The following is a 57671-nucleotide window of genomic DNA, read 5'->3' as shown; positions in this document are numbered from 1 at the left end:
AATCACACAATCTACATCTGGACTACTCACTAACTGTTCTAACGAAGTTGCATTCACACAATTTAATTCTTGTGCAATCGTTGCTCCGTTATCAGGATCATACACCATACTAATCGTTGCAGTATCAATTTCATTCATAAAGCGAGCAAGATCTGCACCAAAATAGCCTACGCCAACAACACCATATTTAATCATATTGTTTTCCTCTTGATTATTTTACAGAACCTTCTGCCAATCCTTTTGCTATTTTATTTTGGATAAAACAGAAGAAGATAACTGATGGAATGACAACTAATACTGAGGCTGCCATCATATCGCCCCAATCTAAAATCTCAGCCCCATTCAATGAACGTAATGCAACAGCAACGGTCATCTTGCTAGTATCATTGACCAAAATAAGTGCATATAAGAATTCATTCCAAGCATTAATGAAAGTATAAATTGCGGTAGCTACAATCCCCGGAGCAACCAGTGGCAAAACAATTTTGAAGAATACGGTAAATTTATTCGCGCCATCAATTCTCGCAGCTTCTTCAATTTCAATAGGCACCGTTTGGAAAAAACCAACAAGTAACCAAACCGCATAAGGTACACTGAAGGATAAATAGACAATAATTAATCCCGTCATCGTATTCGTTAATCCTATTTTTGCCATCGCAATGGAATAAGGTATTGCCAAAAGAATAGGGGGAAAAATATAAGTAGTGACCAATAATTTAGACATTATTGAGCCAAGTTTAGGGAAAAATCTTACAATACCATAGGCTGCCATAGCCGAAATAGTGATAGCTATTACTGTTGTGATTAAAGAAATAACTAAACTATTTTTTATATTAACAATGAAATTTAAGTCATTAATGACATGTTCAAAATATTCAAAAGTTAATACCTTAGGCCAAAAACGTGTTGGATCATTGGTTAATTCTCCTTTACCTTTTATTGAGGATATAAAAATCCATACAAGGGGAAAGACCGCAATAATCGTCATTATGCTTAGGAATAAATGAGAAATAATATCGCCTAGCCAAGTTATTTTCTTTTTCATAATCTATCTCCCTTCTTTTTCCCAACGATTAATAATTTTGAAGTAAATAAAACAAACTAACAGTAGGAAAATAAACAGTAATACGGTTACTGCTGAAGAACGTCCAAGCAACTTGCTTCCCCACCCCATATCATAGGCAAAGATTGGTAAAGTCATCGTTGCATCTGCTGGACCACCACCGGTAATTAAGTAAATGATATCGAAATTATTGAAAACCCAAATGGTGCGTAATACCACTAATAATCCCACCACGACTTTAATATGTGGCAAGGTAATATAACGGAAAATCTGCCACATATTTGCACCATCAATTTTTGCTGCTTCATATTGATCTGCGGGAACAGTTTGTAAAGCAGATAGCACATTAACCATAATCAAAGGAGCGCCAAACCAAATGTTAATAAACACTAGGCAAATAAATGCCCATGTACGATCTGCAAGGAAATTGGGGGCAATATCCATAAAACCTAATTGGACAAGAATATTAGGTAAATAACCATAAACACCATTCAAAATCCATTGCCAAGAAAAGGCAATCACAATTGTTGGAAATGCCCAAGGAACAATTAAAAGTATTTTATATAACCACTGAAAATGTCTGACTCTATTTAAAGCAAGTGCAAGTAAAAAACCTACCAAAACCTGCCCAATTAAAGAAAAAATCGTCCATTTAAGTGAATTAACAAAAGACAACCAAAAAGTAGGGTCAGATAAAACAGCTTTATAATTTGCTAGCCCCACAAAACTATAATGAGGCATAATTAAATTTTTATTGGTAAAACTATAAAAAATGCTGGATAAAAAAGGATAAACAAACAGTACTGATACCACTAATAATGCAGGTAATACAAATATCCAGCGAGTATAATTATGACGTGTTTGGTAGTACATAAACTTACCCCTTGTATTATGATTTAATTAACAATAATTGCCTCAAAAAGTGTATTTAACTCTTTCTCTGCTTTTTCAGCTGCAACCATAGAATCTGTTCCATTAATCACTATATCCTGAAACATTTTTTCAATAATATGTTGATTAGTTATCATACCGGCTTGTACACTTGCCCCTCGTTCAAATCCAATAGCAGAGCCACGTTCAGCTGCCGCAGCAATCACTTTTTCAGCTTGATTGAACTGTTGAATAACAGGATTTTGTTGATATTCTTCTTGTTGTGAAATACCTTTAATCGCAGGCAACATACCAACTGGAACTGCAGTTAAAAATTGAATATAACGATCTTTTTCATATAAAGTTTTCAGAAAAGCCTTAGCAATATCTGGGTGTTTTGATTGTTTCCATACAACCAATGGTATATTTGAAGTTTCTGCCGCATAATCAGGATCATTAATATGACGTTTAGGCAGAGGATAGGCATCAATTTCACTGAGTAATTGTGGTGAATTTGCTTTTACGCCACCAATTTGAAAACCTGAATTAAAATCAAATGCTGTTTTACCTTGATAAAACAAAGTAGCTTGTTGTAAAACGTTATAATTCACAGAATCTCTAGGGGAAGTATTTTGATACATTTTTACCCAGTATTTGATACCCTCTTGTACTAAGGGGCTAGTTAAATCAACTTTAAGATCTTCAGTGAGTAAACTTCCACCACCACTTCTTACATAAAGGTTAAGCAAACGTGTTGCCATAAAATCATTACTTCCCATAGGAACTGACAAGCCATAAACATTATCTTGAGTTAAGATTTTGGCTGTATCATAAAGTTGTTGCCATGTTTGTGGAACAGGTAGATTATGTTTAGCTAGCAAATCCTTACGAACCCACATAACTTGAGCATGGGAATACAAAGGAAGAGAATAATTGTGCTGATTTAAACTGCCTTCATTAATAGCTGTTGCTGAAAATTTATCTCTGCCAATACTATCAATTAAATCATTAATGGGCTGTAATGCACCAAAATTAATCATTTCAATTACTTGATTAGGCAATGCGGTACTCATATCAGGAACATTTCCAGAAGATAAACCTGTCGTCCATTTAGTATAAAAATCGTTCCAAGAAAAGGTTTCAATTTTTATACTCACTTTAGGGTGTTTTTGCTGAAATTCATTTGCTGCTTGCTGAATAATTTCTAAACGTGGGCCTTGAGTAAAAGAATGCCAAAATATAAGATTACCTGATAATTCTTGTCCCTCTTGTGGCATTCCTATATTGACAGTTTGTGGTTCTGTTTTTTCACAAGCTGATAATAGTGTCATACTTGCTAAGACAGATAACCAAAGTGAAGAAAGTTTTTTTACTCGCATAATCATTCTCCTTATAAAGTAAACAAAGATTGCTCTGTTTCAGGATCAAAGAAATGGGCATATTTCATATCAAAAGCTAACTTAATATTTTGCCCCATTGAAATATTCTGCCGAGAAGGTACTATCGCTTTAATTTGTTGTCCTGCAATTTCGGTATGTAGAATATATTCAGCACCAAGTAACTCTGACACATGAATATCCGCATTAAGAATGGAATGTTGATAAATTCCTAATAACATAGGATCATTAGAAATATTTTCTGGTCTAATCCCTAAAATCACCGATTTATTTTGATAGCCTTTTTCTACAAGATATTGATATATTTTTTCAGGGATAAATAATGTTACATCTTTATTTACTACAAAATAATTATCCTCAATAGTTCCCCGAATAAAATTCATGGTTGGTGCACCAATAAATCCAGCAACAAATAAATTATTAGGGTGATTATAAATTTCTCTTGGTGTACCTATTTGTTGTACAATGCCTGCTTTCATCACCACAATACGATCAGCCATTGTCATCGCCTCTGTTTGATCATGAGTAACATAAATGGTTGTTGCATTGAGTTTTTTATGAATACGAATAATTTCAGCACGCATATTACTCCGTAATTTAGCGTCTAAATTAGATAAAGGTTCGTCCATTAAAAACACTTTTGGGGAACGTACAATAGTACGTCCTAAAGCGACTCGTTGACGTTGTCCACCAGATAAGGCTTTGGGTTTACGATTTAATAACTGTTCTAAACCTAAAATTTTAGCGGCTTCTTGTACTTTTTGATCAATTTGTACTTTAGGTAACTTGCGTAGTTTTAAAGCAAATGCCATATTTTCATAAACCGTCATATGGGGATATAAAGCATAAGATTGGAATACCATTGCAATATCTCGATCTTTTGCCTCAACATCATTAACTAAACGATCATCAATATAAAATTCTCCCGCAGAAATATCGTCAAGCCCTGCTATCATTCTTAATGTTGTTGATTTACCACAACCCGAAGGACCAACTAATGCAATAAATTCTTTATCTTGTACAACTAAGTTAAAATCTTGCACTGCTTCAAAGCCATTGTCATAGCGTTTATAAATATTCTTTAATACTAAGGTCGCCATCTTTATCTCCTTGATCTGAAATATAAAGATTATTGATTTAGGATTTACAACTTAAGGAAAATAGATAAAATAATAAGCAATTTTTTATTATTTTTTACAACATCTGATATATGACATATGATGTCTTATATCTATTAAGAAATAAAGAGATCTAGATCACAAAAATGAAAAAATTATGAGCAAATTAACTAAAAAAGAAGCCTCACTTGAATTACAAGAAAAAATAAAACAACTTATTCTGCAACGCCAATTAAAATCTGGCGATCTTATGCCAACCGAAAATGAGTTGATTGAACTTTTTTCTGTAAGCCGTTCTAGTTTAAGAGAAGCAATTAAATCCTTAGAAGCATTACACATACTAGACATTAGGCATGGTATAGGCACATTTGTTGGCGAATCATCGCTTGTACCTATGATTCGTGGATTAACATTCTATGCACAACTACATTTACAGGATAATTTAAAAAATATTTTAGACATTCTTGATGTTAGAGAAATCTTACAATATGGTTTTGCTCCTATGGCAGTAGCTCAAATTACTGACATTGAAGTGCAATCCCTACTAGAATTGGTCGCAATTATTGAACAAAATGCCTATAAAAATCAATTTTCACTTAACGAAGAACGACACATTCATTTGTTGATATATCAATCGATTAACAATCATTTATTAACACAATATCTAGATGCATTTTGGCAAATTTATCAACAACTTGAAAAAGATCTCCCTAAATTAACAACTACTCCGACTATGGTAGCTATGCAATATAGAGAATTAGTTGATGCCATTGAAGCAAGGGATTTAGAGCGTACACAACGTGCAATTCTCTACTATTTTCAGCAAATTAGATTAGGTTTAACAAAAGGAATTAAAGTATGACACATATTACCACTGCCTTAGTCGGTTGTGGCTTTTTTGGACAACAGCTGGCTCAAGGTTTTACTAAAGCAAATTCGCAATTAATTGGAGTAACGGATATTGATAAGCATAGGGCTCAACAATTAGCAGAAAAATTTAATACTCAGGCTTATACTGATATTCATCAACTACTAAAACACACTACGCCTGATTTACTTTTAATCGCTACACCTAACTATGCCCATCAAGATCCTGCAATGATAGCACTTAACCATAATTGCCATCTATTTATTGAAACACCTTTTGTGATTGATCCTAAACAAGGCCAACAAATTATTAACCTAGCTCAACAAAAACAAAAACAGATTTTTGTTGGGCATTTATTACGCACCTTACCGGGGCTACTAAAGGCAAAACAAATTATTACACAAAACCAACTAGGTAAAATTACCGTTGCCCGAGCAAATCGTCAACGTTGGATCGATAGCTCAACAAATAAACATTGGTGGAAAAATGATATTAAACTTACTGGTGGTAAATTATTTAATGAAATTCATGAACTCGATCTGCTCTGTTGGTTATTAGGTGATGTTCATTCTGTTTATGCACAAGCCACAAATATTGCACATTTAGATACCCCTGAAAATCACGATATTATTCAATTATTATTACGCTTTAATAATGGTATTTTTGCCTCCCTTGAAATGGGCACTGCCTATCGTTTACATGAATGGGGGATAGCTATACATGGCGAATTAGGAGCATTAGTTGTAAATTTCTTCACTTCCACAATGACCTTGACTTTATCTAATGGCCATCGTCAACAATTTAATCTATTTGATGAATTTGAAGCCGATCTCTCTTTAAGAGAAAGTAGTAAAAATATTCAGCGTTATCACGAAAAAGATACTTTAGCACCATTATGGTTAAGTCGAGCCGTAGAAATTGAAGCTGAAAATATAATTAATCATCTATTAGGAAAACAGCACTCTGTATTAACTAATAATATTATGTTTGCCGTTTCCGCCGCAAACGCTGCAAGTTTATCAATAAAACAACAAAAGTTAATCCTACTTTCTAATTAATATAGTCGTTTCAATTTAAAGTGGAACGACTATAAAAGTAAAATATCCCATTTAATAAAATAAATGGGATACACTTAATATCTTATATATCATAATTAAAACTCACAATCCTTATTTTCGTGGCTGTTAAGATACCTTAGTAATAACTTGTTTAACCAAACTCATAATATATTCTAAATTATCTGTATTTGATACTGTTAGATCATAATCACCATTGCCATTACGCCCTATTTTAGAAACATCTCTTGTTAATTTCTTAGGATCATCAAGCTGTCCTTTTTTCATATTTATCCATATTTTTAAATTCTTTTTCTGTGGCAATACATCAATAACATTTGTTTTAAGTTTAAAAGCAATATACATTTTAACAGGGACAATTTCTATATTATTATCTAATCTTAAAACTTCATTTTTAAAAATATCATAAAGTTCTTTAATTTCTTCACTTTTACCCTCTAAATGATCATTTTCAGTATAAGTTTTTAATTCTTTATTTAGTTCACTAATACTTGAATGAGGTTCAGTTTTAATTTGTTTAAAACTAACAGCAGATTTTGTTTTCTTAATTTGATTAAATACTATAATATTATTCTCAAAACTTTTTATTTCCCATAATTCTATGGGTAAGTCTTTGAAATTTACTGCTTGACGTTGATAATTATTGAAAGAGGGGGCGATAAATAACACTTTACTCTGAGAGAAATCAACACTATCTCGTTTTAGATTTTTTCCTGTTTTCTCATTATACTCAATAATAAACTCTGCTTTATTATCAAGCATAATATTTAGATAAGAAATACCTTGATCAACAACGCTATCATTTTGATTACGTTTATATTCAATAATAACAAAAGATCGGGTTTCTGGATTAAAGGCTAGCGTATCAATACGATAATTTTTAATAGAAAATTCTGAACAAACAAATTCCAATCCTCCTATGAGTAAATTTAAATTGTTCTCTACAAGATACTGTATATCTTTTTCTTTACGAAAAGTTTTTTCTTTTAGTTCTAAAATGGTTTGCTGTTTTTGGTGAAATAATAACATAAATTTACCCTATTTAAATATTATAATCCCTATCCTACCATTTATAGATAAAATGCTCAATCAAGCAAATAAGCCCCATTTGCCATAAAACAAATGGGGCTTAACTTAAAAACAGCGATAATGATTAACTAAAAGAAATGCGTTTCATATCTTTCATATAACCACGCAATTCTTGACCAATTAATTCAATTGGGTGGTTGCGAATTGCGTCATTGACATCGCGTAAAGTAATATTATCAATTTCTACCGTAGGGGTTGGTTCGCCTAAATCACCACGTTTTAAGGTTGGTAAAATTTCTTTTGCTAAAATTGGAGCGGCTACATTAGCAAATAAATAGTTACCATATTCTGCAGTATCTGAAATGACGACATTCATCTCATATAAACGTTTACGAGCGATGGTGTTAGCGATTAATGGTAATTCGTGTAATGATTCATAGTAAGCAGACTCTTCGTAAATACCACTTGCAACCATAGTATCAAAGGCTAATTCTACCCCTGCTTTTACCATTGCAATCATTAATACGCCATTATCAAAATATTCTTGCTCACTAATTTTGCCATCATATTTTGGCGCGTTTTCAAAGGCTGTTTTACCAGTTTCTTCACGCCATGTTAATAAATTAACATCGCCATTTGCCCAATCTTCCATCATCACACGCGAGAATTCGCCACTGATAATATCGTCCATATGTTTTTCAAATAAAAAGGCTAATTTCTCTTTAATTTGTTCGGATAATTCAAAGGCACGCAATTTCGCACTGTTAGAAAGGCGATCCATCATTAAGGTAATACCACCTTGTTTTAAGGCTTCAGTAATGGTTTCCCAACCATATTGGATTAATTTTGCCGCATAGGCTGGATCTTTGCCATCAGCAACCATTTGATCATAACAAACGATTGAGCCAGCTTGTAACATACCACAAAGAATGGTTTGTTCGCCCATTAAATCTGATTTCACTTCCGCCACAAATGATGACTCTAATACGCCTGCACGATGACCACCTGTTGCAGCTGCCCAAGCCTTCGCAATGGCTAGACCGTCCCCTTGAGGGTCATTTTCTGGGTGAACCGCAATTAATGTTGGTACACCAAAGCCTCGTTTATATTCTTCACGCACTTCCGTTCCCGGGCATTTTGGTGCGACCATAACCACCGTAATATCTGGGCGGATTTGTTCGCCAACTTCAACGATATTTAAACCATGTGAATAACCTAATGCTGCCCCTTGTTTCATTAATGGCATCACATCAGCCACCACTTTAGAATGTTGTTTATCTGGAGTAAGGTTAATCACTAAATCAGCTGTCGGGATTAATTCATCATAAGTACCTACGGTAAAACCATTCTCACTGGCACGTTGGAAAGAGGCACGTTTTTCTGCAATGGCTTCAGGGCGTAACGCATAACTAATGTCTAACCCCGAATCACGCATATTTAAACCTTGATTTAACCCCTGAGCGCCACAGCCCACAATCACAATTTTTTTACCTTTTAGAAAATTTGCTTCATCAGCAAATTCTTCACGCTCCATAAAACGGCAGCGTCCTAATTGATCTAATTGTTGGCGTAAATTTAAGGTATTAAAATAATTGCCCATAATATGTTGTCCTTATTTCGTTAAATAATATTGTTTATCATAGAAAGACCTATTGTCTTCTTTTTCATTATTTAGTATAACCACTTTTATTTTTGCGTAAATTGATATTATTGCGATAGAATATTGCAAAATATGCAACAACAATATTTCGCCTATGGATTTCAAAGATCTCAACCTGTTTTTACAACTTGCAGAAAATAAAAATTTTAGCAAAACGGCAAATCAACATTTTATGTCAGCCTCCACCCTTTCTCGCCAAATTCAACGTATGGAACAAGAATTAGGTAAGCCTTTATTTTTTCGTGATAATCGCCAAGTGGTTTTGACGGAAACCGGGGAAAAATTTCTGCAATTTGCTCAACAGCAGTGGCAACAATGGCAACAATTTAAACAAAGTCTAACCGTTAATCCACAGCAATTAATGGGCGAATTGCGAATTTATTGCTCGGTAACTGCGGCTTATAGCCACCTACCAAATATTCTTGAGCGTTTTCGTCAGCATTATCCAAAAGTTGAAATCAAATTAACCACAGGCGATCCTGCTCTTGCTTTGCATTATATTGATAGCGAACAAGCTGATCTGGCTTTAACAGGCAAGCCTCAACAACTTCCTAACCATATTCAATTTCAAGCTATTGATAACCTCAATATGGCAATGATTGCCCCACGAATGGCTTGTTTATCCACCCAATTATTGCAACAAAAACCCATTGATTGGCAAACTATTCCTTTTATTTTGCCAATAGAAGGACCTGTTCGCCAACGTATTGACCAATGGTTTCGCCAACATAAAATCAAGCACCCCAAAATTTACGCCACTGTGGCTGGACACGAAGGCATTGTGCCTATGGTTGCCCTTGGTTGTGGGGTAGCTCTGTTGCCTGAAGTAGTGATTAAACATAGTCCAATGAATAGCCAAGTATCAATGCTTAATCTTGATTTAGTGGTTGAGCCTTTATCACTGGGTATTTGTAGCCAAAAACGCCACCTTAGCCACCCCCTGATCCAAGCCTTTTGGCAAATATTATAGTCGCTGCCAATTTAAAATGAGACAAGGCAGTATGCCGAATACAGTACAAGCAGTACGGCGAGGCGTACCAACGCTGTATCATTTTAAAGTGGAACGACTATAGCTCGTTAAAGCTAGGAAAAGGAAAAAAGTGCAGTATAATATTGAAAAAATTTTCCCCATGAAACGCCTATGTTAAAAGGAATTGTTAGCTCGCTTATTGCCTCTTCACTATTTGGTTATTTATATTATTTTTCTACCTTATTACAACCGCTAACGGGCGAGGCTATCTTTGGTTATCGTATTGTGTTGACTTATCCCTTTTTACTGGTGGCTATTTTTTTGTTTAAACAAAAAGCCATTTTTATCCAACATATTCACAATATTCGCCAACAGCCCAAATTACTAGGGATTTATGCTATTACCAGTGGCCTTATTGGATTTCAAATGTGGTTATTTTTATGGGCACCCAATCATGGTAGTGCATTAAGTGTTTCCTTTGGCTATTTATTATTACCTTTAGTCTTAGTTGCCGCTGGGCATTTTTTGTTTGCAGAACCTATATCAAAAATCAAACTAATTGCGATTTTATTCGCTAGTGTTGGGGTAATAAGCAATATTTTGCTCAAAGGGGGATTATCTTGGGAAAGTATTGTAGTCAGTGCGGGTTATACTTTTTATTTTTGTTTGAGAAAACATTATAACATCGCCGATTTATCCAGTTTTTGTATTGAAATGCTGTTATTGTTGCCCATTTGTGGTTATTTTATTTATCAATCGGATTTCTCAATGTTATACCAAACAAATCCTAATTTAGTCTATTTATTACCGTTATTAGGCTTAATCAGCGGATTAGCCTTGATTACTTATATTCTCGCCAGTGCGTGGTTACCCATGAATTTATTAGGTTTATTAGGCTATGTAGAAACCATTTTAATGATCGTTGTCGCATTTATATTGGGCGAATCTCTTGATCCTAAAAGCTATCCATTATTTATTAGCTTATCGCTTGCTATGCTATTAATTGTGTTAGATGGAGTATACAGCTTGAAAGTGAAAAAATATAATCATAATCGTTCCTCTTAAATTGAAACGACTATATTAAAGCAGAATAAATATTTCGTACACATTAAGCTTCATATATAAAAACCACCTTTCGGTGGTTTTTATAGCCGTTCCTCTTTAAAATGATACAGTGTTGGTACGCCTCGCCGTACTACTTGTACAGTCTTCGACGTACCGCCTTATCTCATTTTAAATTGAAACGACTATATCATTAACGTTTATTTTTAACCAATTTTTCGGTAAGTTCATAAGCTCGCAGTTTTGCTAATTCTTTGGATAATTTAGAAGCAAGAATTTCATAATTTGCATCTTTAGCCCCAGCAACAATATTTTGTTCCGCTTTACGCTTAGCTTCTAAAATACGATCGCCATCAAGCTCTTTTCCTCGAATAGCCACATCAGCAAGTACGGTAACAACATTGGGTTGTACTTCTAGAAAACCACCTGAAACATAAATAACTTCTTCTTGATCATTTTCTAGTACAATTTTAACAATCCCCGGTTTTATTGCTGTAAGTAAAGGAATATGTCCCGGTAAAATACCTAATTCCCCCTCACTTCCCGTAACCTGAATACGTTTTACTTCTCCAGTAAAAATGCTTTGTTCTGCACTTACCACTGTTAATGTTACTGTCGTCATTTTATTCTCCTTCAAGTTTTCTATTTAACACTTGAAGTGATTACATATTTTTCGCTTTTTCTAGCACTTCTTCAATAGAACCTACCATATAGAACGCTTGTTCTGGAATATGGTCATATTCGCCATCTAAAATACCTTTGAAACCACGAATTGTATCTTTTAATGACACATATTTGCCCGGTGAACCTGTAAAGACTTCCGCCACAAAGAAAGGTTGTGATAAGAAACGTTCAATTTTTCTTGCACGAGCTACCACTAATTTATCTTCTTCGGAAAGCTCGTCCATACCAAGAATCGCAATAATATCTTTTAATTCTTTATAACGTTGTAAAATACCTTGCACACCACGAGCAACATTATAATGTTCCTCACCAACCACTAATGGGTCAAGTTGTCTTGAGGTAGAATCAAGAGGGTCAACCGCTGGATAAATCCCTAAAGAAGCAATTTGACGGCTTAATACCACCGTTGAGTCTAAGTGAGCAAAGGTTGTTGCTGGTGAAGGGTCAGTTAAGTCATCAGCAGGTACATAAACCGCTTGTACTGAGGTAATAGAACCTGTTTTGGTTGAAGTAATACGCTCTTGTAATACCCCCATTTCCTCTGCTAAGGTTGGCTGATAACCTACGGCAGAAGGCATACGACCTAATAATGCAGACACTTCTGTTCCCGCTAAGGTATAACGATAAATATTATCCACGAAGAATAAAACATCACGCCCTTCGTCACGGAATTTTTCTGCCATAGTTAACCCTGTTAAAGCTACACGTAAACGGTTACCCGGTGGCTCATTCATTTGTCCATAAACGAGGGAAACTTTATCTAATACGTTAGAATCGGTCATTTCGTGATAGAAATCATTACCCTCACGTGTACGTTCACCGACCCCCGCAAATACAGAATAACCAGAGTGCTCAATGGCAATATTACGGATTAACTCCATCATATTAACGGTTTTACCTACTCCAGCACCACCAAACAGCCCCACTTTACCCCCTTTGGCAAATGGACAGATTAAGTCAATAACTTTAATCCCTGTTTCTAATAATTCTGTACTGTTAGATTGCTCTTCATAACTTGGTGGCGCACGATGAATAGACCAACTTTCTTCTGCACCAATCTCGCCTTTTTCATCAATAGGCTCACCTAACACATTCATTATGCGTCCTAAGGTTTTTGTTCCTACAGGTACAGAAATTGGTTTTTTCGTATCCGTAACCGATAAACCACGTTTTAAACCGTCCGATGATCCCATTGCGATACAACGAACAACCCCGCCACCTAATTGTTGCTGAACTTCAAGCACTAAGCCTGTTTCAACATTAAGGGCATCATATACTTTTGGTACTGCATCTTGTGGAAATTCAACGTCAATAACCGCACCGATGATTTGTACAATTTTTCCAGTTGCCATTACCGTTCCTCTAATTGACCTAAATTGCTGCTGCACCTGCAACAATTTCATTTAATTCATTTGTAATACTTGCTTGACGTGCTTTGTTATACACTAATTGTAATTCTTTAATTAAATTAGTTGCATTATCTGTCGCCGCTTTCATCGCGACCATTCGCGCTGCCTGCTCAGAAGCCAAATTTTCAACTACCGCCTGATAAACTTGCGATTCTAAATACCTTACCAATAAGCTATCCAATAATGTTTTCGCATCAGGTTCGTATAAATAATCCCAAGTTTGTGTTACTTCGCCTAAATTATCTGTTTCTAATTCAGGTAAAGGAACGAGCTTTTGTAGTATAGGTTTTTGCGACATGGTATTAACAAATTTATTGTAAGCAATATAGATAGCATCTATTTTGCCTTCACGATAAGCCTCAAATAATCGATTTGCAATACCAATTAATTCTTCTAGCGAAGGATTATCGCCCATACCTGAATGTTGTGCCTTAATATCTAAACCGAGTGAATGGAAAAAATTAATCCCTTTAGCTCCAACTAAGCCTAAAACAGAATCAATATTATTATCATTCCATTCCTTAATCTGATTAAGTGCGGTCTTAAATAAATTAATATTAAGTCCGCCACATAATCCACGATCAGTAGAAACCACTAAGATAGCAACACGTTTAATTTCTCGTTCCTGTAAAAACGGATGTTTATAATCAACATTAGCTTTTGATATATGGCTGATGACTTTGCGTATAGCCTCAGAATAAGGACGAGATAATGACATTCTATCCTGAGTTTTACGCATTTTAGAAGCAGCAACCATTTCCATTGCCTTAGTAATCTTTTGAGTACTTTGCACACTGGAAATTTTGGTTCTTATTTCTTTTGCGCCTGCCATTGTTTTTCTCCGTTAATTGAATTACCAAGAACTGCTTGCTTTGAATTTATCTAAAATACCCTGTAATGTATCTTTGATTTCATCATTATAGTTACCAGTTTGGGTTAATTCAGCCATAAATTCAGCATAATTCCCTTGGGCAAATTCTAATAGACTCTGCTCAAAAGACGCTATGCGATCTAATTCAACATCATCAAGATAACCAAACTCAACGGCAAATAATACTAATGCTTGTTGTGCAACAGAAAGCGGAGAATATTGTTTTTGTTTCAATAATTCTGTTACTTTTTGTCCATGAGATAACTGTTTACGTGTTGCATCATCAAGATCAGAAGCAAACTGGGCAAAAGCGGCAAGTTCACGATATTGTGCTAATGCGGTACGAATACCCCCAGCTAATTTTTTGATCACTTTAGTTTGTGCTGCACCACCTACCCGAGAAACCGAAATACCCGGGTTTACCGCAGGACGAATACCCGAGTTAAACAAATTAGACTCAAGGAAAATCTGTCCATCAGTAATCGAAATCACGTTCGTTGGTACGAAAGCAGAAACATCGCCCGCTTGGGTTTCAATAATAGGTAATGCGGTTAATGAACCTGTTTTTCCTGTTACTTTACCCTGAGTAAAACGTTCTACATAATCTTCATTCACGCGAGAAGCACGTTCTAATAAACGAGAGTGTAAATAGAATACATCGCCCGGGAATGCTTCACGACCCGGTGGGCGGCGTAATAAAAGCGAAATTTGACGATAAGCCACCGCTTGTTTTGATAAATCATCATAAACGATTAACGCATCTTCACCACGATCACGGAAATATTCGCCCATAGCACAACCTGCATAAGGGGCTAAATATTGTAATGCAGCAGATTCAGATGCAGAGGCCACTACCACAATGGTGTTTTGTAAAGCACCATGTTCTTCTAATTTACGCACAACATTCGCAATAGTAGAAGCCTTTTGGCCAATGGCAACATAAATACACTTAATACCAGATTCTTTTTGGTTAATAATCGCATCAATGGCTAAAGCCGTTTTCCCTGTTTGACGGTCGCCGATAATTAACTCACGTTGACCTCGACCAATTGGCACCATTGAGTCAACCGCTTTATAACCTGTTTGTACAGGCTGATCCACCGATTTACGATCAATAACGCCCGGGGCAATAACTTCAATAGGTGAAAAGCCATCATTTTCAATTTCACCTTTACCGTCAATAGGTTGCCCTAAGGTATTAACAACGCGTCCTAATAAACCTCGACCGACAGGCACTTCAAGAATACGTCCCGTACATTGTACTTCCATACCTTCTGCCAAATCCGTATAAGGCCCCATTACTACTGCACCAACGGAATCACGCTCTAAGTTTAAAGCAATCGCATATTTATTTCCGGGTAATGCAATCATCTCACCTTGCATTACATCACTTAAGCCATGGATATGGATAATTCCATCGCTCACTGAAACGATTGTCCCTGTATTACGAGGTTCATTCTCAATATCAAATTGGGCAATTCGTTTTTTAATCAGTTCACTAATTTCTGTTGAATTTAGTTGCATGTTTTGTTCCTCTTACAATTGCAACGCATTTGCTAGGCGACTTAATTGACCTCGGCTACTGCCGTCAATTACCATATCATCAGTACGAATAATCGCCCCTGCGATTAACTCACTATCTACGCTACAATCTAATTTAACTTTAGCCGCAAGTTTCTTTTCCATTGCTTGAGCAATTTTTTGTTGTTGTGCTTGAGTTAATGGTTGAGCAGAAATAACCTTTACTTCTTTAATAGATTGATATTCAGCAACATAAGACAAAAATTGCTGAAAAACAGTCGGAAGTAGCATTAAACGATGATTTTCAGCCATTAACCGAATAAGATTTTGTCCATATTGATCAATCTGATCGGCACAAAGATCAATCAGGGTTTCCGCTGTTTTTTGTGCAGAATTTACACCAGATAAAAGCAACTGTAATTCAGGCTGTTTTACTAACTCAGCCATAAAATTCAACATTGCAGTCCATTTTTCCAGCGTTTGCTGTTCAACCGCAAAATCAAAAACCGCTTTTGCATAAGGACGAGCTATGGTTGTTAATTCCGACATAGGCTTTTCCTTCTATAATTCAGCAACAAGTTTATCAATAATGTCATTATTCGCTGCTTCATCAACTGTGCGACCCACAATTTTCTCTGCACCAGCCACAGCTAAAGAAGCTACTTTAGCGCGTAATTCTTCTTGTACACGTTTACGCTCAGACTCAACCTCAGCATAACCTTGTGCAATAATTTTAGCTTTAAGTTGCTCAGCTTCTGCTTTCACTTCCTCTAAAATTTCATTACGGCGTTTATTGGCTAAATCAACAATTTCTTGTGCTTGCGTTTTTGCTTGAGCCAACTCTTGTTCTACCAATTTTTTGCTATCCGCTTGCTCTTTTTTAGCCGCTTCAGCAGAAGCCAAGGCATCAGCAATTTTTGCCTGACGTTCCTCAATAGCTTTAATAATTGGTGGCCAAACATATTTCATACAAAAAAGTACGAATAATACAAAAGCGACTGTTTGCCAAATTAATGTTGCATTTAAATTCACAACGTCCTCCTCGAGTTGGGATTAGCTTATTAACCTAAGTGCAAAATAAGCTAATTTAAATGATTAAAAATAAATCCAACTCTGTTTTATTGTAATAAACTAATAAATGGATTTGCGAAGATGAAAAGTAAAGAAATACCTACTGCAATCATAGAAATCGCATCTAATAAACCGGCAATAATAAACATTTTAGTTTGTAAACTATTTGCCAGTTCTGGTTGACGAGCTGAAGACTCTAAAAATTTTCCGCCCAATAGACCAAAACCAATTGCGGTACCAATTGCTGCAAACGCAAGCAAAATAGCAGATGCAATGATAGTAGATGAAATTACAGTTTCCATAGTTTTCTCCGTAAAGTTTAAAGGATCTAGCTAAAAGCTAGGGTTAAGTTAATCATAGTTTTTTATTATTAATGTTGTGATTTATTATAAGCAATACTTAAATAAACCACCGTCAACATCATAAAAATAAATGCTTGTAAGGTAATCACTAAAATATGGAAAATAGCCCATACTAAATGTAAAGGAATACCTAACATCGCAATAAGTCCATTAGCACCATACATTACAGCAATTAACACAAAAATTAATTCGCCTGCATACATATTACCAAATAAACGGAACGCCAATGAAATCGGTTTAGCCAATAATGTAACGGTTTCAAGCACCAAGTTAACAGGTACTAATAAAGGGTGGTTAAAAGGGTGAAGTGTATATTCTTTGACAAAGCCTTTTACCCCTTTAGATTTAATAGTGTAGTAAATGATTAAGAAAAATACACCAATCCCCAAAGAAAGCGTAATGCTAATATCGGCAGTAGGTACTGCTCGTAAATAATCAATTCCTGTCATTTTGGCGGTTTCTGGCAAATAATCTACTGGCACAAGATCGATTAGATTCATAATAAATACCCAGCAGAAAATCGTTAATGCCAAAGGTGCAACCGTATGACGTGGCCCATGGAAATTTTCTCTGACAATGCCATCAACCCATTCAACAATCATTTCAACAAAGCATTGTAATTTCCCTGGCACACCACTGGTGGATTTTTTAGCGACTTTATAAAAAAGAGTAAGAAAAATAAGACCAGAAACCACACTAAAGAAAAGCGAATCAAGATGAATAGACCAGAAAGAATCGCCAGAGGCAAGAAAGTGCAAATGGTGCTGAATATAGCCAGTTGCGGTTAATTCTGATGAATGAGCTGCCATAATAAATTTATCCTATAAAATAAATTAACTAATACGGTTTTTCTGCTGTTTTATCAGCAAAATCATAGGTAATACCACATTTAAAGCGAGAAAAAAGACAAAAGCGATAAAAAAAATAACCAAATTAATTGCCTGATAAAAAATAAACACTAATGCAATCATAAACATTGTGAGTAAAAATTTTATCCCTTCGCCTTGATAAAGTGCGGTGGTTTTATTGGTTAAATATTGTGATTTTTCTCGAAAAAAAACAAAACCTATTAATAATACTTGTGGGATAAAACTTGAAATTGCACCAAATAAAAAAGAAACGCCATAATGTTGCTGATAAATCGCTAATAATAAAGAAAATACTGCAAGTAAAATGGCTTCAATGAGAATAACCTTGACATATAAAGCCCTTGTATTTCCTAGTATCCTAGACATTCCTTATTCGCTTTAACTTATCCTTACAAATACTTCCGAATTATACGTTACTCTTGCGGTTATTCAACCTTTAAATACAAAAAAAGTGTTACCTAGTTAACATTTTTGGAAAAAATTTAACATTTTTATAAGTAAAGAAAAGCAAAATTAACCTTGATAGATAAAAACGATCATTTCTTAAGCAAAATTAAATGACGTTCAGCCATTAATTCTGGTACTTGTAGGTTAATTACTTGCTCCACATTGACCTTCGCATCAAGTTGAGCAACTTCTTGTTGTTGATATTGCCCTTTTAAGGCATAAAATTTGCCATTTTCAGCCGGCAAATGCTGACACCAATCCACCATATCTTTTAAGCTAGCAAAGGCTCGACTCAAAACGCCATCAAATTGATGATCGGGTTGATAAACTTCCACTCGGCTTAATACGGTTTCAACGTTTTTCAAAGATAATTCTCGTATGGCATTACGAATAAAGCTGATACGCTTGCCTAAGCTGTCCAATAACACAAATTGTTTATCTGGATTAATAATGGCTAAAGGTAAACCGGGCAAACCGGGGCCGGTACCCACATCAATAAAACGCTGTCCTTGTAAGTATGGGCTAACCACTAAACTATCCAAAATATGCTTAACCAGCATTTCCATAGGATCACGCACTGAGGTTAAATTATAAGCTTTATTCCATTTTGCCAATAATAACACCAAATCCACTAGCTGTTGTTTTTGCTGATCGGTTATCGAAAGAGCGGTCTGTTTTAGCAATAAATTTAATTTTTCCGCTAATGCTGTTGTCATAGTTTGCTTATTCACCCCGTTTCAACATACCTTGTTTTTTCAAATAAACCAACAAAATGGAAATCGCTGCCGGTGTTACCCCTGAAATACGGCTTGCTTGCCCAATGGACACAGGGCGATGCTGTTCCAATTTACTGCGTACTTCATTAGATAAGCCTGCGACACTGGCATAATCAAAGCTGGCAGGAATTGCGGTATTTTCGTGGCGTTTTTGTTTTTCAATTTCTTCTAATTGGTGTTCAATATAACCTTGATACTTAATAGCAATTTCCACTTGTTCCGCCGCTTCTTTATCCACTAACGGCGGTTGATAAGGGGTAAGTGCGGTCAGTTTTGCATAAGAAATTTCTGGGCGGCGTAACAAATCCTCGCCACTTGCCTCTCGTACTAATGGCGAACTTAAAATGCCATTCACTTCCGCTAAATGTTCACTACGAGGGTGCAACCAAATACTGCGTAATCGCTGTCTTTCACGTTCAATATTTTCCATTTTTTGGTTAAATCTCGCCCAACGTTGTTCATCAATTAAACCTAGTTGATGAGCTATCGGGGTCAAACGCATATCCGCATTATCTTCACGCAATAATAAACGGTATTCTGCTCTTGAGGTAAATACACGATAAGGCTCTTTCGTCCCTAAAGTACAAAGATCATCAACCAATACCCCAATATATGCCTGATCACGGCGTGGATACCAAGCCTCTTTTTGTTGAACTTGTAAACCCGCATTAATGCCTGCTAATAATCCTTGTGCCGCTGCTTCTTCATAACCTGTTGTGCCATTAATCTGTCCAGCAAAGAATAAACCTTGAATAGCTTTAGTTTCTAAAGTCGGTTTTAAATCTCTTGGATCAAAATAATCATATTCAATGGCATAACCCGGTTTAACAATACGGGTGTTTTCTAACCCTTTCATTGAATTAACAATTTTCATTTGTACATCAAAAGGCAAACTAGTAGAAATTCCATTTGGGTAAACTTCGTTACTGGTTAAGCCCTCAGGTTCAAGATAAATTTGATGAGCATTGCGTTCGGCAAAACGCATCACTTTATCTTCAATGGACGGGCAATAACGTGGACCGATCCCTTCAATGATCCCTGTATACATTGGACTACGATCCAAATTCTGACGGATCACTTCATGAGTTTGATCATTGGTATGGGTAATATAACAAGGGATCTGACGAGGGTGTTGATCCACTGATCCCATAAAAGAGAAAACAGGTAAAACGTCATCGCCAAATTGTTTAGCAAGTACATCAAAATTAATGGTGCGAGCATCTAAACGTGGTGGTGTTCCCGTTTTTAAACGATCAACACGCAAATTAAGATCTCTTAATCGATCTGCTAATAAACTTGAAGCAGGATCGCCTGCTCGTCCCCCTGTGTAATTTTCTAACCCAATATGGATCTTACCCGCTAAAAAAGTTCCAGCGGTCAGGATCACCGCTTTAGCGTGGAATTTTAAGCCCATTTTGGTTACCACACCCGCAACCCGATCCTGTTCTAAAATAATATCAGTCACTTCTTGTTGAAAAAGATCCAAATTGGCTTGATTTTCTAAAGCCACACGAACCGCTTGACGATAAAGCACACGATCTGCTTGAGCTCTTGTGGCACGCACTGCTGGACCTTTTGAACTATTTAGGGTACGAAATTGGATCCCAGCTTGGTCAGTAGCAGTCGCCATTAATCCGCCCATGGCATCAATTTCTTTGACCAAATGCCCTTTACCAATACCACCAATAGCTGGATTACAAGACATTTGTCCTAAAGTATCAATATTATGGGTAAGTAACAGGGTTTTTAATCCCATTCTTGCGGGGGCAAGTGCCGCTTCTGTACCTGCGTGTCCGCCACCAATCACAATGACATCATATTTTTCCGTATAAAACATAAAAACCTTTTTGATCGACTATTTCGATCATTCTATAAATAACAAATAATTGGTGGCTATTTTACTGAAAATTAGTTTAGCTTAAAAGTAGATTTATGGCTTTTGTGAAAAAGGATCTTATTCAAATGGCTTTGCTGATCATTAATAGATCTTTATTTATCTATAAAGATCTTATTATTCTGATTATTGGATCTTAGGATCTTTGTGAATAAGATCCTTTTTTTGAATAAAATAAATAAGTTAGATCATTTTGATCATTGTGAAGATCTTTATTAACCCAATATAATTTATTGTGTATAACTGCGTAAGTTATCCACAATGAAATCTAGGGAAAAAGTTATTATTTTGCTAAAAACAGCTTTTTTACAAGATTTTTGTTGAGTTATCCACAGTTTTAAAAGGTTTTTATTTAAACAAAAAAGCTGATCGAGGATCAGCTTGTTATATGTTTATTTTTATTTGTTGTTAAAAATTTAAATAATTTGTTGAGTAAAATTAGGCAACCAATCTTCCGCACATTGATCATGATCGCTTTCTTTTACCACATCAATGCGTAATGACGGACAAAGTAAAGTCGCCCCTTTACTTTGCAAAATATCCTCTACTTTATTTACTGCAAAACAAAAGGTGTCATAATCGGAGCTACCAAGTCCCACTACCGCAAATTTTAATCCACTGAGATCAAGGTCAGCTTGTTGAATTTGTTCAAATAAAGGATTGAGGTTTTCAGGAATTTCCCCTGCTCCATGGGTTGAGGTTATCACTAACCAGAGAGGTTGTTCTATTACATCATTATAATCCGCCCCATGTAATAGTTGAGTTTGCCAACCTTGTTGTTGCAATAGATCATCAAGATGTTCAGCCACATATTCCGCACCCCCTAGGGTACTTCCTGTAATAAGACAAATTTGCTCTTTCATTTTCAATCCTTCGTTGTTGCTGTTAAGGTAAGCAATATAACAAAAGTGCGGTCTATTTTGAAAAAATTTTTGTAAGACAAAACGTGTCAACGCCATATTCTTATAAAGAGAAATGACATTTTTTAGTGGTTACATTCTTATCTTTGTTTGTTGCCATTTTCAAGCAGGTTTTTTTAACGTAAAATGTTGAGCTACTTTGGTATTGGTTACCGATATATGGGGTAAAAATGATTAAAAAACTCACCGCACTTTCACTAATTGCGATATTAGGGCTTGGTTTATCTGCTTGTGGCGTAAAAGGGCCGCTCTATTTTCCTGAACAGCAACAGCAAAAAACAAATTAAATTGGCATATTATTAGGATTATTCATGGATTTTTTTCAATATCAACAAGATCAATTAATGGCGGAACAATTGCCAGTGGCACAGCTTGCTGAACAATTTGGTACACCACTTTATATTTATTCTAAAGCCACTCTTGAGCGACATTGGCATGCTTTTGATCAAGCCTTTGGCGATCACCCGCATTTAATTTGTTTTGCGGTGAAATCTTGTCCTAATATCGCGGTATTGCAGGTTATGGCTAAATTGGGTTCTGGTTTTGATATTGTATCGCAAGGGGAGTTAGAACGCGTTCTGGCAGCGGGTGGTGAGGCAAGTAAAATTGTATTTTCTGGTGTCGCCAAAAGTGAGCAAGAAATTGAGCGTGCTTTGCAGGTGGGTATTCGTTGTTTTAATGTGGAATCAGAGGCAGAATTAGAACGGATTAACCAAGTGGCAGGGCGATTAAATAAGATTGCCCCTATTTCGTTACGCGTCAACCCTGATGTGGACGCCCATACTCACCCTTATATTTCCACAGGATTAAAGGAAAATAAATTCGGTATTAGCGTGGAACAAGCTCCAGCGGTTTATGCAAAAGCTAACCAATTACCCCATATTCAAATTGTGGGAATGGATTGTCATATTGGTTCGCAATTAACCGAGTTACAACCTTTTCTTGATGCAACGGATCGGTTAATTGTCTTAATGGAACAATTAAAGCAAGCCGGCATTGTTTTACAGCATCTTGATTTAGGCGGTGGTTTAGGGGTTACCTATAATAACGAGCAACCACCACACCCAACGGAATATGCCAAAGCCTTATTAGCCAAACTGCAAGAGTATCCGCTAGAAATTATTCTTGAGCCGGGGCGAGCTATTGCCGCTAATGCAGGGATTTTGGTCAGTAAAGTAGAATACTTAAAAAGCCACGAAGATCGCCATTTTGCCATTGTTGATGCGGGTATGAATGATATGATTCGCCCGGCTTTGTATCAGGCTTATATGCAAATTATTGAGGTAGATCGCCGTTTAGTCAGAGAAAAACAAGTGTATGATGTAGTAGGACCTATTTGTGAAACCTCGGATTTTTTAGGTAAACAACGTTCCTTAGCCATTGCCCAAGGGGATTTTATTGCACAGCGTTCGGCAGGGGCTTATGGGGCAAGTATGTCATCAAATTATAATTCTCATCCACTCACAGCTGAAGTGATGGTTGACGGTGATCAAGCCTATTTAATTAGACGGCGACAAACATTGAATGAATTATGGCAATTAGAACAGCTTATTGAAGTATAAAAATAGCTGGAAAATTGACCGCACTTTTTTCTGCCCATTAGCGGATAACAACAATAATGGGCATCATTTTTTATTAGGAATAAGCGAGATGAAAGCAAGTCAATATTTATTTTCAACCCTAAAAGAAACCCCAAATGATGCACAGATAGTGAGCCACCAATTAATGTTACGAGCAGGAATGATTCGTCCGCTTGCCTCGGGGCTTTATACTTGGTTACCCACAGGTATGCGTGTATTGAAGAAGATTGAACATATCGTTCGTGAAGAAATGAATAAATGTGCCTTGGAAATTGAAATGCCAGTGGTTCAGCCCGCAGAATTATGGCAAGAATCGGGGCGTTGGGAGCAATATGGACCAGAATTATTGCGCTTTAAAGATCGTGGTGATCGTGAATTTATTATTAGTCCAACAGCGGAAGAAGCGATCACTGATTTGGTTCGGCGTGAAATTAGTTCTTATAAACAATTACCTTTAAATTTTTATCAAATTCAAACCAAATTCCGTGATGAAATTCGCCCACGTTTTGGCATTATGCGTTCACGTGAGTTCTTGATGAAAGATGCTTATTCTTTCCATGCTGATCAGTCCAGTTTGCAACAAACTTATGAGGTAATGTATCAAACCTACACCAATATTTTTAACCGTTTAGGCTTAGATTTTCGGGCGGTACAAGCGGATACTGGCTCTATTGGTGGTTCAGCTTCGCACGAGTTTCAAGTGTTAGCCCAAAGTGGCGAAGATGATATTGTGTTTTCCACAGAAAGCGATTTTGCCGCTAATATTGAATTAGCAGAAGCCTTGCCATTAGGTGAGCGAGGACAAGCCACAGAAACCTTACGTTTAGTGGATACGCCAACGGCAAAAACCATTGCGGAATTAGTTGAGCAGTTTAATGTGCCGATTGAGAAAACGGTAAAAACCTTGATTGTGCGTGCTAGTGAGCAATGTGAGCATCAATTTGTGGCATTGTTAGTGCGTGGTGATCACGAATTAAATGAAATTAAAGCTGAAAAATTAGATATTGTCGCCAGCCCTTTACAATTTGCCACCGAGCAAGAAATTCGAGCCACCATTGGGGCAGGACCAGGATCATTAGGGCCGTTAAACTTAGCTATCCCTGTGGTAATTGATCGTACGGTTGCTAATATGGATAACTTCTCCGCTGGGGCAAATATTGATGATAAACATTATTTTGGGATTAACTGGGAACGTGATTTAGCCACACCGCAAATTGCCGATTTGCGTAATGTGGTAGAGGGCGATCCAAGTCCAGACGGTAAAGGCCATTTACAAATTAGACGTGGTATTGAAGTGGGGCATATTTTCCAATTAGGGCAAAAATATTCGGCAGCAATGAATGCCACTGTCCAAGGTGAGGACGGTAAGCCGTTAGTGATGACCATGGGCTGTTATGGTATTGGGATAACCCGTATTGTGGCGGCGGCTATTGAGCAAAATCACGATGAAAGAGGTATTATTTGGCCTGATGCCATTGCGCCGTTTAAAGTGGCGATTGTACCAATGAATATGCACAAATCAGCCAATGTACAACAATTTGCCGAGCAACTTTATGCCGATTTAACTCAACAAGGCATTGAAGTCATTTTTGATGATCGTAAAGAACGCCCGGGCGTGATGTTTGCGGATATGGAATTAATTGGCGTACCGCATATGTTCGTGATTGGCGAAAAGAACCTTGCTAATGGCGAAATTGAATATAAAAACCGCCGTACAGGCGAGAAAAAAATGATTGCCCAAGCTCAATTAGCGGAGTTTGTGGCAAGTTTATCGTCTTGTCCACATAAAAAATAATAGCGAAACCCACCGCACTTGGTGGGGAGACTTGTGGTAATGCAAAGAGGGAATAAAAGGATATAATATGTCAGAACAGCATAGTGAACAGTTAACAGGGGCAGATTATTTACGGGCGATTTTAACCGCAAAAGTGTATGAATTAGCACAGGTTACACCCTTGCAACCTATGCCAAAATTATCAGAGCGTTTAGCCAATCAAATATTGGTAAAACGTGAAGATCGTCAGCCTGTACATAGCTTTAAATTGCGTGGTGCTTATGCCATGATTGCAGGCTTAACTGAGCAACAAAAGCAAAAAGGCGTGATAGCGGCTTCCGCTGGTAATCATGCTCAAGGTGTGGCGTTATCGGCGAAACACCTTGGTTTAAAAGCCTTGATTGTGATGCCACAAAATACCCCAAGTATTAAGGTGGAAGCCGTTAAGGGCTATGGTGGCGAAGTATTGCTCTATGGAGCAAATTTTGATGAAGCCAAAGCCAAAGCCATTGAATTATCACAAAGCAAAAATATGACCTTTATTCCCCCCTTTGATCACCCTGCCGTCATTGCAGGGCAAGGTTCATTAGCAATGGAATTATTGCAACAATATCCGCATATTGACCGTATTTTTGTGCCTGCAGGTGGTGGAGGATTATTAGCAGGGATAGCGGTATTTATTAAGCAATTAATGCCAGAAATTAAAGTGATTGGGGTGGAATCTAAAGACTCCGCTTGTTTATATGCCGCTTTGCAAGCAGGGAAACCGGTAGATTTAGATCGAGTTGGCTTATTTGCTGACGGTGTGGCAGTAAAACGTATTGGCGATGAAACTTTTCGTTTATGTCAACAATATGTTGATGATGTGGTATTAGTGGATAATGACGAAATTTGTGCTGCTTTAAAAGATTTATTTGAAAATGTGCGTGCAGTGGCTGAACCTTCAGGGGCATTATCTTTGGCGGGGCTAAAAAAATATGTGAAGCAACACAATATCCAAGGGGAAACCTTAGTCAATATCTTATCGGGGGCAAACCTTAATTTTCACACCCTACGTTATGTTTCTGAACGTTGCGAAATTGGCGAAAAACAAGAAGCCTTACTTGCGGTAACCATTCCAGAACAAAAAGGCAGTTTCTTACGCTTTGCTAATTTAATTGCCAATTATGCCGTAACCGAATTTAACTATCGTTATACTGATGAGCAAAAAGCCTGTATTTTTGTCGGTGTAAGAAGTAAAGGCGAGCAAGAAAAAGAAAATATTATCAATCAATTACAACAAAATGGTTATGATGTGGTGGATATGTCCGATGATGATGTAGCGAAAACCCATATTCGCTATATGATCGGTGGACGCCGAGCCAGTAGCCTCACAGAACGTCTTTATTCTTTTGAGTTTCCAGAGCAAAAAGGGGCATTAATTAAATTCTTAGAAACCCTTGGCACGCACTGGAATATTTCCTTATTCCACTACCGAGCTCATGGGGCGGATTATGGCAATATTTTGGCAGGTTTTCATATTGATGAAAATAGCCTTACAGCCTTTAATCAGCATTTAGAGGAATTAGGTTACACTTATCAAGATGTAACAAATAGCCCTGCTTATCGCTATTTTTTGAGGTAGTTTTCAATATCTGAGGACAGAATACAGAGGACAGTATTAAAATAAATTAGCGTATCTATTACTGTCCTCTGAATAGTCGTCCTCTTTGATATAGTCGTTCCACTTTAAAATGATACAGCGTTGGCACGCCTCGCCGTACTACTTGTACTGTCTTCGGCGTACCGCCTTGTCTCATTTTAAATTGAAACGACTATAAAAAGGGGGCTAAACTGTTAGCTAAAGCGGAGAAATAAATGTGAAAAAAATCCCAAAAACCCACCGCACTTTTCCCCATTTTTCATCACTCACTCAATAAACAATATTCAATTTTGTGATCTGAGCCAAAGCATTTTAGCTTAGGCTAATGTATATTATAGTCGTTTCACTTTGAAATAATACGGTGTTGGCACACCTCACCGTACTATTTGTACTGTCTTCGGTGTGCCGCCTTGTCTTATTTTAAATTGAAACGACTATAAACATTACGAGCGATAATAGACGGGAGTGATAAGCTGTGAGCGAAATACAATTATTGCAACATGGTATTAATCTCATGATTGTTGGTATGGGATTTGTCCTATTCTTTCTACTGATATTAATTTATGCCATTAGTTTCATGTCCAAATTAATTAACCGTTTTTTCCCTGAAACAGTTATCCCCAACGAAAATCTTAAACCCATAACACCAGCTGATGATGAACTTGCTCGTTTACGCCCAGTGATTATTGCTGCTGTTCATCATCATCGCCGCCAACAAGGGCAGAAATCATTGCAAGGAGAATAGATTATGACCACAAAAAATATTTCAATCACTGAATTAGTATTGCGTGATGCCCACCAATCCCTTTTTGCTACTCGTTTACGCCTTGATGATATGTTGCCTATTGCCGCTGAACTTGATGAAGTGGGGTATTGGTCTTTAGAGGCTTGGGGTGGGGCGACTTTTGATGCTTGTATTCGCTTTCTCGGCGAAGATCCTTGGGTACGCTTGCGAGAGTTAAAGAAAGCCTGCCCGAAAACGCCGTTGCAAATGTTGTTACGAGGACAAAATTTGCTTGGTTATCGCCATTATGCTGATGATGTGGTAGATCGCTTTGTAGAGCGTTCGGTGGATAACGGTATGAGCATATTTCGGGTATTTGATGCCTTAAATGATCCGAGAAATATGCGGCAAGCGATCAAAGCGGTACGCAAGCAAGGTGCTCATGCTCAAGGGGCTTTAAGCTATACCACAAGCCCTGTTCATAACTTACAAACTTGGTTAGACACGACAGAACAGTTATTAGAAATCGGGGTGGATTCGCTGGTTATTAAGGATATGTCAGGTATTCTTACCCCTATGGCGGCAGCGGAATTGGTGGCGGAAATTAAGGGGCGTTATGCTGATGATGTGCGTTTACACTTACATTGTCATTCCACCACAGGTATGGCGGAAATGGCATTACTTAAAGCCGTTGAAGCTGGGGTGGACGGTATTGATACTGCCATATCCTCAATGAGCGGAACTTATGGACACCCCGCTACAGAATCTTTGGTGGCAACCTTGCAAAATAGCCCTTATGATACAGGTTTAGATCTTCATCGTTTAGAAAAAATAGCCGCTTATTTCCGAGAAGTTCGCAAAAAATATGCTCAGTTTGAGGGACAATTACGGGGGATTGATAGCCGTATTTTGCTAGCACAAGTACCCGGTGGAATGTTGACTAACTTGGAAAGTCAGCTAAAACAACAAAATGCAAGTGATAAATTGGATCAAGTGCTACAAGAAATTCCTAAAGTGCGTGAGGATTTAGGCTTTATTCCTTTGGTTACGCCTACTTCACAAATTGTAGGAACGCAAGCGGTAATCAATGTTTTAATGGGAGAGCGTTATAAAACTATTGCCAAAGAAACCGCAGGAATTTTAAAGGGCGAATATGGTAAAACACCTGCCCCTGTTAATCAGCAGTTACAAGCAAGAGTATTGAATGGCGAACCAGCCATTACCGATCGTCCAGCCGATCATTTAGCCCCTGAAATGGCACAGTTAAGCCAAGATATTCAGCAACAAGCTCAACAAAAAGGGATTAAGTTAGCGGAAAATGTGATTGATGATGTGCTTATTGTGGCGTTATTTCCGCAAATTGGTTGGAAGTATTTAGAAAATCGGCATAATCCAGCGGCTTTTGAGCCAGCACCCACACGAGCTGATGAAAAAATTTTGGCAAAAGACACCGCACTTGGTCAAAGTAACACAACAGGTTCAGCGGTTTATCGGGTGGAACTTGAGGGCAAAGCCTTTGTGGTGAAAGTGAGTGAGGGGGGCGATATTCAAGATATTGAACCGCAAGTTAATCCTAAGGAAACGCCAACGGTTACAAATACTCGCCCACAAGCAGAACAGACTTCTTCGGCAGGGATTAGCGTCAACGCCCCTATGGCAGGGAATATTTGGGACGTGTGTGTTAGCGAGGGCGAACAGGTGGCAAAAGATCAGGTGTTATTAGTGCTTGAGGCGATGAAAATGGAAACCGAAATTCGTGCAGCTCAAGCGGGTAAAGTACAGGGAATTAACGTGAAAAAAGGCGATGCGGTTAATGTTGGCGATAGCTTAATGCAATTAGTGTAGGTGGCTCTATGGAAAGTATGATTGCTCTATTACAAGGCACAGGAATCGCCCATTTAAGTTGGGGGCAAGCAATAATGATTATGGTAAGTCTATTATTACTTTGGCTTGCCATTGTGAAAAAGTTTGAACCTTTATTGTTATTGCCTATTGGTTTTGGTGGATTATTATCAAATATTCCAGAGGCAGGTATGGCATTTACCGCCTTGGAAAACTTATTGCATAGTCAAAACACTGATCATCTTGCTCAACTGGCGGAAATGTTGAATAGTCAAGCAAATCCAACGGCGATTCAAGCAACCTTAGCACAATTACCTGCAGTCTATCATCAGCAAGCGGAATTATTGGCAAAGGATTTAGGATATAGTGCTGGGATTTTAGCGTTATTTTATGAGGTTGCTATTAATTCAGGTGCTGCCCCGCTGATTATTTTTATGGGGGTAGGGGCAATGACGGATTTTGGTCCTTTATTGGCAAACCCTCGCACTTTATTACTTGGTGCCGCAGCACAATTTGGCATTTTTGCTACTGTCTTAGGGGCATTGGCATTAAATTGGACAGGGCTTATTGATTTTAGCTTACCACAAGCTGCCGCTATTGGGATTATTGGTGGGGCAGACGGTCCAACGGCGATTTATCTTGCCAGTAAACTTGCCCCTGAATTATTGGGGGCTATTGCCGTCGCCGCTTATTCTTATATGGCATTAGTCCCATTAATCCAACCGCCGATTATGCGAGCCTTAACCAATTCACAAGAACGCCAAATAAAAATGGTACAGCTACGCAATGTTAGCCAACGAGAAAAAATTCTCTTTCCTATAATCCTGTTATTGCTTGTGGCGTTATTATTACCTGATGCCGCCCCATTATTAGGAATGTTTTGCTTTGGTAATCTTATGCGAGTGAGTGGGGTGGTGGAACGGCTTAGTGATACGGCTCAAAATGCGTTAATCAATATTGTTACCATTGTATTAGGTTTGTCCGTAGGGGCAAAATTAGTGGCTGATAAATTTTTACAACCGCAAACCTTAGGCATTTTAGTGCTTGGAGTTATCGCCTTTGCCATTGGTACAGCAAGCGGTGTGCTAATGGCAAAATTGATGAATAAATTTAGCCAACATAAAATTAACCCCCTTATCGGCTCAGCAGGGGTATCCGCTGTCCCTATGGCTGCGAGGGTTTCTAATAAATTAGGCTTAGAAGCAGATTCGCAAAACTTTTTGCTTATGCACGCAATGGGACCTAATGTGGCGGGCGTAATCGGCTCAGCAATCGCTGCAGGGGTAATGTTGCGGTATATTAGTGTGATGTAAGCCTATATTATAGTGCAAATGATAATAATGGAAACTTTGCCAAAGTGCGGTCAAATTTGCTAAAATTTTAACAAATGTAACCGCACTTTTTCATTCAAGGTATCTTTATGAATCAATATTTCCTTGCCCAAACCCACCAAGGCGAAAATCTCGCTATTCACGCCAAAATGGCAAATCGTCATGGTTTAATTGCTGGAGCGACAGGTACTGGCAAAACAGTGAGTTTACGCAAAATGGCAGAAGCGTTTAGTGATAATGGCGTGCCTGTATTTTTAGTTGACGTGAAAGGGGATTTATCAGGTTTAGTGCAAGCTGGCGAGCTAAAGGGCAAAATTGCTGAACGTATTGAGCAATTTCAGCTTGGTGGCGAACAATATTTATCAGGTTATCCCGTTTCATTTTGGGACGTTTTTGGCGAAACGGGTATTCCCTTACGCACCACCATTTCTGAAATGGGACCGTTATTATTAGCCCGTTTACTTAATTTAAATGCAACCCAAGAGGGCTTGCTTAATTTGGTTTTTCGGGTGGCTGATGATAAAGGTTTGTTATTGATCGATCTAAAAGATTTACGAGCGATGCTTAAACATGTGGCAGAGAATAGTAAAAGTTATCAACTTGAATATGGTAATGTTTCTGCTGCCAGTGTGGGGGCAATTCAGCGTGCATTATTAACCCTAGAAAATCAAGGGGCGACTCATCTCTTTGGCGAACCTGCGTTAAATTTAGAAGATTGGTTGCAAACAAGGGGCGATCAGGGGGTAATTAATATTTTAAATTCAGAAAAGTTAATTAACTCGCCGAAAATGTATAGTGCGTTCCTATTATGGTTAATGTCCGAATTATTTGAACAATTACCAGAAGTGGGCGATCCCGATAAACCTCGTTTTGTCATGTTTTTTGATGAAGCCCATCTTATTTTTGATGATGCCCCTAAAGTATTGGTAGATAAAGTGGAACAGGTGGTTCGCTTAATTCGTTCAAAAGGGGTAGGAATTTATTTTGTTACCCAAAACCCTCTGGATTTACCTGAAACAGTGTTAGGGCAATTAGGCAACCGCATACAACACGCCTTGCGAGCTTTTACCCCAAAGGATCAAAGAGCAGTAAAAGCGGCGGCAGAAACCTTTCGTGCCAATCCTCAAATTAATGTAACCGAGAGCATTACACAACTTGCAGTAGGCGAGGCGTTGGTTTCTTTTTTAGATGAAAAAGGTATGCCGCAACCAGTAGAACGTGCTTATATTTATCCGCCGAAAAGCCAACTTACACCATTAACCGCTGAACAACGTCAGGCTTGGGTAAAAGATGATGAACTTTATCCCGTTTATCGTGATGAAGTGGATAATGAATCCGCATTTGAAATGTTACAACAACAAGCTGATTTGGCTAATGTTGCAGAAAAACAAGCGGAACAGGCTCAACAGCAAGCAGAAGAAGGTTTTATGGGGCGGTTAAATCGCTTGATTTTTGGACAGAAAAAGCGTGGCGAACAATTAACGGTAACAGAACAAATGGTCAGTAGCGTAGCAAAATCAGTGGGACGTAATTTGCGTAATCAAATTACCAAACAGATTATGCGTGGTATTCTCGGTGCGTTGAAAAAATAGGATAAAATGATAGGGGGAAAACAATGGTAACTTTTTGGCAAGATCCCCTATCTTATGTTTTACATTTACCCTTGGCACAATGGCTAGGTTTACTCGCTTTTTTGTTGGGGATTTTGGTTTTTTGGCAGCGTAATGATAAAAAACTAAAAATGTATATGGTGCTACTGAGTGTGGTTTATACTTTACATTTTTTATTATTAGATGCTCATATTTCCGCACTTACTTCCTTTATTTCAGGTTGTCGCACCCTATTTTCTATTTTTGTTTGTTCCCCTTATATTGCATTTACTTTTGTGGCGATGATGATTGCCATTGGCGGTTATACCGCCACCTCTGCCATTAGCCTATTACCCATTATCGGCTCAACATCAGGGACAATCGCCTTATTCTTATTAACAGGAATAAAAATGCGTTTGCTAATGTTAATGGGATCATTGTGTTGGTTAATCAATAATATTTTGATTGGTTCTATTGGTGGCGTGTTATTAGAATTGACGGTTATTGGGGTTAATGGTTTTACCATTATTAGAATGTTACGTTACCGCACATCATATTATAATCGTTTCAAATAAGAATAATACATTTTGTCAGACCCCTTATATAGTCGTTTCAATTTAAAATGAGACAAGGCGGTACGCCGAAGACAGTACAAGTAGTACGGCGAGGCGTGCCAACGCTGTATCATTTTAAAGTGGAACGACTATACTTATTGTATAAAGCAAATAACGCTCCCTTACCCCCTTAAAAAGCCCTGCCTTGATCTGCCCCCCAAAAGTTGGACTAACTAACCAACAGATTAAGGAGCAGATTTTTTATGACAAAATATAGCCAAGACTTTAAACAACAAGTGATTGATTTCTATTTTCAGCATAACAACGAACTTGCCCACACTTGTCGCCATTTTAACCTCGCGAAAAAGGTAGTAAGATGCTGGCTCCGCTTATTTAATTATGCTGGAAAAGAGGGATTAAAAGTGCGGCAGACCCGACAGGTTTATTCTCCTGAATTTAAACTTCAGGTACTTGAACCCATTCTGCGTGGAGATTGTACCGCCGAGCAAGCGATGGTTGACTTTGGTTTGTCTAATACAGGGCTTATCAGCCAATGGTTGAAAAATTATTTAGAACAAGGTATAAACGGGCTATTGTCGAAAAAACCTCAAGGTTCAAGCAAAATGAAAACCAAATACCCCCAAATGCCACCGCCACCGAAAACCGAAGAAGAACGCTTGCGTTATCGTATTTTAGAGCTTGAGGCGGAGGTCGCCATTCTAAAAAAGTGGCAAGAGTTAAGCCAGCAAAAAATCCGGAAAAAGCCGAAATAGTTAAGGCATTACGCCAACATTTTCCTTTAGAAATCTTGCTGACCTTGACAGGATTGAAACGGAGTACATTCTTTTACCATTTGCCGCCAAAAAGCGAGAAAAATGCGGAAATCACCGAGAAAATTCTGGAAATTTACGAGGAAAATCAGGGAAATTATGGCTATCGGCGTGTTTGTGCTGAATTGCGTAAGTCTATGATGATTAATCATAAAAAAGTGCAAGCGATTATGCAGCAGTTAGGCTTAAAAGGGAAATGTGTTCAGCAAAAATACCGCTCTTATCGCGGAAAGGTGGGCGATATTGCGGACAATCTTTTGCAACAAGATTTTCAGGCGAAAGCCCCTAATGAGAAATGGGTAACCGATGTGAGCGAATTTAAGTGTAAAGAGGGCAAGCTATATTTATCACCCATAAAGGATTTATTTAATGGGGAAATTATTGCTTATGATATTTCTCGCAGTGCGAATTTTGAGCAAATTAGGCGAATGATGGGGCAAGCTATTGCCAAACTTGATGGAAGCAAGCCGATACTGCATTCCGATCAGGGTTGGCAATATCAGATGATAGGTTATCAGCGATTATTGCAAGAAAAGGGTATCCGCCAGAGTATGTCTCGGAAAGGCAATTGCCTTGATAATAGTGCGATGGAAAGTTTTTTCGGGCGGTTAAAAACGGAATGTTATTTTGGTAAGGTTTTTGAGCGTTTTGAGCAACTGGAAACGGCGTTGCATGAATATATTGCATATTACAACAATAAACGTATTCAAGCTAAATTAAACGGATTGAGCCCGGTGGCGTATAGGGTTCAGTCATTGATGAGGTAAGTCTAAGTTTTTGGGGTCAGATCACCTAAACTTAGAACGATAGAATAATTTTGGCGTTCAGAGGACAGAGAACTGAGGACAGAAGACAGTATTAATTTTAAATATCAATAAATTAGCATATCCATTATTCTGTCCTCTGAATAGTAAAGAAAGTAGGTCGTCCCCTTTGTAAAAGGGGGCGAAAACCGTTAGCAATAACGGAGAAATAAAAGTGAAAAAATAATTCAAAAACCAACCGCACTTTAACAACCTCATTGTACTACTTTGTTTCATTTTTAATTGAAACGACTATAAAATAACGATAAGTTAAATAAAAAACACCGAAGGCTGGAATAATTTTTCAATTTCGCTCACATATTTTTTATCGCTAAGGTAAACAATAACGTGATCGTTTTCTTCAATCATCACATTTTTTCTCGCCATAATGACCACATTATTGCGTAAAATTGCTCCAATTATTGCACCCGTAGGTAATTTTAGTTCGCCAATGCTACGTCCAATCACATTTGAAGTGTGACTGTTTCCATGGGCAATGGCTTCTAAGGCTTCAGCAAAACCATGGCGTAGCGAGGCAACTTTAACAATATCCCCCTTTCGGACATGGCTTAATAAGGCGGAAATGGTGGCTTGTTGTGGCGAGATAGCAATATCAATCGTGCCACCTTGCACTAAATTGATATAAGCCATACGCTGAATAAGCACTATTACTTTTTTCGCCCCAAGCCGTTTTGCTAATAAAGCAGACATAATATTCGCTTCATCATCGCTGGTAACCGCAATAAAGACATCAATATTTTCAATATGTTCTTCAAATAACAGGCTTTGATCGGAAGGATCGCCACAAAATACGAGGGTTTTAGCTAATTTCTCTGCCAGCAATGAGGCACGTTGCGGATTGCGTTCAATAACCTTAACGTAGCAATGATCTTCTAAGTTTTTGGCAATGCCACTACCAATATTGCCACCGCCAGCAATCATAATCTTTTTGTAGGCTTTTTCTAAGCGTTGTAGCTGGCTCATAACCGCTTTAATATGCTCAGTGGCACAAATAAAGGTAACTTCATCGCCTGCCTCTATAATGGTTGAGCCTTGTGGACGAATGGTTTTATCATTGCGTAAAATGGATAAAATACGGCAATCAATATGGGGTAAATAATCTTTCATCGCCGAAATAGCGTTGCCAACCAATGGACCACCATAATAGGCTTTAACCACCACAATACTAATGGCATTGTCGGCAAAATGGGCAACTTGCAATGCCCCTGGATAATCCACAAGTCGGACAATATCTTCGGTAACCAATTTTTCAGGGGAAATAACATGATCAATGGGGATCACATCAGGCTGAAATAATTTGTTTTTCTCACGAATATAATCAGCTTGGCGAATACGTGCGATTTTAGTGGGAATATTAAACAAGGTATAAGCAATTTGACTAGCAATCATATTGGTTTCATCGGAATTGGTTACCGCCACTAATAAATCCGCATCAGACGCCCCAGCTTCACGCAAAATGGTTGGCGAGGACGCCATACCCATTACCACCCGTAAATCGTGTTTCTCTTGTAAATTGGTTAAGCGTTGCGGATTGTTATCCACCAAGGTAATATCATTGTCTTCGCTAACTAAATTTTCAGCGAGGGTTGTACCTACTTGTCCTGCACCGAGAATAATGATTTTCATTGTTCCACCTGATTATTTTGCCCGTTTGCGTAATTTTGCATAATAAAAACCATCGCCACCTTCTTGTTGAGGAATAAATTGAAAACCTATTTGTTGGCTTGGGGTAAAGGGTAAAGGCATTAATTCCGCATCTTTATGTTGTTGCAAAAACTGACTAATTTGCTGTTGGTTTTCTTCAGCTAATAGCGAACAGGTAGCATACAATAAAATGCCATTGGGTTTTAAGCGTTGCCAAAGGGCATTGAGAATTTGTTGTTGTAACTGCACTAATGGGGCAATATCGCTAGCTTGACGTAACCATTTTATATCAGGGTGACGGCGAATTACCCCTGTGGCAGAACAAGGGGCATCAAGCAAAATTCGATCAAATAAGGATTTGCTTGTTGGTATTTGTTTAAACCAGCTGTCGGGCTGGCTAGCATCACCGCAAATTAGTTGAGCTTGCTGTTGTAAGCGGTCAAGGTTTTGTTGTACACGTGCCAAGCGTTTAGGTTCAATATCTAAAGCGATTACCTGTGCTTGCGGTGCTAATTCTAAAATATGGGTAGTTTTGCCACCGGGGGCAGCACAAGCGTCCAAGATAAACTCGCCATTTTCGGGAGCTAATAGCAAACCAGCCCATTGGGTATGAATATCCTGTACCGTAGCCCACCCCTCGGCAAAATGAGGCAATTTATTCACTGCCAATGGCGTAGCCAGCCGTAAGGCTTGTGGGTGTTCGCTTGTATAACTGGGTTCAGCAAATAATTTTTGATAACCCGCAACATCGCTATATTGAGGATTAATGCGTAACCACATGGGTGGCTTTTGGTTATTGGCATCAATAATTTCTCGCCAGTTTGGGTACTGTTGTTTTAATTTATTTACCAGCCATTCGGGGTGTAATGTTTGCCAATGTTGATCCACCTGAGCAAGAATTTCGGGCTGTTCACGCAAAAAACGGCGTAACACGCCATTAAGTAATGCCCGAAAATGCTCAATGTTGAGTGCTTTACTGGCATTAACCGTTTCGCTCACCGCGGCGTGTACAGGAATACGAGTATAGAGAATTTGATATAGCCCAACCAATAATAAACAATGCACAATTCGGGTTTTATTTTTTAAGGGTTTCTGCACTAAATGTTGAATAATTTGCTCTAAACGTGGCAGAACTCGGCAAATACCAAAACACATTTCTTGCAATAATGGCAAATCTACCCCTTTGATTTTGTTTTGGTAATCAGGTAACAAGGTGGATAAGGATTGCCCCTTATCCAACAGGTTTAACATTATTTCTGCGGTGGCAGCTCGCACAGAAAGTGCGGTGGCTTTTGGTGAAATTTTTTTCATTAGCTTAACACCTTACCTACACTAAACCAATCCGCACGCCCATTGAGTAAATCCGCCACTGACATCGGCTTTTTACCTGCGGGTTGCAGTTGTTGAATATTTAATACCCCCTCAACAGTGGCAATTTGAATACCTTGTTTATCCACTTGCACAATCGTCCCTGCAGGTTGATGACAATGAGGTAACACAGTTGCTTGATAGACTTTTAAGGTTTGAAGATTGCCTTGAGGGTCTTCTATTTGAAAATAACTGATCGGCCAAGGATTAAAGGCACGAATACAACGCTCAAGCTGTTGAGCTGGCAGTTGCCAATCTAATTTTGCCTCTGCCTTACTTAATTTTTCCGCATAACTGGCTTGGCTATCCTGTTGCACTTGAGGGATAAATTTGTTTTGCCCAAGTTGATCTAATACCTCAATTAAAGCAGGGGGGGCAAGTTTAGCCAACTTATCATATAAAGAAGCAGAGGTATCATCATTGGTAATTGGACAAGTTACTTTATGCAACATATCGCCTGTATCTAATCCCTCGTTCATCTGCATAATGGTTACCCCAGTTTGAGTATCGCCAGCCCAAATCGCTCGCTGAATAGGGGCGGCACCTCGCCATTTTGGCAATAACGAACCATGCACATTTAAACAACCAAAAGGAAACATCTGCAATACCGCAGGAGGCAAAATTAAACCATAGGCTACCACCACCATCACATCCGCTTGCAAGCGAGCAAGTTCTGCTTGGGCATCAGCGTGGCGCAAAGATTTCGGTTGATAAACAGGTAATTGATATTGTTGCGCCAATGTTTTTACCGCACTGGCTTGCAGTTTCTTACCACGTCCAGCAGGCTTATCAGGTTGGGTATAAACTGCGACAATATGATGAGAAGTATTTAATAAGGCTTGTAAATGTTGAGCGGCAAAATCAGGTGTGCCAGCAAAGATAATTTTTAATGGTTTCATATGTAATACCTAAAGTGCTACGTTATGGATAAATATCGTCGTCCCACTTTAAAATAATACGGCGTTGGTACGCCATATTTTTCAAATCAAAACGACTAACTTTGGAAAACCCAAGGATTTCCCAAAGTGCGGTATGTTTTTACTTTATTTTTGGCGACTTAATTGTTTTTTCAATTTCAGCATTTTCTCTTTAATCCGTTGCCGTTTTAGAGGTGACAAATAATCAATAAACAACACACCATTAAGATGATCGATTTCGTGCTGAATACAAATGGCTAATAAATCTTCCGCCTCAAGGGTAAATGGCTCACCATTGCGATCTAACGCGGTTACCGTTACTTTTTGCTTACGCGGGACTAAACCACGAAAACCAGGGATTGACAAACAGCCTTCCTCAATCCCTGTTTCGCCCGAGCTTGCCACAATTTCTGGATTAATTAACACTAACTGTTGCGTTTTATCGCCCTCAAGATCAATGGTAATAATCCGCTGTTGAACCGCCACTTGCGGTGCCGCCAAGCCAATACCCTCTTGTTCATACATAGTGTCAAACATATTATCCACAATGGCACGCACATCATCATTAACCTCTACCACAGGCTCTGCCACCGTTCGCAACCCCTCATCAGGGTAAAGCACAACATCTAATATACTCATAATAATCCTTGTTATCTTGTTGATAAAATTCGTTCGATTATTCTACTTTATTTTTATTTTGTTGCCTAACAAATAAAGAAACCGATGTTTTACTAGTTAAGAACATTGAATTGAAAATGATCGGTATAAAAGAAAGGTATGAATCCGCAGTTATTTATTGGAAGAACCTCTATTCTACCAAAGAATGTTGGTTTGGGTGCAGTTTAAAGATTTTGTATTTTTACAAATTTAAGTAAATTAATGTTATTTTATATAACAAATATAACTTTTTATATGTTATTGACATTTAATTTTCAGCCTATATAATCCTCCGTTCAAAAATTTTACAACATTGTAACCACTTTATATTATCTTTTTTGTTTGTAAAGGAGTGTTGTTTAGTTATTGAATTGGCTGCTGTGTTAGGACATGGTGGGTACCGTTTTGCCTGTTTCCAAAGTATTAAGTAGGTGGAACAATAGAAATTAGTTTCCGCTAATGTCTTGTATAAATGTAATGTAGCGGATTAGAAATAAATAGAGTTGTCATTATTGATAGCTTTGAATTTATGAGGAAATTTATGTCAGCAACAATTAAATTATTAAGCTCTAAAAAAGAATTGGCGAGCTACAATATTCGTAAAGGAGAATCAATCGTACTTGATGGACAAAGTAAAGTGAATTATCAGTTAGTTGATAATGCTACGGGTAAAGGTCCAGAGAAAATTATAGCGAAACGAGATGGTAATAATTTACAAATTACCTTAGATCCTGAGAGTTCATCCCCTGATATTCTTATTAAGAATTATTATACTGGAGATAATCCAGAGCAATCTAATAGCAATAGCATGGTTATTGGCGAAGCCACAAATGGTAAGATTTATGCTTATGTACCTGAATCAGATGAGAATCAGGAATCTGTTGCGATGTTAGACAACCAAGAGTCAGCAACACAAGTTTTAGGTGGAGAAGAATTAGATGCAAGTGGTTTTTGGGAATATAGTCCTTGGTGGTTATTAGGTCTAGGTTTATTAGGTGGCGGTATTGCTCTTGCTGCAGCAGGTGGTAGTAAGAATGATTCTACCCCCCCCAATCGGATAATATTTCGCCAGATGCTCCAACAGCCACAGTAACAACGAAAGATACAACAACACAAACAGTCAGTGGTAATGCCGAAACAGGTAGCACAGTTACTGTAACCCTTCCAAATGGTGAAACTGTAACCACAACAGCAGATGCTGAAGGTAAATACAGTGTAGATATTTCATCTCAAACAGATAATAGCGAAATAACCGTTACTGCAAAAGATAAAGCAGGTAATGAATCACAATCAACGTCAGTAACGGTAGATGCAGTCGCACCACAAGCACCAACAGCCCAAGTAGTAGCCAAAGATGAAAACACGCAAACCGTTGAAGGTACAGCGGAGGCAGGTAGCACCGTAACCGTTACCTTACCAAATGGCGATACGGTAACAACCATAGCAGATGCAGAAGGTAATTACAGTGTTGATATTCCAGCACAAGCAGATGAAGCTGAAGTGAAAGTAACGGCAACGGATAAGGCGAATAATAAATCAGATATTACGCCAGCGATAGTAGATATTACAGCCCCAGAAAAACCAACGGCACAAGTGTTGACTAAAGATGAAACCCATCAAATAGTGTCTGGTACAGCAGAGCCAGAAAGTACCATTATCGTAACATTACCAAATAGTGATACCGTTACGACGAAAGCCGATGAAAATGGTAATTACAGTGTAGATATTCCAGCGCAAGCAGATGAAACCGAAGTAAAAGTAACGGCAACAAATAAAGCAGGGAATAAATCAGAGGAAGCGGTAGCAACAGTAGATACGAGTATGCCAACGGCAGAGGTTATCACAAAAGATGATGATACCCAAACTGTAGAGGGTAAGGTTGAGCCGAGCAAAAAGGTGGTTGTAGAATTACCGAATGGCGAAACGGTAACCACAACAGCCGATGAGAATGGTAACTACAGCGTAGATATTCCAGCACAGCAAGATGGTGCAGAAATAAAAGTAGTGGCAGAAGATGAAAATGGTGATAGATCGCCAGAACGTGTTGCGGAAGTGGATGCAGTAGCACCTAATGCACCGACCGCGGAGGTGGTAGCAAAAGACGAAAATACGCAAACCGTTGAAGGTACAGCGGAGGCAGGCAGTACTGTAACTGTTATTTTACCAAATGGCGATACGGTAACAACCACAGCAGATACAGAGGGTAATTACAGTGTTGATATTCCAGCACAAGTAAATGAAGCAGAAATTAAAGTTACTGCGACAGATAAAGCAGGGAATAAATCAGAGGAAGCTTTATCAACTGTAGATGCTAAAGCCCCAGAAGCACCAACAGCCCAAGTAGTAGCCAAAGACGAAAACACGCAAACCGTTGAAGGTACGGCGGAGGCAGGTAGTACTGTAATTGTTACCTTACCAAATGGCGATACGGTAACGACCACAGCAGATGAAGAGGGTAATTACAGTGTTGATATTCCAGCACAAGTAAATGAAGCTGAGATTAAAGTTACTGCGACAGATAAAGCAGGTAATAAATCAGAGGAAACTTTATCAACTGTAGATGCTAAAGCCCCAGAAGCACCAACAGCCCAAGTAGTAGCCAAAGATGAAAACACGCAAACCGTTGAAGGTACGGCGGAGGCAGGTAGCACCGTAACCGTTACCTTACTAAATGGCGATACGGTAACAACCATAGCAGATGCAGAAGGTAATTACAGTGTTGATATTCCAGCACAAGTAAATGAAGCTGAGATTAAAGTTACTGCAACAGATAAAGCAGGGAATAAATCAGAGGAAGCGGTAGCAACAGTAGATACGAGTATGCCAACGGCAGAGGTTATCACAAAAGATGATGATACCCAAACTGTAGAGGGTAAGGTCGAGCCGAGCAAAAAGGTGGTTGTAGAATTACCGAATGGCGAAACGGTAACCACAATAGCCGATGAGAATGGTAACTACAGCGTAGATATTCCAGCACAGCAAGATGGTGCAGAAATAAAAGTAGTGGCAGAAGATGAAAATGGTAATAGATCGCCAGAACGTGTTGCGGAAGTGGATGCAGTAGCACCTAATGCACCGACCGCGGAGGTGGTAGCAAAAGACGAAAACACGCAAACCGTTGAAGGTACAGCGGAGGCAGACAGTACTGTAACTGTTATTTTACCAAATGGCGATACGGTAACAACCACAGCAGATGAGGAGGGTAATTACAGTGTTGATATTCCAGCACAAGCAAATGAAGCTGAGATTAAAGTTACTGCGACAGATAAAGCAGGTAATAAATCAGAGGAAGCTTTATCAACTGTAGATGCCAAAGCCCCAGAAGCACCAACAGCCCAAGTAGCAGCCAAAGATGAAAACACGCAAACCGTTGAAGGTACGGCGGAGGCAGGTAGTACTGTAATTGTTACCTTACCAAATGGCGATACGGTAACGACCACAGCAGATGAAGAGGGTAATTACAGTGTTGATATTCCAGCACAAGTAAATGAAGCTGAGATTAAAGTTACTGCGACAGATAAAGCAGGTAATCAATCAGAAGAAACGTCATTAATCGTTGATGCGAAAGCCCCTGCAGCCCCAGAATTACTGGCAGAAATTGATGGTTCCGTAACAGTAACACCGCCAACAGATGAAGATGTGGCCTCAGTGGCAGTGAAATACACTGATAGCGAAGGTCAAGAGCAAACAGTGGTTGCGACAAAAGGCGAAGATGGCAAATGGTCAATCACTTCACCGGAAAGCGAAGAAACTGTTACGATTGATGCAGACACAGGAGTCATGACTATTCCAGCGGAAGCAGTGAAAGATGGTACAGAAGTAACCGCTACAGCGACAGATACCAATAACAACAGCACCTCAGATGAAGAAGTGAGTGCTGCGAAAGTGGTTGCTAAAACGGATAATCCAGCAGGAATGGAAGTATCAGGTGATGGTTCAAGTGTTGTAGGTAAAACAGAGCCTAATGCGGTTGTGGTTGTTAAAGATGATGAAGGTAATATTATCGGACAGGAAACTGCGGATAAAAATGGTCACTTCAATATACCGTTAGAGCCAGCTTTAACCAATGGTGAAAAAATTACGGTAGTCGTTGATGGCGAAGAGGAAGATACTCAAACGGCATTGACCGCTCCAAATACTACAGCCCCTGCAGCCCCAGAATTACTGGCAGAAATTGATGGTTCCGTAACAGTAACACCGCCAACAGATGAAGATGTGGCCTCAGTGGCAGTGAAATACACTGATAGCGAAGGTCAAGAGCAAACAGTGGTTGCGACAAAAGGCGAAGATGGTAAATGGTCAATCACATCTCCAGAAAGTGAAGAGGTTGTTACGATTGATGCAGACACAGGAGTCATGACTATTCCAGCGGAAGCAGTGAAAGATGGTACAGAAGTAACCGCTACAGCGACAGATACCAATAACAACAGCACCTCAGATGAAGAAGTGAGTGCTGCGAAAGTGGTTGCTAAAACGGATAATCCAGCAGGAATGGAAGTATCAGGTGATGGTTCAAGTGTTGTAGGTAAAACAGAGCCTAATGCGGTTGTGGTTGTTAAAGATGATGAAGGTAATATTATCGGACAGGAAACTGCGGATAAAAATGGTCACTTCAATATACCGTTAGAGCCAGCTTTAACCAATGGTGAAAAAATTACAGTAGTCGTTGATGGCGAAGAGGAAGATACTCAAACGGCATTGACCGCTCCAAATACTACAGCTCCAGCAGCCCCAGAATTAGTGGCAGAAATTGATGGTTCCGTAACAGTAACACCGCCAACAGATAAAGATGTGGCCTCAGTGGCAGTGAAATACACTGATAGCGAAGGTCAAGAGCAGACAGTGGTTGCGACAAAAGGTGAAGATGGTAAATGGTCAATCACATCTCCAGAAAGTGAAGAGGTTGTTACGATTGATGCAGACACAGGAGTCATGACTATTCCAGCGGAAGCAGTGAAAGATGGTACAGAAGTAACCGCTACAGCGACAGATACCAATAACAACAGCACCTCAGATGAAGAAGTGAGTGCAGCGAAAGTGGTTGCTAAAACGGATAATCCAGTAGGAATGGAAGTATCAGGCGATGGTTCAAGTGTTGTAGGTAAAACAGAGCCTAATGCGGTTGTGGTTGTTAAAAATGATGAAGAAGTGATTGGTATAGCTATTGCAGATGATGAGGGCAAATTTAGTGTGTCTTTAGATCCTGCTTTAACTAATGGTGAAACAATAACTGTAACAATCAATGAAGGCGAAGATAGTGAATCTCAACCGATTTCATTGACTGCACCAGATACGACTGAACCATCGGCACCAACAGCTACAGTAAGTGCCAAAGAGGGGGATGAGACTAAACAAGTGGTAAGTGGAGAAGCTGAGCCAAATAGCACAGTAACGGTAACATTACCAGATACGACAACAGTAACAGTGGTAGCTGATTCTGAGGGTAAATATAGTGTAGAAATCCCCGCTCAAGAAGATGGAGAAAAAATTAGTGTAACAGCTACGGATGCAGCAGATAATGAATCTCAAAAAACAGAGGCGGTTGTAGATGCTAAAGCACCAGCACAGCCAGAGTTTACAGACAATGAAGGATCGGTAGAAATTACACCTCCATCAGATACGGATGTGAAATCGGTTACTGTGAAATATATTGATGAAACTAATGGGCAGGAGAAAACCGTTGTAACAACCAAGGAAGAGGGCAAGTGGAAAATAACCAGCCCTGAAGATGAAACGGTTGTGAGTGTTGATGAAACAACAGGTAAAATTACACTTCCTGCTGTTGAAGTGAAAGATGGTTCAACGGTAATAGCAACGGTAACAGATGAAAGTGGTAATACTACAGAACCTGTTACATATACAGCGGGTAGTAACCCTACGTCAACAGATGAAGAGGAAACGAAGCAGTCAGAGGAAGAAGATAAAACACCAGAAAATAGTGAATCTGGAAGTGAAACTGATTCTGAAACAACTGAAGCACAACTTGGGAAACCGACATTTGATGCTAAAGATGATGGCTCAGTAGTAATTACTCCGCCAAGTCAAGGTGATGTACAATCAGTAAAAGTTACTTATACGGATGAATCAGATAATCCTCAGACAGTTACGGTAACTAAAACAGATGGTAGCTGGGCGATTAGCGAATCTACAGATAGTCCATCAGGTGTGAGTGTTGATTCTATCTCTGGTGCTATTACGCTTTCAGCAGAAGCTGTTAAAGATAATTCTACTGTAACGGCAGAGGCTAAAGGTGCAGATAATGAGACATCTTCGGATACAGTTGAAGCAAAAGCGGATACAACGAAAGCAATAACAGATGACTCGGAGAAAGATGCAGAGGAAGAATCTGCAACCACTGAAAATGGTAAAGATGAAGAAGAGGCTAAACAGGAATCAAGTGAGCCTACGGAAGGTACTTCGACTTCGGAGAATGAGCAACAAACTGAAACAACACCAACAGAGGAATCTGGTAAATCTGATGGTGATGAGTCAGAACAAAGTGGAAATAGTACAGATCCTGTAGAAGAAAGTGATCCACAAGCGTCTGAGAAAGAACAAACGCCAGAGGCTGGTACATCAACAGATGGACAAGATGGATCAGAGCAACAAGGCGATAATGCTGGTTCTGAAACAGGTAGTACAGAAACTCAACCTACAGAGGAAACGCAAGCAGAAAAAGAAAGCGAAAAAGAGTCCGAAGACGCTAAAGATTCAGCAACTGACTCTTCAGAGGGTTCTACTGATGGTAATGATCAAGGTGAGGAAGAGCCAAAAGCAGATCAAACTGGTGAGCAACAAGATGAGGCTCAGAAAGAAGAAACCATATCAGATAATCCTGTTTCAGGTGCAACTACTGAGAGTGGACAAGATGAAAGTCAATCAACGACAACTGAGCTTGGTAAACCTAGTTTTGATGCTAAGGAAGATGGTTCTGTGGTAATTACTCCTCCAACAGAAGGTAATGTGCAATCAATGGAGGTGCAATATACGGATGAAGATGGGAAAACTCAAACTGTTACAGCAACTAAAACTGGCGATAGTTGGGAGATTACTCAACCGACAGATGGTTCTACAGTAAGTGTTGATCCTGTTTCAGGGGTTATTACACTCCCATCAGGAGCAGTAAAAGATGAATCAACAGTAACAGCTACAGCGAAAAGTAGTGATGGACAGACTAAATCTGATGAAATTACTGCAAAAGTAGATAGTGATATGACACCACCAGCTCAGCCAACAGCCAAATTTGTTGTTGATAATGGAACACAATATGTAGAAGGCGAAGCGGAAGCAAATGCGAAAGTAACAGTTACTTTACCGGATAGCCAAACAGTAATAACAACAGCGGATGCTGATGGTAATTATAAGACAGAAATTCCAACTCAAGCTGATGGTACTAAATTGTCAGTAACTGCTACAGATGAAGCCAATAATAAATCTGATGCAGAGGAGGTTACGGTAGATACTCAAGCTCCAGCTACGCCGGGTTTAACGCCAAATGCTGATGGTTCAGTAACAGTTACTCCTCCAACTGATGCTGATGTTAAAACAGTTACGGTTGAATATACTGATGAGCAAAATCAGAACCAGACTGTGGTAGCCACTAAAGATGGAGAGACATGGACTATTAGTCAGCAGCCGACAACTGATGGTGTTACACTAACAGTAGATAGCTCAGGAGTATTTACAATCCCAGCTACAGCCGTAAAAGATAATTCAACAGTGAAAGGCTTTGCAACAGATGAGAGTGGTAATACGACAAAAGACCCAGCAACAGCGATAGCGACTGAGAATAAAGATGTTACGCCACCAGCTGCACCAGAATTAACGGCAAAAGATGATGGCTCAGTAACAGTAACACCGCCGAAAGATGAAGATGTGAAGACGGTTACTGTTGAATATACTGATGAAACTGATCAAACAACGAAGAAAGTTGTAGCAACTAAAGAAGATAATGGTTGGAAAATTATAGAACCTGTAGATGATAATACCGTAACTATTGATTCATCAAGTGGTGTTATTACAATTCCAGCAACAGCCGTAGCGGATGGTTCAACGGTAAGTGCAACAGCAACAGATTCTAGTGATAATACAACACTTGAGCCTAAAACTGTTAAAGCTGGGGACAACCCTGATACTACGCCACCGGAGAAACCAACGGCGAATATAGTGATTAATGAAGATGATTCACAAACAGTTAAAGGTACCGCAGAGCCGGGTAGTACGGTAACAGTTAAATTAGCTGATGGAACGGTAGTAGGAACAGCGGAAGCTGATGCTGTAACGGGTGAGTATGAAGCGAAATTAGATCCAGCACAACCAAATGAGACGCAATTAACTGTTATTGCAACAGATAAAGCAGGTAATCCATCAGAACCAACAGCAGTTACGGTAAATACTTCGTTGACAGCGACAATTACACTTGCTGAATTTGATGATACAGGTTATAGCGCTGATGCACCTTATTCATCAGAAAAAGCTGCTTATACGACGACTTTACAAGATCGAGTAACCAAAGATAATACCTTTGATTTGGAAGGTATGAGCAATAAAGTTGGGGCTGATATTAAATATCAAATTAGCCGAGATGGTACTACTTGGAGTGATACTGATACCAAACAAGTTAATTTACCAGATGGGACGTATTATTATCGTACAGTTGCGACTAAAGGAGGCGATACCGCTTATTCTTCAACGATTTCTGTTACAGTGGATACTACACCGCCAAATATTATTATGGCAATGCCACCAAATCAGAATGGTAAGTTATTAATTGGTCCTCAAAATCCTAATAGCTTTGAACCTGGGTCGTTATTAGTCGCTAAATATACTACGGCTGATGGCTCACAAAAAACATCGAGTATTATTAGAGGAACTAATGACTGGTTCTGGGTCTCTAGTTCAGATTATTTCCCTGCTGGAGAGGTACATAAAGAAACAGGTAGTTTTATTTTTAATGCTGGAACATTAAAACCAGAAAGTAAAGTTACGGTAACCTTATATAATGTAAATGGGGATTCCAGTACGAGAACTATTACGGCACCACAGATAGTTACTACTCAAATTAAAGGATGGTTTAATAGTTCTACGGTAAGTGGAGCTAAGTTAGTAGGAGGAGGTAATGCGGTACCAACAAGTAGCGATGATGATGTTATTTTCTTCCAGAAAAACTTTGATGGTACAGGAGCTGTGTTAAATACTGGGGCTGGTGATGACTATGTGGTTATTGGTAATGGTAATAGCTCGGACGGTGGAGTACAAAATAGAGCCACCATTAATATGGGATCAGGTAATGATACCTTGTTGATTTATGACCGTTTACGTGAAATGTCAACGATTAATATGGGTGGCGGTAGTGATGTACTTGAAATCGGTGGTATCCATAACGGTTCTACTATCTATTTTGGAGATGAAAGCGATACATTAGCTTTTATTAACAACAATGATAATTGGAACAAGAATAGAATGGACTGGACTGGCGATAATCGTCAATTAACAGTTAATTCGGCATCGGGTGATGGTACAAAAACAACAATAACCACGAATATTAACTATGTAAATTTAGGCGATGGTAATAACTTGGTAACATCTACTGGCGGTACAGGTTACAAATTTGTTCAAGGTCGTATTGATTCAGGTAATGGTAATGACATGTTCGATTTACGAAACTCCATTGTTACAGATAATAATCAAATGACCTTTAATACAGGAGCTGGTGATGATGTCTTTATTCTTGGAGGAATAGAGAGATATACCAGTATTGTATTAGGAGCAGGAGATGATACCTATATCATGGGTTATGATAAATCAGTCAATTCCAGTTCATCAGGTGCAAAAGGTGTATTTAAAGAGGGATTTATTGAGTTAGGTACAGGTAATGATACAGTGATCTTGAGAGATGGTAATCGATTTGAAGCTGGTACTATTAACTTAGGTGATGGAGATGATACTTTCATTGTGCATGGTGGTTCATATTGGGGAGGTAGCAGTAAGGTAAATGGCGGAAATGGCATTGATACTGTTGTTATTTCGTCAGATGTTACAACTATAACGTTAGGTAGTAATTTCAATGGTTTTGATATCATTAAGTTAACTGACACAAAAAATGCAGTAACATTATCAAATGCGGCTATCACTAATAATGCTTCATCAATTAATTTGGATAATGATACTTCCGCTAACCTGATTGTTGCAGGAGATCAAGGCTCACTTAAATTTGAGAACTCTGGTATTAAGGCAACTAAATCGCAGGATACTGTTAGTTATAATGGCAATGATTATTATACTTATACTAGCGGTAACTATAAGATTTTAGTTGATACAGATATTACAGTGCTTTAATTGTATTATCATTAAACCCTAAACTGATTTTTCAAAAAATCTGTCCTGAACAGTTGATAAACCAACTTGATAGGGGCAGGTTTTTTATAGTCGTTTCAATTTGAAATGAGACAAGGCGGTATGCCGAAGACAGTACAAGTAGTACGGCGAGGCGTACCAACGCTGTATCATTTTAATGTGGAACGACTATACTTAGATAAAATTAATCTATTAGATACTTATAGTTTTATCGTTAGGCTAATTTGACTTCTGAATATTTTTCAATAATTTAGCACTTTGTTAAAACAAAGTGGATTTTAGAACCAATTTAATATACCACCATATCAGCAAAATAAATATTTCATATCATCATTTACAATTAGCCAAATCATCATTCATCATCAATAATACGCAATCATAAATCACAAAAAATAGGTAAAAGCAATGTTATTAGTTTTTGGTATCCTGATTGGTATGGGGCTTTCGTTACAAACCTTGATTAACTCTTGTTTGCGTAGTTATAGTCAATCACCCTTTGTTGCCTCGCTTATTTCGTTTAGCGTAGGGACTTTATTTTTAACCTTGCTATTATGGTTTTATCCTCATTCATCAGCGTTATCATTTAGCCACCTTAGCTATTTCCCTTATTGGGTATGGATTGGTGGAGCATTGGGCGTGATAGCTTTAACCACCAATATTTTGCTTTTCCCCTATTTAGGTGGCTTACAAACTGCCATTATGCCTATTTTAGGGCAAATTATTATGGGGTTAATCATCGATCAATTTGGTTGGTTTAATAGTTTAGCTCACCCCATTAATGCAATGAAATTATTGGGGATTATTTTTGTGCTAAGTGGAATTTTTTGTGCGGTCGTGTTGCCTGAATTACGTCAATTAATCCGCTCAACTCAGCAAAATAAAATGATTTGGTTATGGCGAAGTTTAGGGATTATCGCAGGTATGCTTAGTGCTGCCCAAGCCAGTATTAATGGCGAGCTAGGACATTTATTGCAATCGCCATTACAAGCCGCTTGGGTTTCTTTTAGTGTAGGAACATTGATTTTATTATTATGGGTCATCTACCAAGGAAAATTGCCTACACTTGGTCAATTACCCTTTGGTAAAATGCCGATTTGGGTTTGGACAGGGGGATTATTAGGTGGCATTTTTGTGTTTGGTTGTAGCTTACTTGTTCCGCAAATTGGTACAGGGCAAACCGTCATCTCCACTTTATTAGGTATGATTTTAGCTGGATTAATTATTGATCATTTTGCTCTGTTAAATGCACCACAACGCAAAATTAAACCTATTCAATTATTGGGGATATTAATGTTACTTGTTGGCGTTATCTTTATTCGGCAGGGCTAATATTGTCGTTTCAATTTAGAATAAGGCGTGCTAATTGCTAAAGATTAAGAATACTTTGTAAATAATCCGCCCCTTTATCAGACATAAGTTCACGATAAAGGTAATAAATATCCGTTTCAGTAAAATTAACCCTGTTTATCCCTTGAGGGGTAATTTGTAATAAATCCACCTCTGGCATAAGCATTAATAATGGCGAATGGGTAGCAATAATAAATTGACTGCCCATTCTACTTAACTTGATGATTTTCTCAATAAATTGAAGTTGGTTATGTATGGATAAGGCGGCTTCTGGTTCATCAAGAATATATAAACTTTCAGGGTAAAAACGATGATGATATAAGGCTTTCATTGACTCGCCATGGGACAAGGTATGCAAGTCTTGATTACCATAATGACAATTAATTTTTGCTCCGCCCAACACTTCAGCATCTAACTTACGCATTTCACTCATAAAGGTATAAAAGGTTTCTGAACGATAAAAAAATACATCTCGAGCTTTTTTATAGCCTTTGGTTACCCTTAATTTAGCAGAATAATCCAAATGAGTATCTTCCGTTTTAAAATTGAAGTTTTTTGAGCCACCTTCCGCAGGGCAACCCAAATGCACCGCTAAAGATTCAAGAATAGTTGATTTACCCACACCATTATCGCCAATTAACAGAGTAATAGGTTTTGCAAAATAAAGAGGATAAAAACGATTAACAAAATCATTTTCCTCAATGGGGGATAATAAGGCTATTTTTTGAATAAAAAGTGCATCGGTATCCATTATCTCTCCGTATTCTGCCTCACAATCGTTGGGCTGATATAGTCGTCCACTTTAAAGCAATACAGTGTTGGCAAACCTTATTTTAAAGTGGAACGACTATAAATTGAAACGACTATAACATTAAACTAAGACATTATTTACCAACTGAGTTTATTTAATCTAAAACTTCGCTCAAAGGGATCAAGTTCTAATCCTTTTAAACTTTTGTGCGATGCCACATTTTGCTGATAAAACACTATCGGTGTAATTGGGCGTTCAGTATAAATAATCTGAGCAATTTGTTGTTTTAAATCTCGTTGCTGACTTGGCTCAAAGGTGATTTGTAACTGCTGTAAAGCCTGCGTTAATGTAACATTTTGCCAATTCATTACTCCCCAATCGCTACCCTCTGGTGCAAAATCCGTCAGTAAACTTGCCGTAGGATCAGGGATCATACCATAATTACGAGCAAATAATGCCATTTCTAATGAACCGTCTTGATGCCCCGCAGGAATTTCTGAAAAATTACCAATGGCAACCTCTACTGTAATACCAAGCTGTTTCCATTGATCTTGTAAAGCGGTGGCAATCAATGGTAGTTCAGGGCGATCAGAAAAGGTACGCAAAGTAAATTTTACAGGCTTTCCTGCCATTTCTAATTCCCCTTGAGCATTACGTTGAAAACCTAGTTCAAGCAATCTTTGCTGAATTTCCGCATAATTAGGCTGTTGTTGTGCAACCTCTAAACGCCAATCAGCAAAGGCTGGTGGAAAAATTTGCTCCGCTTCTCCTTGTTGAATACGTAACACCGATTGAGCAATGCCTTGTCGATCAATAGCATCACTTAATGCCCGTCTTACTCGTACATCGGCAAATAATGGATTCGCCACATTGACTTTATACTGGATTGTACGAGCAATGGACTTGGTTTGTACCGCTAAATTGGAATCTTGTTGTAAACGATGAACACTGGCAGCATCAAGATTAAACACTAAATAATTTGGCTGACTTTGGGCTAATAAGGTACGGGTTTCGCTACGGCTATTGGCTAAATAATCCACTCGTTCAATGTTTGCAGGTTCTCCCCAATAGTCTTTAAAAGCCACCTGTTCAATTTTTTGTGGAGGCTCAATTTTCACCACTTGATAAGGGCCTGTCCCAACAATTTGCTGAATATTCTGTTCGGCATCAAAGGCAGATTTTGCCAAAATAATAGCGGTGGAATGAGCAAGATAAGCAGGAAAAAACACCAAACCTTGTTTTAAGGTTATTTGTACTTGTAAAGGATTTAAGGCTTTAATTTCTTCAATTAAGGCAGATCTTAACGCCGTTGGTTTGGTTAAAGCCACTTGCAAACTGGTAACCACTTCATCAGCGGTTAAAAGACTACCATCGTGAAATTTCACATTGGGACGTAAATTAAAGATCCAAACTGAAGCATCATCATTATGTTGCCAATCGGTGGCTAGCCCCGCCACCAAACGCCCATTGTCCTCCACTTCTACTAAGGTTTCCGCCAACTGTAAACGTTGAAAGATATAACCTGATTTACTCGGATCAGTGGAGGTAATTTCCCAAGGGGTAACCACCACCAAAGATTGTTGTTGCTCAACATTTTTATGATCAATTTGCTCGGCAGAGGATTGAGCTTGTTGATTATCACAAGCTACCAACAGTAGTAAGGTTGCCAACATTGTATAAAATACTTTTTTCATTGCGATAAAAATCCTATATTTTTATTGGTGAATAAGGGGTAAACAAGACAAAATACTAACACAAAAAAATAAAAATCACCTAACTTATTTTTCAATAAAAAATAACAAGTGTGCTTAATGGGGGCTAGAATTTAGAATAGAAAAATTTATTTTTAGATAATAACCCTATTTTTATCAATAAAGATATTTATAGCGAAATAGAAAGCCTATTATAGTTGTCCCACATTGAAATAATGCAGTGTTGGTACTCTTACCGTACTATGTGTACTATATTCAGCATATTGTCCTGTCTTATTTTAAATTGAGGCAACTATATTTTTACTTATTTAACCTCAAAATAGGTTGTTTGAAAATTTTTGCAAAACTGACCGCGCTTTTTATCTCTTTTTAGAACAATGAGTTAGCCACTTTCCTGCTCTGCCCAACGCTTAACATCAATAACAAACGGTATTTAACATCGCTTTTTAGCATACGTTCAAAGGCTTGGTTCAATGATTTCTACATCAGCGACGATATTATGTTTGCCACAAAAATCTAATAATTCTTGGGTTTCTTTGATGCTGCCAATCATTGAGCCTGCAATGGCACGCCGTCCTATTATCATAGGGACGGAATTAAGGCTATTCTCAATATTGCCCACTAAGCCCACCAACACCAATGTGCCGTTAATGGCAAGGGTTGGCAGATAAGGATTGAGATCGTGGGGATAAGGGACAGTGTCAATGATGAGATCAAATTCATTTTCTACCCATTCCATTTGCACAGGATTGGTTGATAAAATCACTCTTGTTGCCCCTAAGCGGTAGGCATCTTCCGCTTTATCCATTGAACGGGTAAATAAACACACGTCCGCTCCCAAAGCGACTGTCAGTTTAATTGCTAGATGCCCTAAACCACCAAGCCCAATCACTGCCACTGTTGATGCTTTGCCAATATTCCAAAGGCGTAAGGTTGACCATATGGTAATGCCTGCACATAAAATGGGGGCAACCGCTGAGCTGTCCAGATTTTCAGGCACACTTAATACAAACTTTTCGTTTACCACCATTTTATCGCTATAACCGCCGTAAGTGGGGCGTTGATCCTGACGATCAATGGCGTTATAAGTATCAGTAAAGCCATTTTCGCAATATTGTTCCAAACCTTGCTCACAAGCATGGCAATGCTGACAAGCGTCCACCATACAGCCTACGCCCACTAAATCTCCTACCTTAAATTTGCTTACTTTATCGCCTACTCGGCTTACTCGCCCAATGACTTCGTGTCCTGGTACTAAAGGATAGCGGCTGATACCCCAATGGTTGCGTGCTTGGTGTAAATCGCTGTGGCAGACACCGCAATATTCTACGTTAATTTCCACATCGTCCGCCCGTAAATTACGGCGTTCAAACTGAAAGGGGGCTAATAATGCAGTGGCATTTTGTGCCGCATAGCCTTTGACTGAAAGGGTCATTTTTTCCTCACTAATAAAAATCTTGATAGATAACAGCAACTAACTAACCACATAAAATCACCAACCAAACCATGGCACAAATCAGCATACTGACGAATACGGCTGCCGAGCCGAGATCTTTTGCCATTTTGGCTAAGGGGTGAAAATCTTTGCCAATGCGATCCACTGTCGCCTCAATGGCTGTGTTGATGAGTTCCACCACCAATAACAGCAATAAACTGATTAATAATAGCAACAACTCAATTTTGTCCTTTGCCCAATAGCAGGCAAAGGGTATGCCAATCAAGCAAAGTAGTAGTTCGTGGCGGAATGCTGTTTCTTTTATGGCATAGCCTAATCCGCTGAATGAATAGCCTGTGGCTTTAACAATATGTTTAAATCCTTTGTATTTTTGCATGATTAATCCTTATGTTTACATTGGCTTACAATATCAAGTTGAGGCTGATACAAATCAAGGGAGAGATCCATATCCAATAAAGCGAACACCGTATGAAAAAAGTTATCGTGGGAAAAAGATTGGCTTTGTGCAAGCTGTTGTAAGCAATCAAGGGATAGCTTTTCATTCGCTCGCCATTTTTCTGAAAACCACATTACCATTGGTACTTTCGTTTGTTGTTCAGGGGCAATGGCATAAGGAGCGGAATGCAGATATAAGCCATTTTCGCCTAAGGACTCGCCATGATCTGATAGATAAATTAAGCTACTTTCCCATTCAGGTTGTTGAGCTAAATAATCAATGGCTTTATTGACAATATAATCCACATACAAAATGGTATTATCGTAGGTATTGACTAATTGTTGATCGCTACATTGATTAATTTCATTGGTATCGCAAGTGGGGGTAAACTGGCGATATTGTTGCGGATAGCGTTGGTAATAGGTTGGTCCATGGCTACCCATAGTATGTAGCACAATTAAACTGTCTTGTTGGCTTTGTTGTAGGGTTTTATCTAAATCTTCAAACAAAATTTCATCAAGACATTCGCCATTTTTACAATATTTTGCCAAGTTTAATGCGGTCATATCGTGGTTTTCTACCCGATTACATACCCCTTTACAGCCAGCATCATTATCAAACCAAGTAACTTTTACCCCTGCTCGTTGCAAAATATCTAATAAATTGTCTTGGTAAGGGGCTTGATTATTATTAAAACTTTTTTGCGGTAAATGGGAAAATAAACAAGGTACAGAATAGGCGGTAGAAGTACCACAACTGGATACATTAGTGAAATTCACAATATCTTGTCGTTTGGCTAAGAGTGGGGTGGTTTGGCGTGCATAGCCATTTAATCCCCAGTTTTGCGCTCTGGTGGTTTCGCCCATTACCACAATAGTAACGTGGCGGAAATGATCGGGTTTAGCCTGCTTTGCATTTAAGCCTAGCTGAATAAATTCACGATTAGCATTGTATTCACTTTTGATTTTTTTCACGCCAGCACCAATAATATTGGACGGTAGAATTAAATGCACAATAGGCTTATTGTTTCTCACAATAGAGGCATAATCCTGATAAAAGCCTTTGCCAATTAAGCCTATCAATAGCACCGATACCAGCACTAAACCAATCCGTTTGGCAATTTCTAGCCACCACAGGGAATAACGTACCTTAACCAAACAATACAAAACCGCAGGCACAATGCCAATGCCGATAACCCATAAAATATAAGGCAAGGTAATTAAATGCAATGCCTCGCTTGTGTGGGTTTGTAGCACATTGTCTAACATTTCGCTGTCAAAATACACGCCGTAAAAAATTTCGTGATAGCTCACCATGGCACTTAACACAAGCAAGGTAGGAATAACCACACGATGCAACCAAGGTAAGGCGATCAGTTGAAAAACGGCGTTTAACACCAAAAACACAAAAAGCGGAACGGTCAACAGAAAATAATCTGCTGATGAACCTGTAAAGGGGTGAATCGTCAATAATTGACGATAAAAAGGATAATTTAATACCAAGGCAAAATAGCCTGTCACCAATGCCAATAAACAGCTTGATGACAGAGAAATATTGCCGAGTTTGCGTAAAAACATAAGGCTACCTCTCATTCAATAGTTAGGTAGCCGAGTTTAAGGGGGAAAAATTAGCTAAGAATTAGCAAACTTACGTTAATTTGAGGAAACAATATTCTTAGGCAATAGAATTTTCACCAATAAACCCGAAGAAAATTGCTGGCTGTCCAATAACAATATCTGACCGCCGTAACGCTGAACAATGGATTGGGCAATGGCAAGCCCTAATCCTGAGCCTTGTTGTTGCGTCCCCAATACACGATAAAAAGGCTCAAGCACCCGCTCACGCTCTGCAGGGGCAATTCCTGCTCCATTATCTTCCACAAAAAACACCATATGTTCCCCCTCAAGATAACCGCCAAGATCAATTTGACTTCCTTTTGGGGTATAGCGTAACGCATTATCTAGCAAGGTTTTTAACAAGATAAATAACTCGGTTTCATTGGCATAAATACGCCAATTTGCTTGCCCCACTACCCCTAAGTCCTGCTCTTTTTGTTGGGCGAGAGGCAAAAGGGTTTCAATTACCTGCTTAAATAATTGCTGACAATCCACCGCACTTTTCGCTACCTTATGCCCATCAAGCTGAACTTTAGCTAAGGTTAATAGCTGTTCAATTAAATGGCGATTACGCTGAATACCCTGTTGTAATTGCTGAATAGGCTTTACCAAGTTTTCTGGTAACGCCTGTTGGCTTAACCATTCCGCTTGTAAAGATAACGCGGTCATCGGCGTACGCATTTCGTGAGAAGCATCCGCAATAAAACGTTGTTGCTGATGAACTAATCGTTCCGTTCGCTGAAATAATTGATTGATAGAATAAATAAATCCTTGAATTTCATCA

Annotated in this window: 47 protein-coding genes and 1 pseudogene (2 of these 48 only partly in view); 19 read left to right on the top strand and 29 right to left on the bottom strand. The window is 38.5% G+C overall.

The genetic code is table 11. From position 1 onward, the window contains the following. The 5 genes in view from A6A20_RS06635 to A6A20_RS06615 are tightly spaced (at most 23 nt apart) and all read right to left on the bottom strand, a layout consistent with a single transcriptional unit that may run on beyond the window. Positions 1-195, bottom strand: partial view of a Gfo/Idh/MocA family protein gene (locus A6A20_RS06635; RefSeq protein ID WP_279572704.1) — the beginning only. 912 nt of this gene lie to the left of the window's left edge; 195 of the gene's 1107 nt are visible here — the first part of the coding sequence; it begins with the start codon at positions 193-195; the stop codon falls past the left edge of the window. 16 nt (positions 196-211) lie between these two features. Then, positions 212-1045 (bottom strand): carbohydrate ABC transporter permease, encoded by an 834-nt coding sequence (locus tag A6A20_RS06630; protein ID WP_279572703.1) that lies wholly within the window; start codon positions 1043-1045, stop codon positions 212-214. Between the two features lie 3 nt (positions 1046-1048). Further along, positions 1049-1936 carry a carbohydrate ABC transporter permease gene (locus tag A6A20_RS06625; protein ID WP_279572702.1) on the bottom strand — a complete coding sequence of 296 codons (888 nt, stop codon included), beginning with the start codon at positions 1934-1936 and terminating at the stop codon, positions 1049-1051. Between the two features lie 23 nt (positions 1937-1959). Beyond that, positions 1960-3312 carry an ABC transporter substrate-binding protein gene (locus A6A20_RS06620; protein ID WP_279572701.1) on the bottom strand — a complete coding sequence of 451 codons (1353 nt, stop codon included), beginning with the start codon at positions 3310-3312 and terminating at the stop codon, positions 1960-1962. 11 nt (positions 3313-3323) lie between these two features. Beyond that, on the bottom strand, positions 3324-4430 hold the full coding sequence (locus A6A20_RS06615) for an ABC transporter ATP-binding protein (protein WP_279572700.1): 1107 nt from the start codon (positions 4428-4430) through the stop codon (positions 3324-3326). 175 nt (positions 4431-4605) lie between these two features. Here A6A20_RS06615 and A6A20_RS06610 point away from each other — a divergent pair, with 175 nt between their 5' ends. Together A6A20_RS06610 and A6A20_RS06605 are read left to right on the top strand one after the other, a co-directional pair. Beyond that, complete coding sequence (locus tag A6A20_RS06610; RefSeq protein ID WP_279572699.1) at positions 4606-5310, top strand: FadR/GntR family transcriptional regulator; 705 nt, start codon at positions 4606-4608, stop codon at positions 5308-5310. After that, positions 5307-6374, top strand: coding sequence for a Gfo/Idh/MocA family protein (locus A6A20_RS06605; RefSeq protein ID WP_279572698.1), 1068 nt, complete (start codon positions 5307-5309; stop codon positions 6372-6374). Before A6A20_RS06610 ends, A6A20_RS06605 begins: the two co-directional genes overlap by 4 nt. Positions 6375-6500: 126 nt before the next feature. Here A6A20_RS06605 and A6A20_RS06600 read toward each other — a convergent pair whose 3' ends face one another. Both A6A20_RS06600 and ilvC read right to left on the bottom strand, forming a co-directional pair. Beyond that, positions 6501-7421 (bottom strand): DUF5655 domain-containing protein, encoded by a 921-nt coding sequence (locus tag A6A20_RS06600; RefSeq protein ID WP_279572697.1) that lies wholly within the window; start codon positions 7419-7421, stop codon positions 6501-6503. A 124-nt stretch (positions 7422-7545) separates the two neighbouring features. Then, positions 7546-9021: a ketol-acid reductoisomerase gene (ilvC, locus tag A6A20_RS06595; RefSeq protein WP_279572696.1), complete on the bottom strand. Its 1476-nt coding sequence runs from the start codon at positions 9019-9021 to the stop codon at positions 7546-7548. A gap of 154 nt (positions 9022-9175) precedes the next feature. Between ilvC and ilvY the strand changes: the two genes are divergently transcribed. Continuing rightward, entirely contained in the window at positions 9176-10051 is an 876-nt protein-coding gene (ilvY, locus tag A6A20_RS06590; protein ID WP_279572695.1) for an HTH-type transcriptional activator IlvY, read from the top strand. Between the two features lie 171 nt (positions 10052-10222). Continuing rightward, a complete protein-coding gene (gene rarD / locus A6A20_RS06585) occupies positions 10223-11116 on the top strand; it encodes an EamA family transporter RarD (protein ID WP_279572694.1) in 894 nt (297 codons plus the stop codon). Between the two features lie 190 nt (positions 11117-11306). On the opposite strand, the gene A6A20_RS06580 is transcribed toward rarD, so the two are convergent. The 12 genes from A6A20_RS06580 to mioC all read right to left on the bottom strand — a co-directional run bounded on the left by A6A20_RS06580 (position 11307) and on the right by mioC (position 21880). Then, on the bottom strand, positions 11307-11735 hold the full coding sequence (locus A6A20_RS06580) for a F0F1 ATP synthase subunit epsilon (RefSeq protein WP_279572693.1): 429 nt from the start codon (positions 11733-11735) through the stop codon (positions 11307-11309). A gap of 40 nt (positions 11736-11775) precedes the next feature. Then, positions 11776-13149, bottom strand: a complete 1374-nt coding sequence (gene atpD / locus A6A20_RS06575; protein ID WP_279572692.1) for a F0F1 ATP synthase subunit beta — start codon at positions 13147-13149, stop codon at positions 11776-11778. A gap of 19 nt (positions 13150-13168) precedes the next feature. Beyond that, positions 13169-14038 carry a F0F1 ATP synthase subunit gamma gene (atpG, locus tag A6A20_RS06570; protein WP_279572691.1) on the bottom strand — a complete coding sequence of 290 codons (870 nt, stop codon included), beginning with the start codon at positions 14036-14038 and terminating at the stop codon, positions 13169-13171. A 21-nt stretch (positions 14039-14059) separates the two neighbouring features. Next, positions 14060-15601, bottom strand: a complete 1542-nt coding sequence (gene atpA / locus A6A20_RS06565) for a F0F1 ATP synthase subunit alpha (protein WP_279572690.1) — start codon at positions 15599-15601, stop codon at positions 14060-14062. 12 nt (positions 15602-15613) lie between these two features. Beyond that, on the bottom strand, positions 15614-16147 hold the full coding sequence (atpH, locus tag A6A20_RS06560; protein WP_279572689.1) for a F0F1 ATP synthase subunit delta: 534 nt from the start codon (positions 16145-16147) through the stop codon (positions 15614-15616). Between the two features lie 12 nt (positions 16148-16159). Beyond that, positions 16160-16630, bottom strand: coding sequence for a F0F1 ATP synthase subunit B (atpF, locus tag A6A20_RS06555; RefSeq protein WP_279572688.1), 471 nt, complete (start codon positions 16628-16630; stop codon positions 16160-16162). A gap of 86 nt (positions 16631-16716) precedes the next feature. After that, complete coding sequence (gene atpE, locus A6A20_RS06550) at positions 16717-16971, bottom strand: F0F1 ATP synthase subunit C (protein ID WP_279572687.1); 255 nt, start codon at positions 16969-16971, stop codon at positions 16717-16719. A 68-nt stretch (positions 16972-17039) separates the two neighbouring features. Continuing rightward, positions 17040-17840: a F0F1 ATP synthase subunit A gene (gene atpB, locus A6A20_RS06545; protein ID WP_279572686.1), complete on the bottom strand. Its 801-nt coding sequence runs from the start codon at positions 17838-17840 to the stop codon at positions 17040-17042. Between the two features lie 24 nt (positions 17841-17864). Then, on the bottom strand, positions 17865-18266 hold the full coding sequence (locus A6A20_RS06540) for an ATP synthase subunit I (RefSeq protein WP_279572685.1): 402 nt from the start codon (positions 18264-18266) through the stop codon (positions 17865-17867). A gap of 170 nt (positions 18267-18436) precedes the next feature. Beyond that, positions 18437-19063, bottom strand: coding sequence for a 16S rRNA (guanine(527)-N(7))-methyltransferase RsmG (gene rsmG / locus A6A20_RS06535; protein WP_279572684.1), 627 nt, complete (start codon positions 19061-19063; stop codon positions 18437-18439). 7 nt (positions 19064-19070) lie between these two features. Next, positions 19071-20960 (bottom strand): tRNA uridine-5-carboxymethylaminomethyl(34) synthesis enzyme MnmG, encoded by a 1890-nt coding sequence (gene mnmG, locus A6A20_RS06530; RefSeq protein ID WP_279572683.1) that lies wholly within the window; start codon positions 20958-20960, stop codon positions 19071-19073. A gap of 473 nt (positions 20961-21433) precedes the next feature. Beyond that, positions 21434-21880 carry an FMN-binding protein MioC gene (gene mioC / locus A6A20_RS06525; protein WP_279572682.1) on the bottom strand — a complete coding sequence of 149 codons (447 nt, stop codon included), beginning with the start codon at positions 21878-21880 and terminating at the stop codon, positions 21434-21436. A 230-nt stretch (positions 21881-22110) separates the two neighbouring features. Between mioC and lptM the strand changes: the two genes are divergently transcribed. From lptM to A6A20_RS06475, 10 genes are all read left to right on the top strand, one after another. Beyond that, positions 22111-22224 (top strand): LPS translocon maturation chaperone LptM, encoded by a 114-nt coding sequence (lptM, locus tag A6A20_RS06520; RefSeq protein ID WP_279573760.1) that lies wholly within the window; start codon positions 22111-22113, stop codon positions 22222-22224. 24 nt (positions 22225-22248) lie between these two features. Then, complete coding sequence (gene lysA, locus A6A20_RS06515) at positions 22249-23499, top strand: diaminopimelate decarboxylase (protein WP_279572681.1); 1251 nt, start codon at positions 22249-22251, stop codon at positions 23497-23499. A gap of 88 nt (positions 23500-23587) precedes the next feature. After that, on the top strand, positions 23588-25312 hold the full coding sequence (gene proS / locus A6A20_RS06510; protein WP_279573759.1) for a proline--tRNA ligase: 1725 nt from the start codon (positions 23588-23590) through the stop codon (positions 25310-25312). Between the two features lie 67 nt (positions 25313-25379). Further along, entirely contained in the window at positions 25380-26915 is a 1536-nt protein-coding gene (ilvA, locus tag A6A20_RS06505) for a threonine ammonia-lyase, biosynthetic (protein ID WP_279572680.1), read from the top strand. Between the two features lie 493 nt (positions 26916-27408). Beyond that, positions 27409-27678, top strand: coding sequence for an oxaloacetate decarboxylase subunit gamma (locus A6A20_RS06500; RefSeq protein ID WP_279572679.1), 270 nt, complete (start codon positions 27409-27411; stop codon positions 27676-27678). 3 nt (positions 27679-27681) lie between these two features. After that, positions 27682-29502: a sodium-extruding oxaloacetate decarboxylase subunit alpha gene (oadA, locus tag A6A20_RS06495; protein WP_279572678.1), complete on the top strand. Its 1821-nt coding sequence runs from the start codon at positions 27682-27684 to the stop codon at positions 29500-29502. A gap of 8 nt (positions 29503-29510) precedes the next feature. Next, positions 29511-30812: a sodium ion-translocating decarboxylase subunit beta gene (locus A6A20_RS06490; protein WP_279572677.1), complete on the top strand. Its 1302-nt coding sequence runs from the start codon at positions 29511-29513 to the stop codon at positions 30810-30812. Between the two features lie 107 nt (positions 30813-30919). Then, positions 30920-32422: a helicase HerA-like C-terminal domain-containing protein gene (locus A6A20_RS06485; RefSeq protein ID WP_279572676.1), complete on the top strand. Its 1503-nt coding sequence runs from the start codon at positions 30920-30922 to the stop codon at positions 32420-32422. Positions 32423-32445: 23 nt separating this feature from the next. Continuing rightward, positions 32446-32994, top strand: coding sequence for a YgjV family protein (locus A6A20_RS06480; protein WP_279572675.1), 549 nt, complete (start codon positions 32446-32448; stop codon positions 32992-32994). A gap of 242 nt (positions 32995-33236) precedes the next feature. Next, positions 33237-34570 (top strand): IS3 family transposase gene (locus tag A6A20_RS06475; RefSeq protein ID WP_279571979.1). Its coding sequence is split into 2 segments (ribosomal slippage): positions 33237-33693 and positions 33693-34570, totalling 1335 coding nucleotides; the frame shifts between segments, so codons are not numbered across the junction. A gap of 306 nt (positions 34571-34876) precedes the next feature. Here the strand turns inward: A6A20_RS06475 and trkA are convergent. The 4 genes from trkA to def all read right to left on the bottom strand — a co-directional run bounded on the left by trkA (position 34877) and on the right by def (position 39195). Next, entirely contained in the window at positions 34877-36253 is a 1377-nt protein-coding gene (gene trkA, locus A6A20_RS06470; RefSeq protein WP_279572674.1) for a Trk system potassium transporter TrkA, read from the bottom strand. 12 nt (positions 36254-36265) lie between these two features. Then, entirely contained in the window at positions 36266-37582 is a 1317-nt protein-coding gene (gene rsmB / locus A6A20_RS06465) for a 16S rRNA (cytosine(967)-C(5))-methyltransferase RsmB (protein WP_279572673.1), read from the bottom strand. Continuing rightward, entirely contained in the window at positions 37582-38538 is a 957-nt protein-coding gene (gene fmt, locus A6A20_RS06460; RefSeq protein ID WP_279572672.1) for a methionyl-tRNA formyltransferase, read from the bottom strand. Before fmt ends, rsmB begins: the two co-directional genes overlap by 1 nt. A gap of 144 nt (positions 38539-38682) precedes the next feature. Beyond that, positions 38683-39195, bottom strand: a complete 513-nt coding sequence (gene def, locus A6A20_RS06455) for a peptide deformylase (RefSeq protein WP_279572671.1) — start codon at positions 39193-39195, stop codon at positions 38683-38685. Between the two features lie 559 nt (positions 39196-39754). On the opposite strand from def, the gene A6A20_RS06450 reads away from it, so the two are divergent. The 5 genes and pseudogenes from A6A20_RS06450 to A6A20_RS06430 all read left to right on the top strand — a co-directional run bounded on the left by A6A20_RS06450 (position 39755) and on the right by A6A20_RS06430 (position 50898). Then, a complete protein-coding gene (locus A6A20_RS06450) occupies positions 39755-40306 on the top strand; it encodes a hypothetical protein (RefSeq protein ID WP_279572670.1) in 552 nt (183 codons plus the stop codon). Continuing rightward, positions 40276-40701: pseudogene (locus tag A6A20_RS12755) on the top strand (Ig-like domain-containing protein); the annotation flags it as partial. The gene A6A20_RS06450 and the pseudogene A6A20_RS12755, both read left to right, overlap by 31 nt. Before the next feature lie 12 nt (positions 40702-40713). Continuing rightward, complete coding sequence (locus A6A20_RS06440) at positions 40714-49551, top strand: Ig-like domain-containing protein (protein WP_279572668.1); 8838 nt, start codon at positions 40714-40716, stop codon at positions 49549-49551. Between the two features lie 120 nt (positions 49552-49671). Next, on the top strand, positions 49672-49797 hold the full coding sequence (locus A6A20_RS06435; RefSeq protein ID WP_279572667.1) for a hypothetical protein: 126 nt from the start codon (positions 49672-49674) through the stop codon (positions 49795-49797). 177 nt (positions 49798-49974) lie between these two features. Next, a complete protein-coding gene (locus tag A6A20_RS06430) occupies positions 49975-50898 on the top strand; it encodes a DMT family transporter (protein WP_279572666.1) in 924 nt (307 codons plus the stop codon). A gap of 37 nt (positions 50899-50935) precedes the next feature. On the opposite strand, the gene A6A20_RS06425 is transcribed toward A6A20_RS06430, so the two are convergent. The 6 genes from A6A20_RS06425 to A6A20_RS06400 all read right to left on the bottom strand — a co-directional run. Then, positions 50936-51667: an AAA family ATPase gene (locus A6A20_RS06425; protein WP_279572665.1), complete on the bottom strand. Its 732-nt coding sequence runs from the start codon at positions 51665-51667 to the stop codon at positions 50936-50938. 137 nt (positions 51668-51804) lie between these two features. After that, a complete protein-coding gene (locus A6A20_RS06420) occupies positions 51805-53361 on the bottom strand; it encodes an ABC transporter substrate-binding protein (RefSeq protein ID WP_279572664.1) in 1557 nt (518 codons plus the stop codon). Between the two features lie 475 nt (positions 53362-53836). Continuing rightward, positions 53837-54814 carry an NAD(P)-dependent alcohol dehydrogenase gene (locus A6A20_RS06415; protein ID WP_279572663.1) on the bottom strand — a complete coding sequence of 326 codons (978 nt, stop codon included), beginning with the start codon at positions 54812-54814 and terminating at the stop codon, positions 53837-53839. A 43-nt stretch (positions 54815-54857) separates the two neighbouring features. Continuing rightward, complete coding sequence (locus A6A20_RS06410) at positions 54858-55211, bottom strand: diacylglycerol kinase (protein ID WP_279572662.1); 354 nt, start codon at positions 55209-55211, stop codon at positions 54858-54860. Between the two features lie 2 nt (positions 55212-55213). Then, the gene (locus tag A6A20_RS06405; RefSeq protein ID WP_279572661.1) at positions 55214-56848 is read right to left on the bottom strand and encodes a phosphoethanolamine transferase; all 1635 of its coding nucleotides are present in this window, start codon (positions 56846-56848) and stop codon (positions 55214-55216) included. 75 nt (positions 56849-56923) lie between these two features. Beyond that, positions 56924-57671, bottom strand: partial view of an ATP-binding protein gene (locus A6A20_RS06400; RefSeq protein WP_279572660.1) — the 3' portion only. The gene runs 557 nt beyond the window's last position; only the last 748 of its 1305 coding nucleotides appear in the window; its start codon lies off the right edge, out of view; its stop codon occupies positions 56924-56926.

It is taken from the genome of Volucribacter amazonae (assembly GCF_029783845.1).
In the GTDB taxonomy this organism is placed as follows: Bacteria; Pseudomonadota; Gammaproteobacteria; order Enterobacterales; family Pasteurellaceae; genus Volucribacter; species Volucribacter amazonae.
Note: the sequence above shows the minus strand (reverse complement) of the source record. Positions and strands in the feature narration are given on the sequence as shown.

Coding starts and splice junctions, on each gene's coding strand:
- A6A20_RS06630 (WP_279572703.1), bottom strand. CDS start 1,045: ATGAAAAAGAAAATAACTTGGCTAGGCGATATTATTTCTCATTTATTC.
- A6A20_RS06625 (WP_279572702.1), bottom strand. CDS start 1,936: ATGTACTACCAAACACGTCATAATTATACTCGCTGGATATTTGTATTA.
- A6A20_RS06620 (WP_279572701.1), bottom strand. CDS start 3,312: ATGCGAGTAAAAAAACTTTCTTCACTTTGGTTATCTGTCTTAGCAAGT.
- A6A20_RS06615 (WP_279572700.1), bottom strand. CDS start 4,430: ATGGCGACCTTAGTATTAAAGAATATTTATAAACGCTATGACAATGGC.
- A6A20_RS06610 (WP_279572699.1), top strand. CDS start 4,606: ATGAGCAAATTAACTAAAAAAGAAGCCTCACTTGAATTACAAGAAAAA.
- A6A20_RS06605 (WP_279572698.1), top strand. CDS start 5,307: ATGACACATATTACCACTGCCTTAGTCGGTTGTGGCTTTTTTGGACAA.
- A6A20_RS06600 (WP_279572697.1), bottom strand. CDS start 7,421: ATGTTATTATTTCACCAAAAACAGCAAACCATTTTAGAACTAAAAGAA.
- ilvC (WP_279572696.1), bottom strand. CDS start 9,021: ATGGGCAATTATTTTAATACCTTAAATTTACGCCAACAATTAGATCAA.
- ilvY (WP_279572695.1), top strand. CDS start 9,176: ATGGATTTCAAAGATCTCAACCTGTTTTTACAACTTGCAGAAAATAAA.
- rarD (WP_279572694.1), top strand. CDS start 10,223: ATGTTAAAAGGAATTGTTAGCTCGCTTATTGCCTCTTCACTATTTGGT.
- A6A20_RS06580 (WP_279572693.1), bottom strand. CDS start 11,735: ATGACGACAGTAACATTAACAGTGGTAAGTGCAGAACAAAGCATTTTT.
- atpD (WP_279572692.1), bottom strand. CDS start 13,149: ATGGCAACTGGAAAAATTGTACAAATCATCGGTGCGGTTATTGACGTT.
- atpG (WP_279572691.1), bottom strand. CDS start 14,038: ATGGCAGGCGCAAAAGAAATAAGAACCAAAATTTCCAGTGTGCAAAGT.
- atpA (WP_279572690.1), bottom strand. CDS start 15,601: ATGCAACTAAATTCAACAGAAATTAGTGAACTGATTAAAAAACGAATT.
- atpH (WP_279572689.1), bottom strand. CDS start 16,147: ATGTCGGAATTAACAACCATAGCTCGTCCTTATGCAAAAGCGGTTTTT.
- atpE (WP_279572687.1), bottom strand. CDS start 16,971: ATGGAAACTGTAATTTCATCTACTATCATTGCATCTGCTATTTTGCTT.
- atpB (WP_279572686.1), bottom strand. CDS start 17,840: ATGGCAGCTCATTCATCAGAATTAACCGCAACTGGCTATATTCAGCAC.
- A6A20_RS06540 (WP_279572685.1), bottom strand. CDS start 18,266: ATGTCTAGGATACTAGGAAATACAAGGGCTTTATATGTCAAGGTTATT.
- rsmG (WP_279572684.1), bottom strand. CDS start 19,063: ATGACAACAGCATTAGCGGAAAAATTAAATTTATTGCTAAAACAGACC.
- mnmG (WP_279572683.1), bottom strand. CDS start 20,960: ATGTTTTATACGGAAAAATATGATGTCATTGTGATTGGTGGCGGACAC.
- mioC (WP_279572682.1), bottom strand. CDS start 21,880: ATGAAAGAGCAAATTTGTCTTATTACAGGAAGTACCCTAGGGGGTGCG.
- lysA (WP_279572681.1), top strand. CDS start 22,249: ATGGATTTTTTTCAATATCAACAAGATCAATTAATGGCGGAACAATTG.
- proS (WP_279573759.1), top strand. CDS start 23,588: ATGAAAGCAAGTCAATATTTATTTTCAACCCTAAAAGAAACCCCAAAT.
- ilvA (WP_279572680.1), top strand. CDS start 25,380: ATGTCAGAACAGCATAGTGAACAGTTAACAGGGGCAGATTATTTACGG.
- oadA (WP_279572678.1), top strand. CDS start 27,682: ATGACCACAAAAAATATTTCAATCACTGAATTAGTATTGCGTGATGCC.
- A6A20_RS06490 (WP_279572677.1), top strand. CDS start 29,511: ATGGAAAGTATGATTGCTCTATTACAAGGCACAGGAATCGCCCATTTA.
- A6A20_RS06485 (WP_279572676.1), top strand. CDS start 30,920: ATGAATCAATATTTCCTTGCCCAAACCCACCAAGGCGAAAATCTCGCT.
- A6A20_RS06480 (WP_279572675.1), top strand. CDS start 32,446: ATGGTAACTTTTTGGCAAGATCCCCTATCTTATGTTTTACATTTACCC.
- trkA (WP_279572674.1), bottom strand. CDS start 36,253: ATGAAAATCATTATTCTCGGTGCAGGACAAGTAGGTACAACCCTCGCT.
- rsmB (WP_279572673.1), bottom strand. CDS start 37,582: ATGAAAAAAATTTCACCAAAAGCCACCGCACTTTCTGTGCGAGCTGCC.
- fmt (WP_279572672.1), bottom strand. CDS start 38,538: ATGAAACCATTAAAAATTATCTTTGCTGGCACACCTGATTTTGCCGCT.
- def (WP_279572671.1), bottom strand. CDS start 39,195: ATGAGTATATTAGATGTTGTGCTTTACCCTGATGAGGGGTTGCGAACG.
- A6A20_RS06450 (WP_279572670.1), top strand. CDS start 39,755: ATGTCAGCAACAATTAAATTATTAAGCTCTAAAAAAGAATTGGCGAGC.
- A6A20_RS06435 (WP_279572667.1), top strand. CDS start 49,672: ATGCCGAAGACAGTACAAGTAGTACGGCGAGGCGTACCAACGCTGTAT.
- A6A20_RS06430 (WP_279572666.1), top strand. CDS start 49,975: ATGTTATTAGTTTTTGGTATCCTGATTGGTATGGGGCTTTCGTTACAA.
- A6A20_RS06425 (WP_279572665.1), bottom strand. CDS start 51,667: ATGGATACCGATGCACTTTTTATTCAAAAAATAGCCTTATTATCCCCC.
- A6A20_RS06420 (WP_279572664.1), bottom strand. CDS start 53,361: ATGAAAAAAGTATTTTATACAATGTTGGCAACCTTACTACTGTTGGTA.
- A6A20_RS06415 (WP_279572663.1), bottom strand. CDS start 54,814: ATGACCCTTTCAGTCAAAGGCTATGCGGCACAAAATGCCACTGCATTA.
- A6A20_RS06410 (WP_279572662.1), bottom strand. CDS start 55,211: ATGCAAAAATACAAAGGATTTAAACATATTGTTAAAGCCACAGGCTAT.
- A6A20_RS06405 (WP_279572661.1), bottom strand. CDS start 56,848: ATGTTTTTACGCAAACTCGGCAATATTTCTCTGTCATCAAGCTGTTTA.